Here is a 53,205-nt window from a genome sequence, read left to right as displayed (position 1 = left end):
GTCGCCCGCGAGTTCGACGGCGCGGCCGAGGGGCGCGTCTCGACGGCGTTCATGCCCCACTCTCTGACCACCGTCGGCGAGGAACTCCTCCGCGAGGGCGTCGAGACGGCGCGCGAGGAGGACATCCCGGTCCACTTCCACGCCAACGAGACGACCGCCGAGGTGGAGCCGATAGTCGCGGAACGCGGCGAACGCCCCCTCTCGTACGCCGACGACGTCGGGATGCTCGCGGAGTCGGACTTCCTCGCGCACGGGGTCCACACCGACGACGAGGAGATAGCACTCCTCGCAGAGCGCGGGGCGGCCGTCGTCCACTGTCCGGCGTCGAACATGAAACTCGCCTCCGGCATCGCGCCGGTCCAGCAGATGCTCGACGCGGGCGTCACCGTCGGCATCGGTACCGACGGCGCGGCGTCGAACAACGACCTCGACATGTTCGACGAACTGCGCGACGCCGCCATGCTAGGGAAACTCGGCGCGGACGACGCCGCCGCCGTCCCCGCCGCCGCGGCCGTGAAGGCGGCCACCGCCGGAAGCGCAGAGGCCATCGGTATCGACGCCGGTCGCATCGAACCGGGCGCACTCGCGGACCTCGCCGTCGTCGAGTTCGACGCGCCGCACCTCGCGCCGAGACACGACGACGTGAGCCACCTCGCCTACGCCGTCCGCGGGTCGGACGTTCGCCACACGGTCTGCGACGGGCGCGTCCTCATGCGGGACCGCGAGATTCTGACGCTGGACGAAGAGAGCGTCGTCGCGGAGGCGCGCGAACGCGCCGCGTCCCTCGTCGAGCGAGCGGAGTAACCGACCGACCCCGTTGAGACAACTAGTTGACAGTATCTGTCCGGCGGAGCGACAGTCCCAGAAATGTCAATTAGATTAATCAATCGCTCGGCTGAACGAGGGACCGAAGAACGATGACAGATGGTTCCCACCTTCGGTCCGAGTCGCTTCCCGAACTCGAACGACGGACGGTCCTTCGAGGCGTCGGCGTCGCCGCGGGCGCGACACTCCTCGGCACGGACGTCGCCGCGGCGACCGGAGACGACGACGGAGACGGCCCGGCGTATCGACTCCCGCCGCTTCCGTACGACTACGACGCCTTGGAACCGCACATCGACGAGCGAACGATGACGCTGCACCACGACACCCACCATCAGGGGTACGTAGACGGGGCGAACGAGGCCCTACAGACGCTGGCGGAGATGCGCGAGGCCGACGAGTTCGACGGCGTGAGACACGTCAAGCGCGACCTGTCGTTCAACCTCTCGGGGCACATCCTCCACACGATTTTCTGGGAGAACATGTCGCCCGACGGCGGCGGGACACCGAGCGGTGCCCTCGCCGACCGCATCGAGACGGATTTCGGGTCGTTCGCGGCGATGTGCAAGGAGTTCTCCGCGTCCGCCTCGAACGTCGAGGGGTCCGGCTGGGGAACGCTCCTCTACGACCACCGCTCGGATTCGCTGCTCGTCACGCAGGTGGAGAACCACGACGAACTCGTCGTGCAGGGCGGAACGCCGCTTCTCGTCCTCGACGTCTGGGAGCACGCCTACTACCTCCAGTACGAGAACAACCGCAGCGAGTACGTCGACGCGTTCTGGAACGTCGTCGACTGGGCGAACGTCGAGAAGCGATACGAGTCGGCCCGCGACGCGAACCTCCTCGACGACGACTGAGGCGCGGCGGACGCGGATTTAGGAGAGCAGTTGGACGACGATGCCCTCGTCGGTCATTCGTATCTCTATCGTGTCGAACGTGCGGACGTACCGGTTGACGTGTCGCCCCTCTATCGGGTCGAGTTGAAGTCGTTCTTCGAGGAGGTTCGCCTCCGCGAGGCGGTTCACCTCGCGGTACGCCGTCGAGAGGGGCACCTCCGCGAACTGGTGAATCTCCTTGACCGTCATCGGTTCCGCGACGGTGCGGAGTATCGCGTTCGCGGCCTCCGACCCCATGAGCGTGAGGAGGTCGGCGTCGGAGACGTCACCAGACTACGTCTGGTGGCCTGACGAACTCCGTTCGTCAACGTCGATATCCGTTTCGGCGCGGGTGACCAGCATCGCTTCCGTGTACCTGCGCGAAGGTGGGATTTGAATCTATCCGTACGGAGGAACGTCGCGGTCGGTGCCGTCTCCCCCGGCGTCTTCCGCCGCGTGACACCGACTCACACCGTTCTCGTCTCCGCCTTCGGTAGGATTTTCCCGGCCCTGCCCGAATCGAGGCGCATGAGTGACTCCACCTACGCTCCGATAAGCGGCCACCTCGACGACGTCGAGGAAGCCCGCGAGGAGGGCCGACGGAAGATGGACTGGGCGCTTCAGCACATGCCCATCCTGCAGGAACTCCGCGAACAGTTCGCCGAGTCGAAACCGTTCGACGGGCAGGTTATCGGCATGGCGATGCACGTCGAGGCGAAGACGGCGAACCTCGTCGAACTGCTGGCTCTCGGCGGCGCGGAAGTGGCCATCACCGGCTGTAACCCGCTCTCGACGCACGACGACGTGAGCGCCGCCCTCGACGCCAACGACAGCATCACCTCCTACGCCAAGCGCGGCGTGGACGAAGACGAGTACTACGAGGCGATGCACGCCGTCGTCTCGCACGAACCGACCGTCACCGTCGACGACGGGATGGACCTCGTCTACCTCGTCCACGAGGAGTACCCCGAACTCATCGACACCATCCTCGGCGGCGCGGAGGAGACGACGACGGGCGTCCACCGACTCCGCGCGATGGACGAGGACGGCGAACTGAACTACCCCGTCTTCGCCGTCAACGACACGCCGATGAAGCGCCTGTTCGACAACGTCCACGGCACCGGCGAGTCCTCCCTCGCCAACATCGCCATGACGACGAACCTCTCGTGGGCGTCGAAGAACGTCGTCGTCGCGGGCTACGGCTACTGCGGCAAGGGCGTCGCCAAGAAGGCCGCCGGGCAGAACGCCAACGTCATCGTCACGGAAGTCGAACCCCGCCGCGCCCTCGAAGCGCACATGGAGGGGTACGACGTGATGCCGATGAACGAGGCGGCGGAGGTGGGCGACGTGTTCCTCACGACGACGGGCAACCGCGACGTCATCACCCGCGAGGACTTCGAGAAGATGCAGGACGGGGCCGTCCTCGCGAACGCCGGGCACTTCGACATCGAGATCGACTTAGACGCCCTCTCGGACCTCGCGGTGGACGAGTACGAGGCCAGAGACGGCGTCGACGCCTACGAGATGGAGGACGGCCGCCGCATCAACGTCCTCGCGGAGGGCCGCCTCGTCAACCTCGCCTCTCCCATCGCCCTCGGCCACCCGGTCGAGGTGATGGACCAGTCCTTCGGCGTCCAAGCCGTCTGCGTCCGCGAACTCGTCGAGAACGGCGACGAGTACGACGCCGGCGTCCACGACGTGCCGGACGAACTCGACGTGGAAGTCGCCGAGATAAAACTCGACGCCGAGGGCGTCGACATCGACACGCTCACCGAAACGCAGGAAGAGTACATGAACAGTTGGAGTCACGGGACGTAAGGCTCCGAGCGACCCGTCGCTCCGGTTTCGCTCACTGAACGTTCTTTTCGTCGCCTGCGACGCTCGCCGCAATCGGATAGATTCATACGTGCTTCGGGACGACGGCACTCTATGACCCACTCGGCGACCGTCCCCTCGTACGACGCCTACGTCTTCGACGTCGACGGCGTCCTCGTGGAAGTCCCGAGTCGGGACGCCCTTCGAGAGGCGGCCGCACGAACCTTCTCTCGGTTCGGCCTCGAATCGCCCTCCCGGGACGGCGTCCGCGCACTCGTCACCGGCGACGTCGAACGCATCACCGACCTCTGTCGCGCCGCGGGCGTGGACCGAAGCGACTTCTGCACGCAGGCGGCGCGGGAGGCGTACCGCGCACAGAAGCGCGAACTCGAACGCGGCCTCCGCTCGGTGTACGACGACGTGAACGCACTCTCCGAGCTCTCTGCACCGAGCGCGTTGGTGAGCAACAACCTCCGCCGCGTCGTGGAGGAAGTCGTCGACCGGTTCGACCTCCGGACGCGCCTCGGCGTCGAGTCCGTACGCGCGCCCTCCTTCACGCCGGAGGAACTCAGTCGGACCAAGCCCGACCCGCACTACCTCTGTGCCGCCTGCGACGACGTGGGCGTCGCCCCCGAGCGAACGCTGTACGTCGGCGACGAACCCGTGGACGTGGCGGCGGCGACCCGCGCGGGCGCGGACTCGGCGTTCGTCCGCCGGGAGGGGCGAGAGAACGCCGCGTTCTCGACGCCCGAGGGCCTCGACGCGGGCGAACCCACCTACGTCGTCGAGAGCCTCCACGAACTGGTCGAGTGACGGCCGGTCGCTTCCGAGGGGGAAGTCGCTTCACACGCCCGGCCCGCCCCGGACGACGTGTCCGTACTTCAGGAGTGCGACGAACACCGACCCGCCGACTGCGTTTCCGACCGTCGATACCGCGAGGAACCGGCCGTACGCGAAGAATCCGACTTCCGACCCGGCGAGGAGACCCATCAGCACTTCGACGTTGCCGGCGATGCAGTGGGGGAGGTGCGCGAGTCCGATGGTGGTGGCGATGAGCCAGACGAAGAACGTGCGCGAAATCGTCTCCTGCGCCGCGGCGACCAGCCACGAGAGGAGTCCCATGAGCCACCCCGCGAGGACGGCGGCGGTCATCAGCCCCCACAGCGAGTGCTGAGTGAGTCCCCGCGCGAGTTCGACGAACGCCGCGGTGTCGGCGATGCCGAACTCCGGGCCGACGGTGACGGCGATGCTGGCGAAGATGACGCCGCCGACGACGTTTCCGACGTAGACGACGCCCCAGAGGTGGCCGAGGTCCGATATCGACGCTCGGCCGTCGAGCACCGGCAGCACGGCGAGCGTCGTGTGTTCGGTGAACAGTTCCGAGCGACCGAGGACGACGAAGATGAACCCGACGCTGTAGAGGTTCGCGAGTACGATGCTCGTGAGGGGGTCGCTCCACGCCTCCGACACGAGCGTGAACACGGCGGCCATGAGGAGGGGACCGAACCCGATGTCGAGGCCGGCGGAGAACGCCGAGAGGAACAGTCCGCTCGCCGGCCGACGGAGTTCGTTCATCGCGTTGGTAATCTGCTCTTCGAGGATGGCCCGCTCGGGCGTCTGCTCGCCCCGGTTCTTCGCCTCGGCCTGCGCCTCCTTCACCGCCTCGGTGGCGTCGGCCTCCTCCGCTAACTCCTCGGCCCTCTCCTCTCTCGGGTCGCTCATTCTGACACTCTGTTCGTCGGATGCGCCGCGGAAAATCTCTCTTGCCGGAGAACAAACAGGTTAGGTTAGATTATCGTTCGCGAGGACGCCCGTACGTTTCGCCCAGTTTAAGGGCGCGAACCTCCGAGAAACGCCAATGTCTTCGAACCGCAAAGGGGACCGCCGCGAACGGGAACTCGTCAACAAACTCGACGAGGCCGGATTCGCGGTGATGCGAGCGCCCGCCTCCGGAAGCGCGACCGAACGCGAACTGCCGGACGTGCTCGCGGGGAACGGCGACGTCTTCTACGCCATCGAGGCGAAATCCAGTTCCGGGAACCCCATCTACCTCACGGGCGAGGAAGTCGAAGCGCTCATCTACTTCGCGCAGAACTTCGGGGCGAAGTCGCGCATCGCCGTCAGGTTCGACCGGGAGGAGTGGTACTTCTTCCACCCCGGCGACCTGTACGTCACCGACGGCGGCAACTACCGGGTGAAAAAGGAAACCGCACTCGCCGAAGGCGAACCGTTCGACTCGTTCGTCGGCGGGCCGTCGCAGAGTCGGTTGACGGACGTTCCCGAAGACGGGGACGATTCGGACGACTAGGGACTTACGTCCGCAGTCTCAGCGTCGCCTGCGTCGTCTGCGACTCGCCGCCGAGGTGCGACCCGGCGAGCGTTCGGCGCACTTCCTCCGTCGCGAAGCCCGGTTCGACCGGGACGAGGCGCGATGCGGGGAAGAGGTACCGCTTCTTCGCTCTGAGTTCCGCGATGTCCTCCTCGAGGGGGACCGACTCGACGTAGACGGCCTCGAAGACGGGTTCGTGCGACCCGTAGTCGTCGTTCGTGTCGTAGTCCGCGACGGTTCGGTCCGAGTCGGTTCGGGCCTCGTCGGCCCTGTCGCCCGTCGCCCGGAGGACGACGAGCAGGTTCTTGGTCTCCCGGTCGCGCACTAAGTCGCCCGAGGCGTGGTCGTGGCGGTCACAGAGGACGGGGCCGGAGTCGAACCGCGGCACGTACGTCCGGTTGCCGCAGACGGCGCAGACCGCCGTGCGTTGGTCGGGCGCCGGGACGAGACCGTCGGCTATCTCGATGTGGACCCGTCGAAGGTGCTTACAGCGTGCGTCGCGGATGGCGCTGTCGGGGCAGGTGCAGGTGTCGGCGTCCGAGTCTACCACGTAGGTCCCGCCCTCCGTCTCGACGACGTATCGGCCGTCGCGGAGGGGGCGGACCGCCATCGGGTCTTCGCGGGCGCGGCGGGCGCGACCGACGAAGCCCGACGCCGGAAGCGTCGTCTTCTGTCTGACCGCCCGGCGGCGGGGACGAGACTGCGTGTTAGACGCGGGTGTATTTCGTGTGTGCGTCATCGGTTTAGGGGGGTCTGAGGGCCGTTCCCTCGTCGAATATACGTACGTGCCGCACGAACCTAAACCTTGGTTTCAGGTGGACGAACGGTCCGAAACGTCCATCGAAGGCCTTTTAGAACGGCCGGGGGTAAGCCGGAGCATGGAAATCGAAGCGGAGATGCGTCGCAAGATAGTCGCCTCCGTCGTGGCGGTCGGGTTCTTCATCGCGCTTATCATCGGTCTCGGCGTCACGTTCGGTGACGGAGCGACGGGCACCGGCGGACTCGCCCTCGTCGGCGCCATCTCGCTTTTCATCGTGGCGATGGGCGCTCTCGGTCTCTGGCTGGACGGGTAACTACTCGCTTTCTGCGACCGTCTCGCGCCAGTCGCGGACGTCACCCGCATCTCGCACCGCGCTCTCGTAGTAGGAGAGCGGATGCGAGATGGTCTCGCAGCGCTCGTCGGGGTCCGTGCAGTCGCCGTACGCCTTCAGCGTCGCGCAGGTCGGCGGCGCGAACTGCGACCCGTCGGCGTCCGCGAGGTACGCCACGCGCGTCTCCAACCGCTCTGCGTCCTCGTCGTCGGCGTTCAGAAGCGTCGTCACCTCCGTCTCGTCCATCCCGAGTGCGACGAGGAAGGAGACGAGCGAGAACTCGGAGTGCGGCGCGACGGCTTCGCCCTCCCGGACGCGCCGGACGAGCGTCTTCATGCACGGCGGGAACAGGGCGGGGACGACGGTTTCGACGGCGGCGCTCCCGGCGGCGTCGTGGTCGTTCAACAGGTCGCGGAGCTTCGACACCTCCTCTTCGAGGGCGTCGGCTATCTCCTCGCCCGCGGGACTGCCGCGCACCTCGAACGGGAGTCCCTCCGCGACGCGCCGTCGGACCGCCTCCTCCAGCGTCCGGTGCAGTTCGTCTCTCGTCACGCGAACCTCGCCGTCGGCCACCTCGCGGTTGACGAGTCGCCACCGTTCGCCCCAGTCGGCGTCCTGAAGCGTCAGGTACGACCCGAGGGCGACCCAGTAGTGCGTCGGGTCGCGCCCCCGCGGCGCGTCGTCGTCGCGTTCGGGGCGCACGTCGTCGGAGAGTCCGAACTCCGAGAGGACGCCGTCGAGGGACGCGCGACGCGTCCGCGTGCTCTGTAGGTCGTCGTCGTCGGCTTCGAAGTCTCTGAGAAACCGCGCTCGGGCGGTGGCGGCCTCCGCGGCGGCGTACTTCGCCACCGCCGCCGGGGTATCGACGAGGGAGACGAGGATGCGGGCGATGGGGTACGAGAGCAGTTCCTCGCGTTCGTCCCACCGGCTCGGCTCCTCGGCTTCGACGGTGCCCTCCATGAGGGCGCGTTCGACCCGTTCCAGCCCGCGCTCTACGGCGGGCGCGTCTTCGGCGATGAGTTCCGCGGGAGAGATGTCCGCCTCCCGTACGGCGTCACGTGCGCCGCCGAAGAACGGGTAGCGCGCGTGGAGCGGGTCCATCGGCATCGGCTCTGGTTTGCGAGTGACTCCGAATAAACACGGCGATTGTCGCGGCGTGCGTCACGCCCGCCGTGTTAGAGTGTCACATTTTCTCTCGGAGCGGAGAACATCACATCACCTAAGACGACCACCGTCGTCCGTCGTCCCGTGCCGCAGTTCGACTACCCGTGTCCCGACTGCCGGGCCACGAACAGCCTCCACGACGCCGACTGCCAGTTCGAGGGGACGCCGTGGCCGGACGTCGAGAAGGCGTACACCGACGTGGTCGCCCACCTCTCGGCGGGAACGACGGACGAGGACGACCTCTCTAGCCTCGTCCACGGCGAGTGGGACGCGCTCCACCGCGCGGCGATGGAGCGACTGAAGCGCGACGGGCGCGTCGACGACTCGAACGGCGTCCTCCGCCTCCTGACGGCCGAGGAGTTCCGCGAGGAGGTGTCGGTCCCGTCGCGGGAACCGATGAAGACGCTCTACCGCCACGGGAGCTACCCCGGCTGTCACGACAACGCCGTCTTCGCCATGATCGCGTGGTACGAGATGGTCGGCCTCTCGTGGTCCGAGACCCGCGAGAACGTCGCCGATTGGCTCCGAGAGAGCGGTTCGTGGAGCCGCGGCGGGTTCGAGGAGGCGACGCCCGAGCAGTTGGTGGACAAGAAGCGCCACGTCTACGAGGCGGGGTACGGCTGGAAGGAGAAGGCAGAATCCGCAAAGCGGGTCATCGACCGTCACCGGTAGTCCGCGGCGTCTCGACGGCGTCGGCCGCCCGTCGGAGTCGGCCGCCCGTCGGTCGAACCCGTTCGCCTACCTGATTCTCCGCTGACTCGTCGGAAGGGTTACGGCTCCGCCGTCCGTGTCGCCGGCGTGTGAGCACACCCGAGGGCGCGTCCGCCGGTCCGGGGTCGCCCGACGCTCCGCCCGCGGAGTCGGTAGCCGCTCCGAAACGCGCCCTCGCCATCGTCGTCGGCATCGTCTTCGTCGATTTGCTCGGATTCGGCGTCGTCATCCCCATCCTGCCGTTCTACGTCCGGAGTTTCGCCACTAGCGACGTGTTCATCGGCCTGCTCGCGGCCTCCTACTCGATGATGCAGTTCCTCTCCGCGCCGCTTCTCGGGCGCGTCTCGGACTCCCGCGGCCGCCGTCCGGTGTTGATGCTGTCGCTCGCGGGCAACACCGTCGCGTGGACGGTGTTCGGGTTGGGGACGCAGGTGGGACTGCTCTTCGGCACCGTCCCGGCGCTCGCGACCCTGTTCGCCTCGCGGATGCTCGCGGGCGCGATGGGCGGCAACATCGCCACCGCGCAGGCGTACATCGCGGACGTGACGCCCGCCGACCGCCGCGCCGCGGCCCTCGGACTCGTCGGCGCGGCGTTCGGTCTCGGGTTCGTCTTCGGTCCGGCGATAGGCGGCGTCTTCGCCAGCGAGGAAGTCGTGGCGACGGCGCGGGCCGTTCTCCCCGGGTTCGTCCCGGCGACGCGCTTCTCGCTGCCGAGCTTCGCCGCCGCGTTCTTCAGTTTGGTCGCATTCGCGTCCGCCGCGGCGTTCCTCCCCGAACCCGACCGGATTCGCTCCGCGGCCAACCGGACGACGCTCGTCGGGCAGTTCACAGACGCGCTCTCTGACCCCTCGCTTCGCGCGTTCGTCGTCTCCTTCTTCCTCGTCTCCGTCGCGTTCTCGGGCGTCCAGGTCATGTTCATCCCCTACGCCGCGGACCTGTACGGATACGACGAGACGCAGACCGCGCTTCTTTTGTCCTACGTCGGCGTCCTCAGCATCCTGAATCAGGGCGTCGTCGTGGGCCGCCTCTCCCGTCGGTACGGCGAACGAACCGTCGCCGTCGCCGGCGCGGCGATTCTCGCCGTCGCGCTGGCGGCGCTTCCGTTCTCGCACGCCCTCGGATCGGTCGTCCCCGGCGTCGGTGGTCCGGCGTGGCTCACCGCCCCGGTTCTCGCCTTACTGCTGGTCTTGGCCGGCCTCTCGCTCGGAAACAGCCTGCTGAACGTCGCCCTCTCGACGCTCGTCTCGCGGTCGGTTCCCGCCGACAGGCAGGGCAACGCCTTCGGCGTCACACAAGGCGCGGGGAGTCTCGGGCGAACCGTCGGCCCGCCGTCGATGGCGGCGCTGTACGTCCTCGCGTACTGGTCGCCGTTCGTCGCCGGCGCGGTACTCGTCGTTCCGGTCGTCGCCATCCTCGCGGTCGGAACCGCTCGAATCGCTCGCTACGGCGACGACGACGGGAGACGCGAGGCGGACGCGAGAGAGAAGTAACTGGGCGTGCGGACGGCGGGAGCGAGAAGAGAGAGCGGTTCAGTCGCTCTGGATGCGCGGCGCGAGCATGTAGGTGACGTTGCCCTGCCCCTCCGCGACGCGGTAGTGGAGCTTGACGGGGAACTCCTCGCCGAGTTCGACGGTGACCTCGGCGTCCTTCGGGATGGCCTTGTTCATGTCCTTGAGGTAGTCCAGCGAGAACAGCGAGTCGGCCTGTCCGGCGGTGAGGTCGATGAGGTCCTCGGCGTCGAGTTCGAAGTCCACGTCGTCGGTGTCGCCCTGCGCTTGGATGTGGAACGCCTCCTCGACGTCGTCCACGCGGAGGCGGACGTGGTCGGAGACCATATCGGCGGCCTTGATACCGCGGTCCAGTTGCGCACCTTCGAGGACGATTTCGGCGGCCAGATCGAGGTCCGGGATGTCGGGCTCCTGCCGGATGGAGTCGGGGTCGATGAGCGCCAGCGTCGAGGAGAGCCCCTCGATGCGGATGTTCAGCTTCCGCGTCTCCTCGTCGAGTTCGAGTTCGACGAGCTGGCTGGAGTCGGCCATGCCGACGAAGTCCTCGAGCTTCGAGAGGTTGACGCCGATGACGCCGCCGTCCGCCTCGTAGGACTCGAACGCCGCCGCGTCGAGAGACAGATCGACCATGCCGACGTTCGCGGGGTCCACGGCACGAATCGCGAGTCCGTCCTCGTTGAGTCGTATCTTACACTCGTCGACGAGTACGCTCACCGAATCCAGCGCGTCCCGGAGCGTGGAGGCGCTGACGATGGCCTTGAACATATGGACGGTGATAGGATATCGGGCTTAAAAATCCCCCCGGTTTCTCGGTGTCATAGAGTGTTCCCGTGCGTCGGGCGCGATGCGCGCGGGCGACCCGCCGCGACTACGGCGGCCCCTCCGCGCACCCGTGCGGCACCCCCGCCAAGAGGAGTTCGTCGCAGTCGTCGCACCGGCGTATCCGGCGGCCGACTTTCGCCCCTTCGACCGCCCACTTCAGCGACCCCTTCGAGAGGCGCGCGCCGGACTCCCCGCACGACGGACATCGAGACTGGTCGAACGTGTACTGCTGCCATCGACACTGGTCGTTCACGCAGTAATATTCGGACATTGCTCTCCGTACGTTCGCCGAACACCGTAATTATGTCGCCACGTGAACAGTTTCTAACTCGTCTCCGCCGAACCGGCGCGGTCGTCGGTTCTCCCCGGTCGGACCTGCGGGGCGTCCGATTTCGCGCGCCGAGTCCCCGAGGCGGGAGCGACAGTCGGATAACGGTGCGCCGACAACCCCTCCGTACTCAGATGGCGCGCAAGGACCACTACTACAACAAGGCCAAGCAGGAGGGGTATCGCGCCCGTTCGGCGTACAAGTTGAAGCAGTTAGACCAAGACGCGGGGCTGTTCGGACCCGGAAACACCGTGGTGGACCTCGGGGCGGCCCCCGGCGGGTGGTTGCAGGTCGCCGCCGAGGAAGTCGGCCCGCAGGGGCAGGTAATCGGCGTGGACCTCCAGCGAATCCGCGACGTGGAGGCCGACACCGTCGAGACCATCCGCGGCGACATGACCGACGAGGAGACGAAGGAGAAACTCCGGGAGCGAGTCGGCGAGGAGGGCGCGGACGTGGTCATCTCCGACATGGCTCCGAACATGACCGGCGAGTACTCGTTAGACCACGCTCGCTCGGTGCACCTCGCCCGGCAGGCGTTCGAGGTGGCCCTCGAACTGCTCCCCGCGGGCGGCGACCTGGCGGTGAAGGTGTTCGACGGCCCGGACGTCGAGGACCTCCGCGCCGACATGGAGGAGGAGTTCCAGTACGTCCGCTCCATCCGGCCGGACGCCTCCCGCGACCAGTCCTCCGAGCAGTATCTCGTCGGCAAACACCGCATCACCGCCCCCGTCGCCACCGGCGACGAGGTGGAAGTCACCATCGACGACGTGGGGAGCGAGGGCGACGGCGTCGCCAAGGTGGACGGCTACACGCTGTTCGTCCCGGAGACGGAGGCCGGCGACGAAGTACGCGTCCGCGTCACCGACCTGAAGCCGAACTTCGGCTTCGCGGAAGTCCTAGAGGAGTAAGGTTCGTTCGCGCGCCGATTCGCGTCGCAGATTCGCGGTTCGTTTCGTTACTCGACCGCCCACGCGTCGTCCGACGCGTTCGCCCGGTCGCCGCCGAACAGGGCGACGACGCCGTAGACGAACGGCGTGTCCACGAGGGCGATGAGCAGTTTCAGGAGGTACTGCCCGACGATAAGCGACAGCGCCACCCCCGTCGGCACCGCCTCGCCGAAGCCGAGTACCGTCGGCGCGACGAGGAAGGCGACGGTGACGAAGATGACCGTATCTATCGCCTGACTCGTCGCCGTCGAGGCGATGTTGCGGAGCCACAGCATCGACCCGCCGGTCGCCTCCCGGATGCGGTGGAAGACCACCACGTCCCAGTTTTGGCTCACGACGTAGGCCAGCAAGCTCCCGACGACGATGTTCGTCCCCGGCGCGATGACGCTCCGGAACTGCGCGCCGAACTCGGGATCTGCGGCGGGGGCGAAGATGGTCCCCCACACCAACGCGAGGAGGACGAAGTTCATCGCGAAGCCGACGTTGACCATCACCTGCGCCGCCCGGCGGCCGTACAGTTCCGAGTAGCAGTCGGAGGCGAAGAAGGTGAGCGCGTACGCCAGCGCCGCCCCGGGGAGGACGACGCTGTCGCCCGTCACCGGAAGCGAGAGGGGCAGGCCGAACGCCAGCAGTTTCGAGGCGCTCAACTGCGCCGTCACCAACGCCGTGACGAACAGTCCGATGAGGACGACCTGACCGGTCGCCGGTCCCCTATCGCTCATCTTCGAGGCGTCCGTGTCGCTGGTCTATCTCGTCTAACACGTCCAACGTCTTTCGAACCGACGCCCTGATGGCGTCGCTGCGGTTGACGAACTTCCCGTCGTCGCCGACGTGTTCGTCGAGGTCCGCGAGCAGTTCGTCGGGTATCTCGACGCTTATCTTGGCCATACCCGCCCCTTGGGTAGCAACCCGGTATTAAGCATACGGTCTTCACACCACGAGAATATCGTTCGAATACCGGCACTCCGGAACTCTTCGCCTCACACGTCCTCGCCGCGGGCGGGGGCGAGGTTGCGCCGCCCGCCGAGGGTGACGACGAGTAGGACGCCGAGGCCGATGCCGTAGGCGACCATGAGGGGGACGGTGACGAGGAACATCGTCATGATGCCGGCGGGCGTGAAGACGGCGGCGAACGCGAGGACGCCGACGGTCACCTCGCGCCAGCGATTCCGCATCGTCTGGTAGGAGACGCCCGTGCTGTTCAGGAGCACCATCGCCACCGGCACGTCGGCGAGGATGCCGATTCCGGCCGTCGTGAAGAAGATGAGCCAGAAGAAGTTGGTGATGCGGTAGGCGATTATCATGTTCGCCGTCACCGCGTCGTGCACCAACCACGAGATGATAGTCGGGGCGATGTAGGCGTACCCGAGGACGAACCCGCCGAGCAGTCCGGCGGTGAGCGACCCGGTCCACAGGAAGACGTTCCGGCGACGCTGGCGGACGATGTTCCGCTCTCTGAGCGCCGGCCACGCGTAGTAGGCGACGATGGGGAGGGTGACGAGTGCGGCCACGAGCGTCGAGAACTTCACCTCGAAGATGAGCGCTTCGACGGGGTGGAGGGCGACGACGTTGATGACCTCGTCCGGCGTCACCGAGGCGGGGAGGCTGCGCAGGAAGTTGTCGTACACCGTCTTGATGCCGCCCGTATAGAGCCACGCGAACGTGCCCGCGAGGACGAGCATGAACACGGCGACGATGCGGAACGTCTTCGAGGTGACCGAGTCGAAGATGAACGCGAGGTCGGCGTAGTAGCCACCGATGTCGTCCTCGTCCTTCTCGCCCTCGGTCAACTCGTCGAGGAACGTCCCGCCGGCGCGCGTCGCCCTGTCTTCGATGGTGCCGGCGTCCTCCGGCACGTCGGGGGCGTCCTCGTCAGCCTCGGACTCGCGGCGCTCCTCCGCCTCGTCGAACCTGTCGAGGACGGCTTGGGCCTTCTCGTGGTCGTCCTCGTCTACGGCCTGCCCGGCGATGGCCATCGCCTCGTCCTCGGTCATGTCGTCGAACGCCTCCGGCGGCGCGGCGCGCACGCCCGCGGCGTCGAGCCCCGCGACGTCTATCTCGCTCGGGTCGCCGAGGCCGGCTTCGAGGGGGTCGACCGACTCCGCGATGGCGGCGTAGACGACGTACGCGAGTGTCGCGATGCCGAAGGCGGCGGCACCGAGTGCGGCCCACACCGCGAGCGACACCTCCGGCGGGAGGCCGAGCGTCGCCCCGGGTTCGAGGACGCGGTAGTCGCTCCCGAACCGGGCGAGCAGACCGTTGAACGCGGTTCGGCCGCCGCGCTCGTAGAACAGGTAGACGAGGAGTCCGCCGACGACGGCGCTCCCGGCGAGGAGGTTCCACCGCCGTTTCGCGACGGCGGGGACGCTGATGCGTTCGCTCCCGCGCCGCGCCGTGACGACGACTTTCGCGAGGTAGAGGCTCCCGCCGTAGAGGAAGAGCAAGGGGAGCGCCCACATTATCTGCGTGAAGGGGTCCGGCGGCGAGAACAGGGCTCCGAAGACGAAGATGGCGACGACGGCGTAGCGCCACTTGTCGCGGAACGTCTCGTAGGGGACGATTTCGGCGTACGAGAGGCCGGTGATGGCGAGCGGCATCTGCGCCGCGAGGCCGAACGAGACGGTCAAGAGGAAGATGAACTGCGCCCACATGACGATGGAGTAGGTGGGCGAGAACCCGGCGCTGAGGGCGTTCCCGGCGAGGAACGCGAACATGAACGGGAAGAAGACGAAGTAGCCGTAGGCGACGCCGACGACGAACAGAATCGCGGAGGTGACGACGATGAAGGCGAGTTTCCACGTCGCGACGGGCGATTGCGGCCACGCGCCCCGTTCTCTGAGGGCGTCCCGGGAGAAGTAGAGGAAGACGGGCGCGGCGAGGATGATGCCGGTCACCAGCCCTATCTTCGCCTGCAGGAGAATGACGTCGAAGGGCGTCTGCGCGATGATGTCGTAGTTCCCCTGGATGTGGGCCGACATCTGCGCTTCCGTGACGCTCTTCAGGAAGTCCCAGACGACCAACCGGAGCGCGTAGAACGTACCGAGGAAGCCGACGAGGAAGACGATGAACACCTTCTGGAGGTCTTTCTGCGCCGCTCGAAGCATCGCGCCGGCGGTTTCGCGTCCCGCCGCGAGCGTCTGTTGGGTGTCCTCGTCGAGCGCGCTGGACATACGTACTGAAAGCCCTCTCGCGGTTATCAATCTTTTTCACCGCACTCGTCGGTTACCCACCGCGAAACCTCGGCGCGATGCGGAAAGGCCTATAAGAACCGGGTGGTGAATTTCAGGTGAATGGCCGACGAGTCGGAGACGGACGAGGGAAGCCCCCCCGACGAACTCGCGTCCGAGTCGGGGGGCGACCCCGCGAAGAGCGACGAGGCGGTTCCCGAGACGGACACCGAGAGCGACGGCGACGCGGACGTCGGTTCCGACGCTCCCGCGGACGCCGATTCCGATTCTGACGCTCCTGCGGACACCCATTCCGACTCCGACGCACCTGCGGACGCCGACGGCGACCGATCGCCCGAGGTGGCGTACACGCCCGACGACGCCGACGACCCCGCGCCGGACGCGGAGGACCCCGCTCCGAACGCGGACGACACGACGGACGCGGACACCGACCTGTGGCCCGAGGCGGAGTACACGCCCGACGACGCAGACGACCCAGCGCCGGACGCCGAGGAAGCGGAGTACACGCCAGACGACGCAGACGACCCAGCGCCGGACGTTGGGGAAACGGACGCGGACGCCGGGGCCGTCGAGACGGGGACGGACGGCGGCGAAGTCCCGTCGTCGAACGCCCCGACACGCCAGCAGCGTTCGGAGACCGAGTACGTCGACGACGGCATCGTCGGCGAGGGCCCCGAGAGCGACGAGGAGATGCCGCTCGCGGACCACATCGAAGAGATGGTCCGCCGCCTCGCGGTGGTGTTCGCCGTCGGCGGCATCGTCACGCTGATTCTGTTCCCCGGCGGCGAACTCGTCAACTCCGCCTTCGGCTTCAACCTCACAAGCGCGACGGAGGTAATCAACTACCTGTGGAACCGCCACATCCCCGGCGCGCCGGAGATTGCGAAGCGCCGCCCCCGCGTGTACGGACCGCTCGAACTCGTGTTGACCGAACTGAAGGTCGCGGGCCTCGCGGGCCTCCTCGTCGGACTTCCGGTCTTCGTCTACGAGACGTACCTGTTCATGCGCCCCGGCCTCTACAAGCGGGAGCGGCGCTACTACCTCGCGGCCGTCCCGACGAGTCTCGTCCTCGCACTCGTCGGCATGGCGTTCGCGCACTTCGTCGTCCTCCCCGCCATCTTCGCGTACTTCACCTCCTACACCACCGGGACGGCCACCGTCGCGTTCGGCCTCAAGGAGACGTTCAACCTCATCCTGCTTCTGATGGGCTACATGGCCATCGTGTTCCAGATTCCGCTGTTCGTCATGCTCGCCATCATGATGAACCTCGTCACGCGCGACTGGCTGATTCAGCGCCGCCTGCTCTTCTGGGGCGCGTTCCTCGGCCTCTCGTTCCTCGTCAGTCCGGACCCGACGGGGATGGCCCCCATCATCATCGCCGCGACGATGATTACGCTGTTCGAGGGGACGCTGTTCCTCCTGCGGTGGACGAGGATGGAGTAACAGCGACGGCGCAGTTCAGGCCGCGTTTCCCTCGCTCCACCCGCGGGCGATGTCCGGCGCGGGCGACTCCGCGCGCGCCTTCAGCGCCTCGTTCATCTGCCGGAAGCCCGCCTCCGTGTTCTCGCCGACCACCCTGAATAGGAGTCCCGAGAGGACGCCGCGGAACGTCTCCGCGTGCGTCAGCGTCGTTCGCTCGCCGTCGGCGTCGGGTTCGAGGACGAAACGGTGTCGGCCGTCGAACAGTCCGCGGACGCCGAGGTGGCCGACCCACTCCAGTCTGCGGCCGTACTCCGAGGCGGTCACGGTCGCTCGGAACGACGCCGTTCGCCCCTCCGGCGGGCGGAGTTCCACCGCGATGCGCGCGCCCTCGTTGGCCCGGCCCATAATCCGCATGAACGGGTTCCACTCCGGGTAGCGTTCGAAGTCGGTCAGCACCTCCCACACCCTCTCGGGCGCGGCGTCGATGGATATCGTCGTAACGAGTTCTCGCATACGTCCCTATACGTCGTCTGTGCACGTGAACTAGCGCACGAACGACCGTCTTACTCCGCTCGCTTTCGAGAACGACACGCCGGTTATCGGTCGTCGGCAATGCGTATTATTCACAAGGAATATAGCTTGAAAACATCACTACCGATGACTCAGTTACCGACCAGTTTTGCGCCAATTCCGACGAGAACATAAAGTGGAATGAGATAGAGAAGGGGAATAGCGATGATAGCGATGACCGGGCCTATCGGCCCACCAAAGTTCTCCGGGGCGGTTTGGAGGAAAATTGCGATGACGAACCAGAGCGTCAGTGACTGAAAGAAATCCATCTTATTCATGGTGATTAGTATTCAAAAAACCTACATTATCAAACCTGTTCTGATGTGTTCGTACACCGAACTACCATTCCGAGCGCTCCCAGTTTCGTAGTCTATTCCAAATAAAGAAAACCAGACGACCGACTACTGTTACTCTCCGGTCGGGTACTCCGTCGAGAACACGTCCTCCACCACCGGTTCGGAGCCGTCGGCGTTCTCCTCGCTGTCGTCTTCGGGACTGACGCTCCCGGTGCGGTAGCCGTGCATGTCGAGGGTCACGTGGTCGAATCCGATGTCCGTCAGGTGTTCGCGGGCCGCCTCCACGAAGTCGATGTCGAGCGCCGCCTCCAGTTCCTCGGGGGCGACTTCGATGCGGGCGAGGCCGTCGTGGTCGCGGACGCGGAACTGCGAGAACCCCCACGTCCGAAGGACGCGTTCGGCCTTCTCGACGCGCGTGAGTCGCTCCTCGGTCACTTCCAGTCCCGTGGGAATGCGCGAGGAGAGACACGCCATCGAGGGCTTGTCGGCGACGGAGAGGCCGTACTCGTCGGCTATCGCGCGCACCTCGTCTTTGGTGATGCCGTGGGCCAAAAGCGGGGAGTACACTTCCAACTCCTCGACGGCGCGGAGGCCGGGTCGGTGCCCCTCGCCGGGGTCGGAGGCGTTCGTGCCGTCGCAGACGGTGTCGATGCCGAGTTCGCGCGCCGTCTCGTACATCCGACCGAGGCGCATCGTCCGGCAGTGGTAACACCGGTCGCCGTCGTTCGCCACGAAGTCGGGGTTGTCCAGTTCGGAGAACTCGACGACTTCGTGTCTGATTCCGATTTCGTCGGCGACGCGGCGCGCCTCGTCGAGTTCCGAGGACGGCAGCGTCTCGGACCGCGCCGTACAGGCCACCGCTCGGTCGCCGAGGGCGTCGCGCGCGAGGGCGGCGACGACGGAGGAGTCTACGCCGCCGGAGAAGGCGACGACGACGCCGTCCCGTTCTCCGAGGGCCGTCCGGACCGCTTCGGCCTTCTTTTCGACCGAAGCGTCCGCCGCGCCCGTCGAGTCCGCGTCGGGTTGCATGGCACGAACTTCCACGCGAAGCGCCAAAAGCGCGTTGTCCTCGGCGTCCGCCGCCGGAAGGCCTCCGAGGCGGCGTCGCGGGCCGACCGGCCGACCCGTAACGTTTTGTCGGGTGGAGCGATACTCCACGGCGAGATGGACCTCGAAAGCGTTCCGGGCGTCGGCGAGAAGACGGCGGCCGCGCTCTCGGAACTCGACGACCCCGCTCGGGCCCTCGAAGCGGGCGACGTCGCCGAACTCGCCCGCGCCCCGGGCATCACCGAGGGGCGCGCGGCGGCCATCGCGCGGGCCGCCATCCGCCGCCGTCACGACGACGACGGCGACTTTCTCGCCACCGACCGCGCCCGGGAGGTGTACCGCGACGTGCTCTCGCTACTCCGCGAGCGAACCGTCACCGCGTACGCCGGCAAGCGCGTCGAGACGTTCTTCCCCACGTCGTCCGCCTCGCGCATCGAGGAGGTCCGCGAGTTCGCCGCGGAGGCGGTCGAACGGACGCCCGACCCCGACGTTCTGGCCGCCTTAGACGGCGTCGAACCCCTCGAACCGGCCACCGGCATCCGCGTCAGAGAGCGCTGTCTCGCCACTCTCGACGCCGAACGCTACGCGGCGGCGAAGGACGCCTTCCCCGAGTTGTCGGTCGAAGTCGTCGAGGACGCCCGGGACTTGGCGGAACTCGCCCGGTCGTACTCCACCGTCGTCGCCTTAGACGAGAAGTTCGCGGGCGTGGACGTGGAGGGCGACGTTCGCGTGCGCCCCGATGCCGAGGAGAACCCCGACGAAATCGTCCCCGAACGGGTGCTCGCGTTCTTCGCGCGGAACCGCGAACGCGTGCAGGCGGCCGCGGACGTTCACGAGGCGGCGGGCCTCGACGCGCCCTGCGATATCGACCGACTGCGGGACGCCTTGAACCGGTTGGACGAGGACGGTACCGTCGTCGGCGACGAGGAACTCGACCGCCTCGCGGCGGCGGTGGACGACCTCGATACGGCCGTCTCGGCCGCCGAGTCGGTCGCCAACGACCGCCTCCGCGACGCCATTCGCGAACGCGACGTGACCATCGAGGGGACGGACTTCCTCTCCTTGGTCGAACAGGGCGCGCGCGTCGATTCGCTCCTCTCTCGGGAGTTAGAGGACGAGTACGACGCGGCCATCGAGGCGGCGAGGGACCACCTCGTCGAGACGTTGCGCCTCGAACCCGAAGAAGCGGACGTGGCCGTCCGCGCGTTCTCCGACGACGCCTCCTTCCCCGTCGAACGGAACGAGGAGATGGTTTCGCGCCTCCGGACGGAGTTGAAGGCGGGCCGCGACAGGCGCGCGGCGCGACTCAAGCGCGAACTCGCCGAGGACCTCGCCTCTCTCCGTGACCCCGCCGAGGAGATGGTCGACGCGGCCCTCGAACTCGACGTGGAACTGGCCGTCTCGCGGTTCGCCCGCGACTTCGACTGCGTCGTCCCCGAGTTCGACGGCGAGGGGTTCGAGGTGGCGGGCGGCCGGTCGCCCTTGCTGGACGTCGCGTTCGAGGACGTGGAACCCGTCGACTACGGCGTCTCCGGCGTCACCTTGCTCTCGGGCGTCAACTCCGGCGGGAAGACGTCCACGCTCGATCTGGTCGCCGTCGTCGTCGTCCTCGCGCACATGGGACTGCCCGTCCCCGCCGAACGCGTCGAACTCGAACGCTTCTCGGAACTGCACTACTACGCGAAGACGCAGGGGACCCTCGACGCGGGCGCGTTCGAGAGCACCCTCCGCGATTTCCGGGAACTCGCCGACGGCGACGCGAACCGTCTCGTCCTCGTGGACGAACTGGAGAGCATCACCGAACCCGGCGCGTCGGCGAAGATTATCGCGGGCATCCTCGAAGCGTTGGACGAACAGGACGCGACGGCGGTGTTCGTCTCGCACCTCGCCGGCGAGATACGCGAGGCGGCGTCGTTCGGAGTGGCCGTCGACGGCATCCAAGCCGTCGGCCTGAAGGGCGGCGAACTGCAGGTGAACCGCTCGCCGGTGAAGGACCACCTCGCGCGTTCGACGCCGGAACTCATCGTCGAGAAACTCGCCGGCGAGGACGGGTCCGGGTTCTACGACCGCCTCTTAGAGAAGTTCTGACGGGGATTTATGTTGATCTGTTGCCATATGTCGGATATGGTCCTCGACTCCTCCACCTCCGACGCGGACGAGACGTACGACGCCGTCCACCGCGCGACGAGAGACGCCGTCTGGTACGTCGTCGGCACGGTGACGCTGATGCTGTTTCACCTCGCTCTCGCGGCTATCTGCCTCTCCATCGCCTACGCCGGAATCGATCAGTTCCTCTCCGACTCCCGGTCGGTGACCCTCGGTGTCGTCACTGCCGGCGCTATTGCCGTCGGTCTGTTCTCCGTCTACCGCGTCTTCTCCCTCGTGACGGAGTGAATCCCCGGCCGTCCGACGGCCGTCCGCGGACCGCCGACGCTCGGAACGAGTCAGTTAACGTGAACATACGATACCGGGCGTCTCAGACTCCCTTCGTTTTACTTTCACTTTCGCTCCGCCGCTGGGGAACCGTTAAGTAGACTGCTATTCGTGATTGAAGCGATGAGGGACGACCCCGAGGAGGGGATGCTATCGTGGGACGAGACGGTGTTCCGCGACGAACACGTCTTCGAGATAGATTACGTCCCGGAGACGTTCGACCACCGCGAGACGCAACTACAGAGCCTGAAATACGCGCTCCGTCCCGCAGTTCGCGGTTCGCGTCCCCTCAACACCACGGTCCGGGGTCCCCCCGGAACCGGGAAGACCACCGCGGTGCAGAAACTGTTCGGCGAACTCGGCGCGCAGTCGGGCGTCCGGACCGTCCGGGTGAACTGCCAAGTCGATTCGACGCGCTACGCGGTGTTCTCCCGCATCTTCGAGCACATCTTCGAGTACGAACCGCCGTCGTCGGGTATCTCCTTCAAGAAGTTGTTCGGGCAGATAACCGACAGACTCGTCGAGGACGAGGAGGTGTTGGCCGTCGCCTTGGACGACGTGAACTACCTGTTCTACGAGAACGAGGCGTCCGACACGCTCTACTCTCTCCTGCGCGCCCACGAGACGCACACGGGCGCGCGAATCGGCGTCATCATCGTCTCCTCGGACCTCTCTCTGGACGTCATCGACGAACTCGACGGGCGCGTCCAGAGCGTCTTCCGCCCCGAGGAGGTGTACTTCCCCGTCTACGACGCCGACGAAATCGTGGACATCCTCCGCGAACGCGCCCGTCGCGGCTTCCACGAGAACGTCATCGGCGACCCGGAACTCGACCGAGTGGCGGAACTCACCGCCGAGAACGGCGACCTGCGCGTCGGCATCGACTTGCTCCGCCGCGCGGGACTCCACGCGGAGATGCGCGCGAGTCGGACGGTCGAACTCGAAGATATCGAGGCGGCCTACGACAAATCGAAGTACGTCCACCTCTCGCGGTGTCTCCGCGGCCTCTCCGATACCGAACGCGACCTCGTGCGGGTCATCGCCGAGTACGACGGCGAACAGGCCGGCACCGTCTACGACGCCTTCCGTGAGGAGACGGATCTCGGCTACACGCGGTACTCCGAGATAACGAACAAACTCGACCAACTCGGCATCATCGAGGCCGAGTACGCGGACATCGAGGGCCGGGGACGCTCCCGGTCGCTCTCGTTGGCGTACGACCCCGAGGCCGTGTTAGACCGCCTCTGAGCCGACGGCGGAACTTTCTCTCAGAACTCCTCGGCGTTCGGGCGGAGGTCCAACTCCAGCGTCCACGCGCTTCTGTCCTGTTCGACGAGGTACCAGTACGCGTCGGCGATGGCGTCGGGGTCCAGCGACTCCACCTCGCCGGTGCCGTCCCCGTCTCCCTCGGCGTCCGGCGGGCGGATACCGCCGTCCACGACGACGTGGGCGACGTGGACGCCCTCCGGTCCGAGCTCCCGCGCCATCGACTCGGCCATCCCGCGCGCGGCGAACTTCGCCGCCGAGAACCCGACCGCCCCCTCCCGCCCGCGAACGGCGGAGGTTGCCCCGGTGAAGATGACGGTGCCTCCCTCCCCTTCGAGCATGTCGTCTACGGCCTCCTGCGTGCAGACGAACGCACCGCGGACGCCGGTGGCCAACGCGTCGTCCAACTCCGCCGCCGAGAGCTCGCGGACTCCTTTCCACGCGGACGAACTGGCGTTGTTGACGAGGATATCGACCGGCCCCAACTCCGACCGCACGCGTTCGAAGGCGTCCGTCACCGCCTCGGGGTCCGTGAGGTCCGTCGGTACCGCGAGTCCCTCGCCCGGCCCGCCGTCGAGTTCCGCGGCGAGCGATTCGACGAACGACTCCGACCGGGCGAACAGGGCGACCGAACACCCCTCCTCGGCGAACCGGCGGGCGACCGACGCTCCGAGTCCGGGGCCGACCCCCGCGACGACCGCGACAGAATCTGTCATACCGCGGACGACGGACTCCGGGAGTAAAGGCGTGACCGCGGGCGTCGGCGTTCGAAGGCTTTTCGCCGCGCCTCTCCGACGCACGAGTATGAAGACGACGGGCGGTACGGACGACCAGAAGCGCCGCGCGGGCGAACGCGCGGCGGAGCTCGTGACGGACGGCGCGACGGTCGGACTCGGCACCGGTAGCACGGCGGCGTTCGCCGTGCGCGCCGTCGCCCGCGCCGTCGAGGAGGACGGCCTCGACGTCCGCGGCGTCCCCACCTCCTTCGCGACGCGCGAACTCGCCCGCGAGGAGGGCATCCCCCTCGTCTCCTTGGACGAGGTGGAGACCGTAGACGTCGCCATCGACGGCGCGGACCAGGTGGACGACGCGCTGAACGCCATCAAGGGCGGCGGGGCGGCGCACGCGCGGGAGAAAATCGTGGACGCCGCCGCGGAGCGATTCGTCGTCGTCGCCGACCCCTCGAAGACGGCGGCGACGCTGGACCGCGCGGTGCCGGTGGAGGTGTTGCCCGACGCGCGGACGACCGTCGCCGCGCGCCTGCGGGAACTCGGCGGCGACCCGACGCTCAGACGCGCCGAACGGAAGGACGGCCCCGTCGTCACCGACAACGGGAACCTCGTCCTCGACTGCGAGTTCGGCGCTATCGAGGACCCCGCGTCCCTCGCTACGGACCTCTCGTCGGTTCCGGGGTGCGTCGAACACGGCCTGTTCGTCGGGATGGCCGACGAGGTGTACGTCGGCACGGACGACGGCGTCGAGGTCAGGACGCGCGGCTGACGCCGCTCTCCGTCGCCTTCCCGGGCGCGTCGCTCCGCGGACGCGAGGCTATCGGACGTAGCGCCTCGAAAAAATCGAAACCGAATGGAACCGGTTTACAGGTCGCGGGGCTGGACCGTCTTCCGGTCGTTCTCTTCCGCACGGCGGGCGGCGTCTTCGAGCAGTTCGTTGACTTCCTCGTCGAGCGCGTCGTAGAAGTCCGAAGCAACGTTCTTGTCGTTGAGCGCTTCCTTGACGGCTGCCTTGACAATAAGGTCTGCCATACAACCCACCTTTCAGAGTCACTACTTAAGAAGATTTCGCAAATCTGCCGCCTCTACGTCCCTACCGGTAGGTTATGGCCTTTCAGAGGGGACGGATTTATATAGTGGGAGTTTGATAGGGAAAGTTCGGCCGTTACTGGACCCCGCATCGACCGGAAACGACACGTACGAGGGGGAGTAACCAGAACGGCGCACCATGCGAGATATTCTGGAGGCGGTAGCCGCGGGCGATCTCTCCCCGGCGGCCGCCGAGGCCCGACTGGCGGGGTACGCGACGACGGACGCCGGGCGGTTCGACGCCGCCCGCGAGACGCGCCGAGGCGTCCCCGAGGCCATCCTCGCGGACGTGAAGACGCCCGCGGAGACGGCGACGTTAGCCGCCGCAGCCGTCGAATCCACCGGTCGCGCGATACTCACCCGCGCGTCGCAGGCCCACGTGGACGCCGTCGCAGAGGAGCTAGACGACGCGGTAGAACTCGACCGGGACGAACGGGCGCGGACGCTCGTCGCGCACGCGCCGGACTTCGAACCGCCGAGTCTCGACGCCGCGGTCGGTATCGTCACCGGCGGCACCTCCGACGCCGAGGCCGCGGGCGAGGCGGCCGTCATCGCGCGCGAGATGGGCGCGTCCGTCGCGCGCGTCGAGGACGTGGGCGTCGCCCACCTCGGGCGCGTCCTCGACCACCTCGACGAACTGCGGGCCGCGGACGTCCTCGTCGTCGCCGCCGGGCGCGAGGGTGCGCTTCCGACCGTCGTCGCCGGACTGGTCGATACGCCGGTCATCGGCCTGCCCGTATCGACGGGGTACGGCCACGGCGGCGACGGCGAGGCGGCCCTCTCGGGGATGCTTCAGTCCTGTACCGTCCTCTCCGTCGTCAACGTGGACGCCGGGTTCGTCGCCGGGGCGCAGGCCGGACTCGTCGCCCGCGCGGTGTCGCAGGCGAGGGGAGACGCCGATACCGACGAGAACGCTGATACGGACGAAGGCGCCGTCTCCGGGTCCGACTCGGACTGACGCGCGGCCGCGACGCGGGGGCCGTTGTGTGGTATCGTTGCACGCGCGCGAAGCGGTCTTACGGACGGAACGCGTAGCGGTGGATACCGGCACTGTGGTGGCTGCCGGACAACCATGTCAACCTGTGACCATTGCGGGTCGCACGTCTCCGAGCACTTCGTGCGCGTGTTTGCCGACGAACGTGGGCGAGTCCTCGCCTGTCCAAACTGTTCGGCGAACGCGGGCATCGCTGAAGTCGCGAGGCGACGCACCCGCACCGCATAACCACTGAAGCGGACGAAAGACCACCACGCGAAGCCGACCCCCCCCTTTTCCCGCGCGCGAATCAGAAGCCATAGGTTCGACTCCGACGAGGCTTCGGTACCCGATGAGCGACGGTCTCTCCATCCTCCTAACCAACGACGACGGCATCGACGCGCCCGGTATCGCGGCCCTCCGCGAGGAACTCACCGCCCTCGGGGAGGTGACCGTCGTCGCGCCCGACGGCAACCGAAGCGGCCTCGGACGGACGCGGAACGACACCGCCGTCGTCCGCGACCACCCGTGGGGGTACGCTTTCGGCGGCACGCCCGCCGACTGCGTGGCGTACGGCCTCCGCGGACTCGACGACTCCTTCGACGTGGTCGTCGCGGGCGTCAACGACGGCCCGAACGCCGGCAACTACGTCGTGGGACGCTCCGCCACCGTCGGCGCGGGTTTGGAGGCGGCGTTCCTCGACACGCCCGCCCTCGCCGTCTCGGCGTACCACTCGACGGACTTCTTCCTCTCGCCGCCCGAGGAGTACGACTTCTCCCGGCCCGCCCGCGCCGCCCGCGGACTGGTCGAACGCGCACTGGAGGCGGGCGTCTACGACGAGGTGGACCTGCTGAACGTCAACGCGCCGGTGGACGCGGCGAACCCGCCCGTCATCCTCACGCGCCCGCACCACGACTACGGCCAACACGTCGAACCCGTGACCGAACCGGGCGAGGAGTACGACCTCGCGGACGACGAACGCCTCGTCCGCCTCCACGACCGGACGTGGCCCGGCGCGGTGGGGTGGGAGAACCCCTTCCCGCCGACGGAGGAACACCGCCGCCTGTACCCGGTCGGCACCGACCGCCGCGCCCTCGTGGACGCGCAAGTGAGCGTCTCTCCCCTCTCGGTGAACCACGGCGTACCGAACAGCGACGCCCTCGCGGACGTGGTAGAGAGCTTCGAAATCGAGTGACGGAGGGCTTGTCCTTGCAGGCCGCACGCTCATCCTCCAGCCTCGAATACCGTACTCGCATGGCCGAAGAGAACGCGCGGTTCGCCCTCAGAGCCGTCAAGTCCGAGGACGAAGTCGAGGACGTAGAGCACGAACTGTCGAACGCGCGCGGCGTCGTCGCGGTGGACATAGACCCCGAAAGCGGCGCGGCGGACGTGCGCTACGACGACGACGAGATAGGCGAAGAACAGATTCGCGGCGCGTTCCAAGACATGGGGTACGAAGTCTCCTGAGCGCTCTCCCCGTGGTTCTCCGGCGCCGCGGTCGGAGCGGAGCGCCCGCGAATTCCGTAGTTTCGCGGCTCGAAGGCGTCAGTCCAAAGAATCATTGTGTCGGATACTGCTACGTCACCCATGAGTGCCGAGGGACTCGACGAGATAGACTTAGGCATCCTCCATCTCCTTCAGGAAGACGCTCGGAACTACACGCCCGTCGACATGGCCAAACAGCTCCCGGTGTCCGACCAGACGGTTCGGAACCGAATCGAGAAGATGGAGCGGATGGGCGTCCTCGAAGGGTACGTTCCCGTCATCGACTATCAGAACGCCGGGTTCCCCATTCGGCTCGAATTCTGCTGTACCGCGCCGGTCCAACGCCGCGAGGAACTCGCTCAGGCGGCGCTGGAAATCGACCACGTCGTCCGGGTCGAGGAGATGCTGAGCGCGCAGGAGAATGTCCGCGTTCTCGCCGTCTCGAACGACTCCGAGGAGATAAACGACATCGCCACGCAGATTGACAACTTGGGACTGACCATCGTCAGCGAACGTCTCCGACGGCGGACCTACATCCAACCGTTCAACCACTTCGGCGCGGGAATCGTCTCCGACCCGTAGATAATTTCTATATCTCTGTTTTGAAATATAAATGAACGCGGCGGTTATAACGTTTCGATAACTAGAATTAGAGAAAATACTTTGGCGGTAGCAAACTCACCTACTGCCGATGGGATTGCTCAGCGCGCAGTTAACGGCTTCCGAAACGACGGGACCGAGGGCCGAGAGTCACTCGGCAGTTTCGGAAGTAGGGTGCGTCGGGGTTGACGGCTTATCACTGCAGGAGGCGAGAGACGGCGACGCGTTCCGACCGCTCGGAGACGGTGCGGACCGACCGACGTGCGTCGGATTCGCCGTCCGAAATCGGTGGACAACCGCCCGGACGAGCGGAGAGGACCCCGTCCGCGAACGTCCGGGTGGGGAGTAAGATGTACCGATGCGTATGTCGCGACTGCAGAGAGGAGGTCATCTTCGAGGAGTACGACGCCGCACAGGAGTTCTTCACTCGCCACGCGTCGCAGAGTCACGAGGTGGAACTACTCAACCTCGCGGCGAGAACCGAAGAACTCCGGTTGCGGCCGACGGACGACGGATGAACGGGGTCTCAGACCCCCGGGGAATCGACGCCGGCGAACCGACGCCCTCGTCGAACGCCTCCGACCTGTGCCGGTGAACATCGTCTGTGACTCCTGCGGCGTCACCCTCCTCGGTCTCCGGTCGTACGGCCCGAAACCCATCGGGAGGGACACCTGCCCGAAGTGCGGCGGGACCGAGTTCTCCTACGACGACCGGTAGTCGGCCGTTCGACGCGTACGAACGTTCAAACGACGTCGCTCGAGTTCGACCGCTTTCGGAGGAACACGGCGTCGGCGGTCTGTTTGACCCGTTCGTAGTACTCTTCGGCCCACTCGAGCGCCGCGTCGGTGTCGTTCACCAAGATACCGCGGATTCCGGTGTCTCCGAACACTAACACGCCCACCTGCCTGTCGTCGGCGATCCAGAGGCCGAACGACTCCGGTGTCTCGCCGGTGAAAAACGAGAACGGAGAGTCCGTTATCGCCCTGTCGAGGAGGTCCGGATGGTGGACGCGTAACTGTTCGAGGAGCGAGGGCGTCACGATGACCTCGACGCGCGGGTCGTCGCCGTGTCTCGCGCTTTCGTAGAACGGTTCGACGTACGACGAGAGTATCGCGGGCGTGAAGATACGGAATCGGCTGGCTCCCTTCGCCGCGTCCAACAGTTCCTGCATGACCCCGTCGAGAATCGTCTCTTCGGGATAGTAGACCTCCGCGCCGACGAGTAGCGAGTCGTCGAACGGGCTCTCCTCGGCCGGCGTATCGACTAACGACGACGCCCGGTGAAGGTCCGACAGATGTTCGCGGTACTCCCGAGAGAGCGCGAACGCGCTCTGCCCGAAGACCGTCAGATGCCACTCGTTGTCCGCGTAGGCGACCAATCCCGCCTCTTCGAGCTGTCTCATGATGTTATCGAGCGTCGAGCGTGCGACGCCGACTTCGGGAAGAATCTCCCGTTTCGAGCTCGGATCCCGACTGAGAACCTGTAGGACGTCGTGTCGGTCGAGGAGAAGTTTTTGGATATCACGGGAATCTGACATTGTCACTACCAGTCGGCGCACTCCGTGAATTACTTTTCGCCAGTGTCGGGACGTCCGGCGTCACCGACCGAGCGAATTTTCACCGCCCGGCGCGGACCGTCTCGCCGTGTCGGAACACTACGTCTACGTCCTCCGGTGCGCCGACGGGTCGCTGTATACGGGGTACACGACCGACGTCGAACGCCGCGTCGCCGAACACGACGCGGGCGAGGGCGCGAAGTACACCCGCGGCCGGACGCCGGTCGAACTCGTCCACGCGGAGTCGTTCGACTCGAAGTCCGAGGCTATGTCCCGCGAGTACGAGGTCAAGCAGTTCTCGCGGCGGCGAAAAGAGCGGCTAGTCGGACTCGACGAGTAGGAAAACGACCGGGGGAAGGGATACGATACGACCTGGTTCTACGCGGCGGAACCGCCGCCGACTGCTCCGCTGACGGCCTCACCGAGCGTTCCGCCGAGACTCCCGTCGAGGAACTGCCGGACGGCGTCGTGAATCTTCGTCACGTGGTCCGGCACCCGTTCGGGAAGGTCACCGGCGGGGCCGTTCGCCCTCTCGGCGTTCGCGCCGTCGGCGTTCGCCTCGCCGGTTTCGGATTGGTTCGACGCGTCTGCGCCCGCGTCGGTCGGTGCGTTACCGGGTGCGGCCGCGGCCGCGCCCGCGGTCACGAGTAGTGTCGCGAGGACCGCTACGGCTACCGTTCGGAGTTCCATGTTCGGTGCCTCCGCTCTCCCTTCTCGCGGCGACGGTAGTGAATGGTGCGTATCGTGAACGCCGATTTCGGCGGTTTCGGACCGTTATGTCTCCGATTTAAGCCGATTTAACGTCGCTCTCGTCGGACGAACTCGGGACGACTCGCTTCCCGACGCGGCGACGATGGTCCTCGGCGGGCAGATACTCGCGTTCGCGCTCTCGGACGCGTCGGTGACCGCCTTCTTCTGAGACGCGGGCAGAGAGCGGAGAGCGGTCAGTCCGACTCCGCGAGGACGGGCGGTTCGCAGTTGAGTTTGGCCGCGTGTTCGAAGACGGCCTTGCCGAGGGAGACGAGTCGCTCTTCGATGTCCTCGTCGACGAGTTCGCCGCTCTCGAACTTCTCGTATCCCTTCCTGATTCCGACCTGTTGCGGGACGACGTACCCGTGGACGCCCCGGACGGTGCTCCGCATGTGTTCGAGCGTCGCGCCGTAGGACCCGCCGCCCGCGACGGCGACTAACCCGACGGCGGTGTCCTCGTAGTCGTCGAAATTGCAGTAGTCGTGGAAGTTGCGGAACGTCGAGGAGTACGACCCGTGGTACACCGGAGAGCCGAGGACCACGCCGTCGGCCTCGCGGACCGTTCGGGTGAGTCGGGCGGAGTCGCCCTGTTCGTCTTTATCCGGGTGAAAGAGGGGGAGGTCGACTTCGCCGAGGTCTATCATCTCGGTCTCGGCGCCCGCCTCGCGGGCGGCCTCGAGGACGACGCGGAGAGCGTTCAAGGTGTGACTGCCGTCGCGCCTACTTCCGCAGACGGCGATAACCTTCGTCATCGCTAGCGAACTAGGCCCATCGGCTGAAAAGCCCGTCGGCACTCCGTAGGGGGCGTCTACCCGTCGCCGCGCCGTACCTTTTTGACGGACGCCGGAGACGTTCACCTATGGACGAAATATCCTTCGGCACCGACGGGTGGCGCGCCACCCTCGAGACGTTCACCGACGACCGCCTCCGCATCGTCGGACAGGCCGTCGCCGACTACCTCTCGGAGGAGGGGTACGACGCGCCGGTGTTCGTCGGGTACGACGCCCGCGAGTCCTCGCCCGGGTTCGCCCGGTCGCTGGCGGAGGTACTCGCCGGCAACGGCTTCGACGTTCTGCTCCCGGACCGCGACCGACCGACGCCCCTCGTCGCCCACGCCATCGTCGACCGGAAACTCTCCGGCGCGATGATGGTCACGGCGTCGCACAACCCCGCGGAGTACAACGGCGTGAAGTTCATCCCCGCCGACGGCGCGCCCGCCCTCCCGGAGGTGACGGAGGCAATCGTCGAACGCCTCGCGGAACCCGACCTGCTTCCGGAGGAGGAACGCGGCGACGTCGAGGAGGTAGACATCGTCACGCCGCACGCGGAACACGCGCGCGAACTCGTGGACGCGGACCTCTCGGGTCTGACCGTCGTCTACGACGCCATGCACGGGTCGGGCCGCGGCGTCACGGACGCCCTCCTCGAATCCGCGGGCGCGGAGGTCATCAGCATCCGCGACGAACGCGACCCGGACTTCGGCGGGACGCCGCCGGAACCGAGCGCAGAGAACCTTCAGCGGTTGGTCGAAACCGTCCGCGAGGAGGACGCCGACCTGGGCGTCGCCAACGACGGGGACTCCGACCGCGTGGCGTTCGTCACCCCCGAACGCGGCCACCTCGACGAGAACCTGTTCTTCGCCGCCGCCTACGACTACCTGCTGGAATCGGATAGCGGCCCGGCCATCCGCACCGTCTCCACGACGTTCCTCATCGACCGCATCGCGGAGGCGCACGGCGAGGAGGTGTTCGAGACGCCGGTCGGGTTCAAGTGGGTCGCCGACGCGATGAAGGAACACGACGCCCTGATGGGCGGCGAGGAATCGGGCGGGTTCTCCATTCGAGGGCACGTGCGCGAGAAGGACGGCGTCCTCATGGGACTCCTCGGCGCGGCGGCGACGGCGGCGGAACCGATGGACGAACGCGTGGACCGCCTCCTCTCGGAACACGGCGACATCGTGGCGGACAAGATAGGCTTGGAGTGCCCCGACTCCGAGAAGGAACGCGTCATCGAGGAGTTGGAGGACGAACTCCCCGAACGGGTCGCCGGCCGCGACATCGCCAAGGTCGTCACGCTCGACGGCTTCAAACTGCTCTTAGACGACGGCTCGTGGGTACTGGTCCGCCCCTCGGGGACGGAACCGATGATGCGCGTCTACGCCGAGGCGTCGAGTCGGGAGGACGTCGACACCTTGCTCGAGGCGGGACGGGAACTGGTCGAACCGCTCATCTGAGGACGCCCCGGTAGCGTCCTTCCTCGGTCTCTCGAATCTCGAATCCGAGCGACTCGTAGAACGGCCTCACGTTTTCGCGGAACTCAGCGGTCACCGCGCCGTCGGTCCGCGAATCGACCGCTTCGACCAGCGCGGTTCCGACGCCCCGCCCGCGACGCTCTCGCCGGACGGCTATCTGCTCGATTTCGCCCCCGTCGAGGACGCAGACGCCGACGACGCGGACGTCGCCGTCTCCTTCCGCATCCGCGACGGCCACCAGCACCGACCCCGACTCGATTCGGCGGCGGACCGCCTCGGCGTCCGCTTCCAGCATCGCGCCGTCGAGAAGGAACATCGCGTCGTCCGCGTCGCCGGGCGTCGCCTCCCGCACCGCGAGGTTCATCGACCGACGTTCGTCCCCGCGTCGGGTTAAATCCCCTCGCGCGTCCCCGGCGCGGGTGACGATGACATCGAACAGGTCGGCCGCCCCGTCCTCGATCACGGGGGTAGCTCACCCCGACAGCGCGATTACTGTTTTCTACCGAGTCCGCCTCGTACGAGCAGGTGCCCGCCGCGAATCCAGAGGACGAGCGCGACGGCCACGACTAGCACGTGAATCTCCGACACCCAGTAGGGGAGCGCGACGAACTCTCGCGCGCCGGCCAGAAGCATCCAGAGTATCGGGATCTTGCGGTCGAGCAGGCCGAGGTCGGTCTCCCGCTCGGTGCCGTAGGGCTGGATCGACTGCGGGGCCGTACCGGACACCTCGCCGTGGGGCACGCGGTCGGCCTCGTACGGCAGCGAGGGGACGCCGTAACTCGCCACGACGCTCCCGTCCTCGCGTATCTCGACCACGCGGTTGTTCCGGCTGTCGGTCACCAGCGTGTTGCCGTTCGGCAGTCGGTCGGCGTCCCGCGGCCAGTCGAACGCGACACCGCCCGCCTTGGCGACAGCCCACCCCTCCTCCCACTCGCCGGTCGTCTCGTTCCTGTGGAGTTCGACCACGCGGTGGTTCTCCGAGTCGGCGACCACCACCGCGCCGTCGCCGAGCCACTGCGGGTTGTGCTGCTGGTTCAGCACGTCCTCGTCGCCGTCCTCGTTTATCACTTCGACCACGCCCTCCCCGCGCTCGACGATCAGGAGCTGGTTCTCGTTGCGGATCGAGACGAGGAAGCGGCCGTCGCCGATGTAGTCGGCGTCGTTGAGGTGGAGCCAGTCGACCTTCGTCGGGTCGTCGGGAGCCTCGTAGTGGTCGCTTGCGTTCCACGTCCAGTTCCGCTCACCCGTCTCGGGGTCGTAGGTGAAGATGCTCTCCCACTCCATGTCGGCCACGAGCACGTCGCCGTTGGGCATCATCTCCGCGTCGTGGACCTCGCTGTCCTTCCGGGTCCGGACCGGGTAGCTCCACTCGTAGACGACTTCCGGACGGGGATTCGGCTCGATGATCCGGACGCCGGTCCGCTTGCACGGCGGCTGGTACCGTCCGCAGTCCTGGTAGCCGCCCGCGGCGAACGTGGTCAGCACCGAACCGTTGTCGAGCGTCTGGACGCTCTGGTAACTGATGATGTTCCCGATGCTCCACTTGACGTTCCCCCGACCGTCGAGCGCGGTCACGTTTCCGTTCGGCCCGGGACCCTGCACGCCCACCAGCAGCGACGAGTTGTCTACGTCGGCGGACTCGGACACCCGGTCCATGTCGGGAGCGAGCGCCCAACTCCCTCCGAACGCGGCGGCGACGAGTAGCACGCCGGCGCCGACGAACAGGAGTCCGCGCCGGAGCGAATCCCTCCGTGGACTCACGTCGGTACCTCCCCGGCGGTGTCGTCCGCTTCGTCGACGGCGTTCGTCTCGGCGGTGTGGACGCTCGTCTCCGCAACCCCTCTCGTTCGCACGTCGGGGACGCCTCTCCGGCGACCGCCACGCGGCCGTCCCTCCGTTCCCCCAGTTAGCCGCATAATCGAACGAATCGTGATCTCTGGACTACTGTAACGTCTCCGGCCGAACGACGAAGAAGGGGCGACTCGTTCGCCTACTACAGCTACCCTCCGAGGACCCCGTTTTCGTGGGGTCGTCGCGTCGGGCCGTCATCCGCCCTTGATGAGCCTGAGAACCTTCACTTCCGGCGCTTCGACGGGTTGGTCCTCGGGGACGGGAGCGCCCTCCACGAGGACGGACACCTCGTGGGGACTGAGGTCCACCGCGCGGATCAGGTCGGCGTACGTTCCGTCGTCGCCGACCTCCACCTCGCGCGTCTCCTCCCCGACGACTTCGACGGTCACCTGCATGGTCGTGCGTCGGCGCGCCGCGGGTTTCAGGGTTTCTCTCCGCGTCCGCCGCCCGTCGCGGGGTCGTCCGCCGGTCGCGCCAACGCGGGTTCTTTATCACTCGGGGGGCCCGTGTGACGCGTATGAGCGAGGCCGCAGAGTCCGACTCCGCCCCCGCGGGCCGAGAGATCTGGATAGAGAAGTACCGCCCGCAGACGCTTGACGACGTGTACGGGCAGGAAGACATCGTGGGGCGTCTGAAGTCCTACATCGAACAGGACGACCTTCCCCATCTGCTCTTCGCCGGGCCGGCGGGCATCGGCAAGACGACCTGTGCGACGGCCATCGCGCGCGCCATCTACGGCGACGACTGGCGCGGCAACTTCCTCGAACTGAACGCCTCGGACCAACGCGGCATCGACGTGGTGCGCGACCGGATCAAGAACTTCGCGCGTTCGTCGTTCGGCGGGTACGACTACCGCGTCATCTTCTTAGACGAGGCCGACTCGCTGACCTCGGACGCCCAGTCGGCGCTCCGCCGGACGATGGAGCAGTTCTCCGACAACACCCGCTTCATCCTCTCGTGTAACTACTCCTCGAAGATCATCGACCCCATCCAGTCGCGGTGCGCCGTCTTCCGCTTCTCTCCGCTCTCGGACGACGCCGTCCGGTCGCAAGTGGAGGACATCGCCGAGAACGAGGACATCGAACTCACCGAGGACGGACTGGACGCCCTCGTCTACGCCGCGGGCGGCGACATGCGCCGCGCCATCAACTCCCTGCAGGCGGCGGCGACGACGGGCGACGTGGTGGACGAGGAGGCGGTGTACATGATAACCTCCACGGCCCGCCCCGAGGACATAGAGGAGATGGTCACCGCCGCCATCGACGGCGACTTCCTCGGCGCGCGGTCGAAGTTGGAGACGCTCCTCGTCGACACGGGGATGGCCGGCGGCGACATCATCGACCAACTCCACCGCTCGGTGTGGGACTTCGACTTGGACGAACGGGCGACGGTTCGCCTGATGGAACGCATCGGCGAGGCGGACTACCGAATCACCGAGGGCGCGAACGAACAGGTGCAACTCGAAGCGTTGCTGGCGTCCCTCGCGGGCGCGTCGGAGCAGTAAGCGGTTCCCCCTTTTCTCCTCTCTTCTCCCCTCCGCCCCGAAGCGTACCGCCGTCAGTTCAGCACCCAGAACCGGTAGTTGAGGGCGGTGGCGAACGCCGTCCACAGGAGGTACGGGACCATCAGCGCCGCCGCGCGTCGGTCGATGCGGGCGAACAGTCCGGTCGTCGCGGCGACGGCAACGAGCAGAGGGACGACGACGGCGAGTCCGAACGCCGGCGACCGGAGGCCGAAGAACGCCCCCGACCACGCGGCGTTCAACAGCAGTTGGACGAAGAAGGCGGCGAGTGCGGCGCGCGTTCGGTCGTCTCCCGACCGGGACGCCAGAAACGCCGCCGTCCCCATCAGGACGTACAGCGCTATCCAGACGGGGCCGAACACCCAGTCCGGCGGCGCGAACCACGGTTCCGCGAGCGTCGGATACCACGTCCGGACCGCCGTCCCCGAGAGAGCGTTTCCGACGACGCCCGCCAGCAACGACAGCCCGACCCACGCTATCCACTCGCCTATCGACCGGCCGGGGACCGCCTCGCGCGTCTCCATACCCGTCGAAAGGCGCGGCAACCGGTTACCGGTGTCGGCGCACCGCGGTCGAACGCTCCGACGCGTCCGTCGGTCCCCCTCGCGTGGGCTTCTTTCGCCCTCTTCGCTGGTCGTATAATCTACTCTTACACTCAATTCTACTTGAACGTCGAGAGGCTTCTTTCTCGGTTCTCGCGGGGAGACGACCCCGAAATCGACCGCACGTGTCCCGGCGTTCCCGGAACTGTTTTACCCGGTCGTAGGTCAATCACGGGTAATGAGTGAACTCGAAGAGGAGTATCGCCTCGACTACTTCGAGGAGGAGGGGTTCCACCGGAAGCAGTGCCCGGTGACGGACGTCCACTTCTGGACGCGCGACCCCGACAGAGAGACCTGCGGCGAACCGCCCGCCGACGATTACACCTTCATCGACAACCCCGGCTTCGACGAGGAGTACACGCTCGAGGAGATGCGGGAGGAGTTCCTCTCTTTCTTCGAGGAACACGGCCACGAGCGCATCGAACCGTACCCCGTCGCGGCCAACCGCTGGCGCGACGACGTTCTCCTGACGCAGGCGTCCATCTACGACTTCCAACCGCTGGTCACGAGCGGTCAGACGCCCCCGCCGGCGAACCCGCTGACCATCTCTCAGCCCTGCATCCGGATGCAGGACATCGACAACGTCGGCAAGACGGGCCGGCACACGATGGCGTTCGAGATGATGGCCCACCACGCCTTCAACGCCCGCGAGGAGGCCGGCGACGAGTACGCCTACGAGGGTGAGGTGTACTGGAAGGACGAGACGGTCCGCCTCTGCGACCAGTTCTTCGAGCACATGGGCGCGGACCTCTCGGAAATCACGTACATCGAGGACCCGTGGGTCGGCGGCGGCAACGCCGGCCCCGCCTTCGAGGTTCTGTACCGCGGCGCGGAGTTGGCGACGCTCGTCTTCATGTCGATGGAGCAGGACCCCGAGGGCGACTACGAGATGAAGGACGGCAACCGGTACTCGCCGATGGACACCTACATCGTCGACACCGGCTACGGCCTCGAACGCTGGACGTGGGTGTCGCAGGGGACGCCCACCGTCTACGAGGCCGTCTACCCCGACATGATAGAGTTCCTCAAGGGGAACGCGGGCGTCGAACTCTCCGAGGAGGAACGCGAACTCGTCCACCGCGCCGCCAAACTGTCGGGCTACCTCGACATCGACGAGGTGGACGACGTGTACGAGGCGCGCGTCGACATCGCGGAGCAACTCGACGTGGACGCCGAGGAACTGACGCAACTGCTCCGTCCCCTCGAAGACATCTACGCCATCGCCGACCACTGCCGCACCCTCGCGTACATGTTCGGCGACGGCATCGTCCCGTCGAACGTCGGCACCGGCTACCTCGCGCGGATGGTCCTCCGGCGGACGAAGCGTCTGGTGGACAACGTCGGCGTGGACGCGCCCCTCGACGAACTGGTGGACATGCAGGCCGAACGCCTCGACTACGAGAACCGCGACACCATCCGCGACATCGTCCGCACGGAGGAGCGGAAGTACCGCGAGACGCTCGAACGAGGCACGCGGAAGGTCCGTAACCTCGCCGACGAGTACGCCGAATCCGGCGATCCCATCCCCGTCGAGGAACTCATCGAACTGTACGACTCCCACGGCATCCAACCGGACATGGTCGAGGAGATCGCCGACGAACGCGGCGCGACGGTCGATATGCCGGACGACTTCTACTCGCTGGTCGCCGACCGCCACGAGGGCGAGGGCGGCACCCGGGACGCCGCCGCCCGCGACGAACGCATCGCCGACCTGCCGGAGACGGAGCGTCTCTACTACGACGACCAAGAGCGAATGGAGTTCGAGGCGGTCGTCTTGGACGTCTTCGAACGCGACGGCGGGTACGACGTGGTCTTAGACCAGACGATGTTCTACCCCGAGGGCGGGGGCCAACCCGCCGACCACGGGACGCTCTCCTCGGACGACACGACGGTGCAGGTGACGGACGTCCAGATAGCCGACGGCGTCGTCCTCCACCGCGCCGACGACGACCCGGGGAAGGGCGAGTTCGTCCGCGGAAAGGTCGACTCGGAGCGCCGCCGTCACCTGATGCGCCACCACACCGCCACGCACGTCGTCGGTCACGCGACGCGCGAGGTTCTCGGCGAGCACATCCGGCAGGCGGGCGCACAGAAGGGGACCGACCGCGCGCGCTTCGACGTGACGCACTACGAACGCATCACGCGCGAGGAAATCGAGGAGATAGAACGCCTCGCCAACGACATCGTGATGCAGAACGTCCCGGTCAAACAGGAGTGGCCGGACCGCCACGAGGCCGAAGAGCAGTACGGCTTCGACCTGTATCAGGGCGGCATCCCGCCGGGACAGAACATCCGCGTCATCACCGTCGGCGACGACGTGCAGGCCTGCGGCGGGACGCACGTGAAGTACACCGGCGACATCGGGACCATCAAGATTCTGAACACCGAACCCGTTCAGGACGGCATCGAGCGCATCGTCTTCGCCGCCGGCGACGCCGCCATCGACGCCACCCACCGCACCGAGAACGCCCTCTACGAGGCGGCCGACGTCCTCGACGTGAACCCCGAGGACGTGCCGGAGACGGCCGAGCGGTTCTTCACCGAGTGGAAGGAGCGCGGTAAGACCATCGACCGCCTGAAGACGGAACTGGCGGAGGCGCGCGCCGCCGCGGAGGCGGAGGAAGTCGACATCGACGGCACGCCCGCCGTCGTCCAACGACTCGACGGCGACGCCGACGAACTCCGCGCGACGGCAAACGCCATCGTCGACGAGGGGAAAGTCGCCGTCCTCGGGTCCGCCGCGGGCGGGAGCGCGCAGTTCGTCGTCGGCGTCCCCGAGAGCGTCGGCATCAACGCCGGCGAAGTCGTCGGCCAACTCGCCGGCCGCGTCGGCGGCGGCGGCGGCGGCCCGCCGGACTTCGCGCAGGGCGGCGGTCCGAACGTGGACGCGCTAGACGAGACGCTCGACGCCGCCCCGGACGTCCTCCGGACCGTCCTGAACGCGTAGGCCGTCTACCGGGAGTACATCTCCCTTTTCGTCGATTCTCGCCGGTCCGTACGGGTAGAGAGCAAGACTTATCGTATCGTGTATATATGCGTGTACGAAACGGATGGATCTATCCGAGCGGGTCCCCGACGTTCCGCGCACCGCGACCAGCGTCCTCGTTCTGCGGTCCGCCGGAGACGCGCCCTCGGACCGGGCGTACGGGCGTCTCCTCGTCGAGGACGCGAGCGGCGTCCGCGTCGCGGGCGTGTCGTTCTCCGGGACACCCGACCGGTGGCTGGACGGGTGGGAGGAGACACTCGGCGGTCCGCCCGCGGCGGCGGCCCTCGTCACCGGAACCGACGCGGCGAGTCGCGCCTCTGACTCGGGAGTCACCGTCTACGGAGTGCCGAGTCCCGCCGACCTGACGGGCATCGGGATGAAGCTATCCTCCCGCTTGACCGACTGGGAGGCGGCCGACGGCGAGGTGGTCGTCGCCGTCGAGTCGCTGACGCTCCTGCTTCAGTACTCCCGGTTGGAGACGCTGTATCGCTTCCTGCACGTCCTCACGGGACGCCTCGCGGCCGTCGGCGCGCGCGGTCAGTTCTTCCTCGACCCGACGGCGCACGACGAGATGACGGTGAACACGCTGAAGACGCTGTTCGACGCCGTCGTCGAACGCCGCGACGACGAGTGGCGCGTCGATTCCCGGTAGGCCGTCTCCGAACTCGACCGCTGTCGGTGCCGTAAAGACGCCCCCGCCGAGAGTGACGACCATGCCTACCGCATCGAACGGGAGCGTCCAGATACACTACGAGGCCGACGGCGAGGGCGAGACGGTTGCGTTCGTCGGCGACGCCGGGTACGGCGCGTGGCAGTGGGGGTGGCAGCACGCCGCCGTCGCCGGCCCGTACGAGAGCCTCGTCCTCGACGTGCGGGGCACCGGGCGGTCCGACGCGCCCGACGGCCCGTACGCCGTCGGAACGCTCGTAGACGACCTCGTGGCCGTCCTCGCGGACCACGGCGTCCGGAAGGCGCACCTCGTGGGCGCGGGACTCGGCGGCATGGTCGCCCTGCGGGCGGCGCGGTCAACCTCGCGCGTCCGGAGTCTCGCGCTGTTCGGAACCGCCGCGTACGGGGGTGGGTTGGACCTCGAACCTCTCTTCGGCGCGCCCGACGACCCCGAGGAACTCGAACGGTCGCTCCGGGCGGCCGTCTCCGAGCGATTCGTTGAGGCGCAACCGGAGGCGTTCGACCAGATTTTGGAGTGGCGCGCCGAGGAGGACGCCCCGCGGGCGGCGTGGGAGGCGCAGGCCGCCGCGGTCGAGCGGTTCGCCGCTGAGGACCTCTACGAGGTTACCGCCCCGGCGCTCGTCGTCCATGGCACGGAGGACGCCGTCTGGCCCCCTGAACGCGGCGAGGAGTTGGCGACCGACCTCCCGCGCGGCGAGTTCTTCCCCGTCGAGGGCGCGGGCCACCTCGCGCACGCCGAAGCGTCGAAAGTCGTCAACGACGAACTCCTGCGCTTCCTCGACGAGCAGTCGGCGTCGCGGTAGCGGCACCGGTCGGCGTCGGCCGTCGGCGACGGCGTGGGCGTTCGCGGGCGTCTCGAAGACCGGCACGACGCGCCACGTACGCAAGACACTTCTTCGTCGGAAACGTTCACACGCGGTGATGAGTACGGGCCACTCTCGCCTGCGATTTGCACTTCTCGACGCGTCGCACCGCGACCCGAACACGCGGCGCAACTTCCGGCGCGAACTCGACGCCGACCTCTCGGAGTTCGACGCGACGGCCGGCGAACTGCCGGACCACTTCGACTTCGACGGCGTCGTCGTCACCGGGTCGCGGTCGTCCGTCTACTGGGACGAAGACTGGATAGCGCCGCTCTTAGACTACGTGCGCGACGCCCACGACGCGGGCCTGCCGATGCTCGGCGTCTGTTACGGCCATCAGGTGCTCGCGACGGCCCTCGGCGGCCGCGTCGAGGACATGGGCGAGTACGAACTCGGCTACCGCGAGGTGACGCACTCGGGCGACGACGCCCTGTTCGAGGGCATCGACGAGACGTTCACCGCCTTCACGACGCACTCGGACGCCGTCGTCGAACTCCCGCCGGGCGCGGAACTCGTCGCGGAGAACGACTACGGCGTCCACGCGTTCCGGAAGGGCCACGCGTGGGGCGTTCAGTTCCACCCCGAGTACGATCCCCAGACGGCCGAATCCGTCACCCGGGGGAAGGACCTCCCCGAGGAACGCATCGAGTCCGTCGTCGCGGGCATCGACGCCGAGAACTACGAGGCGGCCTGCGAGGCGAAGCGACTGTTCGACAACTTCGTGGCGTACACAGAACGCGTCGCCGCGGAGTCGGACGCCGACGCCGACTCCGACGAACCGGACGCCGAACTGATCGCCTGAGGGTCTTCTCTCCCTTCTCCGTCGTCCGGTCGGGACCGAGCGAACGCTTTTGTCGTCGTGCCGCGCAAGAGTCGTTCATGCTCGATTATCTCGAATTGGAGGCGGACCTCACGCCCGAAGAGCGCATGATACGCGACGAGGCGCGCCGGTTCGTCGAGGAGGAGGTCGAACCCGACATCGGCGACCACTTCGAGGCGGGGACGTTCCCGGAGGAACTCGTCCCGAAGATGGGTGAACTCGGCTTCTACGCGCCGACTATCGACGGCTACGGGCTTCCCGGCGTCGGCGAGAGGGCGTACGGCGTCCTGATGCAGGAACTGGAAGCCGGGGACTCGGGGATTCGCTCGATGGCGAGCGTGCAGGGCGCACTCGTCATGTACCCCATCCACGCCTACGGGTCCGAAGAACAGAAGGAGCGGTGGCTTCCCGCCCTCGGCCGGGGGGAGGCGGTAGGCTGTTTCGGACTGACCGAACCCGAACACGGGTCGAACCCCGCGGGCATGGAGACGCGGGCGGAGAGGGATGCCGACGGCTACGTCCTCAACGGGTCGAAGACGTGGATAACGAACTCGCCCATCTCGGACGTGGCCGTCGTCTGGGCGCGGGACGTCTCCGCCGAGGAGTCGCCCGTCAGGGGCTTTCTGGTCGAGACGGACCGCGACGGCGTGACGACGAACCCCATCCACGACAAACTCTCGATGCGGGCGTCGGTCACGGGCGAAATCGGCCTCAACGACGTTCGGGTGCCCGAGGAGAACGTCCTCCCGAACGTTGAGGGGATGAAGGGACCGCTCTCCTGTCTCACGCAGGCGCGGTTCGGCATCTCGTGGGGTATCGTCGGCGCGGCGCGGGACGCGTTCGAGGCGGCCCGCGAGTACGCGAAGGACAGAGAGCAGTTCGGCGGCCCCATCGCGCGCTTCCAGATACAACAGCAGAACCTCGCCGAGATGGCGACGAAGATTACGAACGGACAGTTGATGGCGTACCGCCTCGCCGAACTGAAAGAATGCGGCGAACTCCGGCCGCAGCACGTCTCGATGGCGAAGCGACACAACGTCGAGATGGCCCGGGAGGTGACCCGAACCGCCCGAGAGATGCTGGGCGGCAACGGCATCACGACGGACTACTCGCCGATGCGACATCTGGCGAACGTCGAGACGGTGTACACGTACGAGGGCACCCACGACATCCACACGCTCGTGTTGGGGGAGGATCTCACGGGCATCGCGGCCTTCGAGTAACTCCGTTTACTCGACACGGTGGAATTCCAGTTAGCAACCGGCATCGCGGCCTTCGAGTAACTCCGTTTACTCGAACCGGTGCGGTGGCCGTGAGAAAGACCGGGATTGCGGCCTTCGAGTGACTCCGGTCGCTCGATACGGTGGAATCGCGGTCAGCGACGGGCATCGCGGCCTTCGAGCGACGCCGTTTACGCGAACCGGTGCGGTGGCCGTGAGAGAGACCGGAAGCGCGGACGCGGTTCACCGCCTCGCGCGCCGAGAGACGGCGCGAACTCGCGAACCGCATCCACTGCCGCTAGTGTGCGCAGTATGCTAATGCCAAACACACCTTTATACCGTCCGGGATGTAGTTTCGCTCGGAGTAAGACAATGACCGCTCCGGCACACGACTGCCCGACGACGCTCGATTTGAACCGCGAGGAGGCGTGGGTCCTGCACACCGCGCTCCTCGACACCGTGGAACGAGAACTCGACGAAGGGAACGACGCCGAACGAGCGCTCACCCTCCTCTTCCGCCTCGAAGAGGGGAAGGACTTCGACTGCGAGCAACTGGAGTACCTGACTTCGGTGCTCCGGTCGTACATCGACGGGAGCGTACCGCCGCGGGACCGGAGTCCGGCGCGAGACGTGCTCGATAGCGTCCAGACCGCCCTCGCGTGACCGCCCCGCTTCCGGCGGGGCGACCGGGTCGTCCCGCCTCTTTTCACTCGTCGCGTTCCGACTCCTCCTCGCCGAGCCAGTAGTCCACCGCGTCCTCGCGCCGGAAGTAGCCGGAGACGGTCCGTTCCTCCCGCCCGCCGGGCGGCGACCCGGCGAACACGCCCACCTTCTCCGAGTCGGGGTAGACGGTCACGTCCGGGTCGCGCATCGTCGAGACGGCGAGGTAGCGAAGCGGTTCCTCGCCGTCGTTGCGCAGGCGGTGCGCGCCGGACTCGTCGTCGGGGAAGACGGCGAAGTCGCCCGGTTCGACGGGGGATTCGCCCTCCGGCGTCCGGAGGACGCCCGTCCCCGAGAGGACGTACACCGCCTCCTCGTTGCCGGTGTGGTAGTGGTACGGCCACGACGCCGCCCCCGGCGGGAGTTCGTACAGACTCGCGCCGAGGCGTTCCGCGTCGGCGGCGACGCCGAGTTGTTTCCGTCTGAACGTCGTCTCTCCGTGCTCTTTCTCCGACCACTCCACGTCGGACTCGTTGACGCGCGGCATGGCGTCCTCTGAGCGCGCCGGTTACTTATCTGTCAGGTTGGTCGCCTCGATTCGCGCCTCCGTCGCCCGATTCCGGAGTCGGACGCTTTAGTACGGCCGGGTGACTACATCCGCCAAATGGGAATCGACCCGAACTTCGATTCGAACCGCGAGAACGTCGGCGAGGAGAACGGGGTGGAGGTATGGGGCCCCGTAGACCCGCCGGAGAAACTCGGCATCCACGGCACGCACGTCGCCGTCGATTACGACATCTGCGTCGCCGACGGCGCGTGTCTGGAGAACTGCCCGGTGGACGTGTTCACGTGGGTGGACACGCCGGACCACCCCGCGAGCGAGAAGAAGGTCGAACCGACGCGCGAGGACCAGTGCATCGACTGCATGCTCTGCGTCGATATCTGCCCCGTGGACGCCATCGACGTGGACGCTTCCCGGGTCTGACCGACCGATATTTCACGGGTCCGGCCGTGGTGCCGCCATGCGACTCATCCATACGGCGCTGGACGTGTCGGACGTGGACGCGACGCTCGATTTCTACGAGACGCTCGGACTGGAGTACGCCCACGAGTTCACCCTCGACGGCGTCCGCAACGTGTACGTCGGCGGCGACGACGGCATGGAACTGCAGTTCAAGTACGACCCCGAGAGCGACGAGTCGGTTGACCCCTCGGGCGTGGACCACGTCGCCGTCGAAGTCGAGGACGTGGACGCCGAGTTCGAACGCGTCGTCGAGGAGACGGACTGTCCCGTCGTCCACGAACCGATGACCATCGAGGAGGCGAACGCCCGCGCCGCGTTCGTCGAGGACCCCGACGGCTACGCAGTCGAACTAGTCGGATTTCTGGACTGAGAGCCGAAATACGCCCTTCGGCGGGTAGTTATTAGTTCTCGGCGGGCCAACATCTCTGCGAGATGGCAGACCAAATCACGTCTATACTCGAAGAGGCGTATCTGGACGAACTGGAGACGGTGATGAACTACTTGACCAACTCCATCGTCCTCGACGGCGTCCACGCGGAGGAGGTCAAAGAGTCGCTTCAGGAGGACATCCAAGAGGAACTCAACCACGCCGAGATGTTGGGGAACCGCCTGAAACAACTCGACGCGAAACCGCCGGGGTCCGCCGAGTTCGAAGCGAGCCAGATGGACCTCCAACCGCCGGAGGACAGCACGGACGTCGTCTCGGTCATCGAGGGCGTCCTCACCGCGGAGGAGGACGCCATCGAGACGTACCGGTCGCTCGTAAACGCCGCGCGCGAGGCGGACGACCCCGTGACGGAGGACCTCGCGGTCACCATCCTCGCCGACGAGGAGGCCCACCGCACGGAGTTCCGCGGGTTCCAGAAAGAGTACCCGATGAACTGAGGCCCTCTCCGCTCCTCCTCCGTTTTATCCCTCCACTAGCCACCGGTCCGCCCGGACGACAACCGCGGGACGGGCGCGGGCCGGTTCGCTCCGAGACGCGCGGTTCCGCGGCCACCTCTCACCATGACAGACGACCGAAATTCGCTCACGACCGGCGAAATCGAGGACCGAATCGACCAACTGGGGCGGTACTCCCGGTTCGTCAGAGCCGGGTTCGGCGTCATCCTCGTCGCCTTCCTCCTCGCCGTCGTCGGCAAACTCCCGTACAACCTCGACAGCGTACCGAGCGCAGTCGACGCCGTCCTCCTCCCTCTCATCTTCGTCGGGATGGGGCTCCTCCTGTTCGGCATCGGGATGCATCTCCACCTCATGCATCTGAACCTCGTAGACCAACTGCGGCGGCGACACGAGGAAGAAGCGGGAGACGGCGAAGACGCGGAGTCCTGAGTCGGTTCCGCGGCGGGTCGTTGCGGCGTCGCCGCGTCAGTTCGGCGTTGCGGCGTCAGTCCGACGCCGCGGGCGTCGCGTCGTCGTCGCTCTCGGCTTCGGCCACCGCGGCCCCCCGTTTCGACTCCAACGCTTCCACGAGGAGTTCCGCCACGTCGATAATCTCGATGTCGTCCTCGAAGTCGCCGGTCTTGCGGCCGTCCTCGTACATCGTGCCGCACATCGGACAGGCGACGACGAACTTCTCGACTGCGCTCCCGGCCGCGGTGTCTTCGAGGGCTTCCCGGAGTCGTTCCTCGCTCGGTTTTTTGGTCTCGTCGTGGTCCATCCAGAGGCCGCCCCCGCCGCCGCCGCAACAGAACGAGTCCTCGCGGTTCCGCGGCATCTCCGCCAACCGCGCGCCCGTCGCCCGGACGAGTTCCCGCGGCGCGTCGTACTCGTCGTTGAACCGCCCGAGGTGGCAGGGGTCGTGGTACGTCACGTCGTAGTCGAGTTCCGTCCCGTCGAGTCCGAGGCGGCCCTCCTCGACCAGCGATTCGACCACCTGCGTGTAGTGGTAGACGGGGTAGTCGAAGTCGGGGGCCATCTCGGGGTACTCGTTCTCGAACGTGTTGTACGAGTGGGGGTCGGTACAGACCACCTTCTCGAAGTCGCACTCCGCGAACGCGGCGGCGTTGTCCTCGACGAGCATCTCGTAGAGACCCTCCTCGCCGACGCGCCGAACGTCGTTGCCGTCGTTCTGTTCGTCCTCGTAGAGGATGCCGTAGGAGACGCCCGCGAGTTCGAACAGGCGGGCCAGCGAACGCGCGACGCGGCGGTTCCGTTCGTCGTAGGAGGGGTAGTCGCCGACGTACCAGAGGAACTCGACGGACTCCTCGCGGGCGTCGGGCACCTCGAAGTCCAGTTCCTCGGTCCACGCCGGTCGCTTGCGCGCGGGGTCGCCGAACGCGTTGCCGTTCTGGAAGACGTTCATCATCGCCTCTTGGACGGGTTCCTGCATCTGGCCCGTCTCGGTGAGGCGGCGGTTCATCTCCGTGAAGTGACTGAGGTGTTCGATATCGACCGGACAGGAGTCCATGCAGGCCATGCAGGCCACGCACGACTCCATCGTCTCGGCGTCGATGACGGAGGTGCCGCCGTCCGCGACGATGTCCATCGGTTCCGTCTCACCGGCGTCGAGGCTCTCGCGGTAGGATTTCAGGTCGAGAATCACGTCGCGCGGGTCGAGGGGGCGTCCCGCCTCCTTTGCGGGGCAGACCGACGAACACCGGCCACACTTGGTGCAGGCGTCGGTGTCGAGCAGTTGCTTCCACGAGAGGTCCTCGATTCCGGTGTAGCCTATCTCGTCGGGCGCGGCGTCCTCGGGGACGCCCGGCAGTCGCTTCCCCGCCTTCTCGTCTCTGGCGACGACGTTGGCGAACGAGGAAATCATGTGGAACGGTTTCGCGTACGGGAGGAACGCGACGAACCCGAGGGCGACGAGGGCGTGGGACCACCACCCCACCCAGTAGAGGGTCGCCGCGAGTTCGGGCGTCACCCCCGCGGCGTCGAAGACGAGGGCGACGAAGTAGCCGACGAACGACACCGTCTCCCACTCGGGGAACTCCGTGCCGACGATGCGGAGGCCCTCGATGACGTACCCGCCGACGCCGAGGACGAACAGCGTCCAGACGAAGATGTCGTCCTCGAAGCCGGTGTGTTTCCCCCACAGTCGCTCTTGGCGGACGACGTACCGCCGGTAGATTGCCATGCCGACGCCGACGACGAACAGGAACCCGAGGGCGTCCATCACGAACGAGTACGAGAGGTAGAAGTCGCCGCGGAAGAAGGAGGTGCCCGTCAGTCGCCGGTAGATGTCCATATCGACCATCAGGATGGTCGTCCCGATGAGGAGGGTCAGGAAGCCCCAGAGGATGAACGCGTGCATCACCCCGGCGAAGATGTCCCGGTCGAACTGGCCCTCGTTCGAGAGGGCGACCCGAGACGCGCGGACGACTCGCCCGGGCAGGTCGTCGAGTCTATCGAAGGGGTCCGCCCCGCCGCGGGCGTACCGCGCGAACCGGTCGTAGACGCCGTAGCAGAAGACCAAGATAGCCATCGCCGCGAGGCCGTAGAAAAGCGCCTCGCCGACCGGCCCGACGGTCCAGAACGTCTCTCGGGTCGGTTCCGCCTGCAGGAGTGTCATGTTCGATAAGGCGGGAAGCGCCGGATTAAATCTTGCCACCACCGACCCGTTTATCCGAGAGGCCGGGGCGTCGTCGCCATCGTCCGCCGGTTAGACGAACGCCGCGGCGACTAGCGCCGCCGTCGCCGCGAGGCCGGCGACGTCCGCCCGCGAGAAGGAGAGTTCCGGGAGCGTCGGGTTCCACGCGAAACACCGGGCCTGTAGCGCGAGGGCGAACCGGTCCGACCGGAGGAACAGGCGTCGGAGGCCCGTCTCCGCGATGAGGCGTATCCGTTCGTAGAGTCCGCGCCGGTCGCCGAGTCGCGCGTCCATCGCCGAGCGAATCGTCGTCAGATCGCGCTTCAGGAGGGGGAGAAAGCGGAGGACGAACCCCACGCCCGCCCCGAGGAGGACGCCGACGCGCCCGGGGACGACGCGTTGGATGGCCGCCCGGGAGTCCCGCACCGGCGTCGTCCGAATGTACGCGGTGCTCACGAGGAGGACGAGGACGACGCGGTAACTCGAAAGCGCCGGGTAGACGGCCGCCTCGGGGACGACGTAAGGGGGTCGGAGCGTCACCGCCGCCAAGAGAGGACCGGCGACGAGGAAGGGGAGAAACGCCCGGTACGCCCGCACCGTCCCGAGGAGGGGCGTCCGCGACGCCGCGAGGACGCCGAGGGCGACGACGGTCAGGACGGCGAGTCCGCGTGGCGTCGTGTGCGCGAACGCCGCGAGTGCGAACGCCGCCTGAAAGCCGAGTTTCGTCCGCGGGTCGAGTCGGTGGGCCGGGGAGTCGCCGGGCGCGTACGATATCATCGTCGCTCGTTCGCGCGTCGGCCCGGCGCGTCGTCCGTCGCCGTCTCCGACTCACTCGTCGTCCTCGACTCCCGTGCCGTCTCCGACTCCGATTCGGTTTCGGGCGGCGGACGCACGCCGAGTTCCCGCAGGCGGTCGGGGGAGGGGTCCGTCGCGTCGAGTTCGACTCGGCCGTCGGACATCACCACCGTCCGATCTGCGAGTGCCGACACGTCCCGCAGGTCGTGGGTGACGACGACGACGCCGGTGCCCGAGTCGCGGAGGTGTTGTAGTCTGTCGAGGACGGCCGTCCGCGCGGGCCAGTCGAGGCCGGTGAACGGTTCGTCCAACACGAGGTGGTCCGGTTCCATCGCCAACGCGCCCGCGATGGCGACGCGTTCGCGTTCGCCGCCGGACAGTTCCTCGATGCGGGCGTCGCCCCGGTCGGCCATGCGGACGGCCTCCAACGCCGACTCGACGCGTCGACGTATCTCCGCCCTGTCGAGGCCGAGGTTCTCGGGGCCGAACGCCACGTCCGCCCGCACCGTCGAAGCGACGAACCCGTCGCGGGGGTCCTGAAACACCATCCCGACGGCGGTTCGGGCGGCCACCAAGTCCTCCGCGACGGGGCGGCCGTTCACCTCGACGGTCCCCTCGTCCGGCGAGAGGAGGCCGTTGAAGTGACGGACCAGCGTCGTCTTCCCGGACCCGTTCGCCCCCGCGAGCAGGACGAACGACCCGTCTTCGACGGTCAGGCTCACGTCGTCGACGGCCGTCGCGTCGCCGTAGCGGTGGGTCAGATTGCGGACGGCGATCATCGGACTCGCCTCACCGCGTCACCGCGCGACGATGGCGTCGCTTCGTGTCACCGCCGCGGCGACGGCTATCTTCACGGCCGCGACGGGGAGGAACGGGACGACGACGGCGGAGACGGCGGCCAGCAGGCCGATGCCCTGCACGACGGAGAAGCCGACGGTACCGATGGCGTAGATGACCGCCGACCCGGCGACCATCGCCGCGACGACGCGCGGGAGGGGGATGTCGCCCGGCGCGGAGAGGTTGCCGGTGCCGTGCGCGACGAGGCCCACCACGGAGGCGGCGACGGGGTAGCTGACGATGAACCCGCCGGTCGGGCCGAGGATGACGCCGAGACCGCTCGACCCGCCGGCGAACACCGGGAGGCCGATCGCCCCGCCCACCGCGTAGAGGACGAACGAGACGCCAGCCCACAGGGGGCCGAGGACGACGCCCGCGAGGAAGACCCACAGCGTCTGGAGCGTTATCGGGACGTTCGGTACGAGAGGGTGGACCAGATCGACGGGTGCGGTCGCACTCGTCACGGCTGCGAAGAGCACCGCGCGCGCGATGTTCCGCGCCGACTCGTCGCCGACGAGTTCGACCGACTCCGTTTCTGTCGCCATGTATCGCCGTGTCTCGTAAACTACAATGAATCGTTCGGTTGACGATACCGGCCGGCTGCCGTCGCCGGGCGGGGATTCGGCTGACAGTCCGCTGTTTGGACGCGACGCTCCAGTAAGTTTTTCGTGCGTCACGCCCTGAGATATCTACCTATGGACGAGAAGACGGCCAAACTCCGAGACATCTTCATCGACGCCACGGGTTCGGACACCGTGACCGAATCGCAGGAGGAGGGCCCCGGGTCGTTGGTGGACGACGGCGACGACCGGCGGGTGACCGAACGGGTCGGCGAACTCGTCTCCCGGATGGCCGACCGCTACGAGTTCGAGAGCGGTCTGAGCGACGCCGACCTCGTTCAGGTCGTCTTCGGCTTCTACGAGGGGGCTGACGACGACGACATCGCCGCGGAGTTGGACGCCGACGCGGAGACGGTCGCACGCTACCGGCGCGTCGTCGAGGCGGCGGCGGAGGCGACGCGCGCGAACCACCGCTTCCGCGACGAGTTCGAGGAACTCCTCACCGACGCCGACCTCTCGTCGCGCCTCGATTTAGACGCCCACCACGACGAACTCCGCGAGGCCACCGAGGACATCGAGACGAACGTCTCCTTTTGAGCCGTCTCGGCCGTTCTCTCCCCCGTCTCGGTCGATCACTCGTCCGTCTCGGTCGTTCGTTCCGCCCGTCGGCGCGCGCCCGAACTCCCGCGTGGACTCTCCCGATGGGGGAGGGGTCGCGCGCGTGGCGAAGACTCTTATTCGATGCAGGACGTAGGTTCCGTCGATGGCGCAGGCCCCGCAGGACCCGAACACAGACCTCACCGACCGGTTCATACAGTTCTACCGGAAGTACTACAGGGACGAGATAGGGAAACTCGCCCAGAAGTACCCCACCGAACAGCGTTCGCTCTACGTCGATTACGACGACCTGTACTCGTTCGACCCGGACCTCGCGGAGGACTTCCGGAAGAAGCCCGACCAGATACGGGAGTACGCCGAGGAGGGACTCAGGCTGTACGACCTCCCGGCGGACGTCAAACTCGGACAGGCGCACGTCCGCCTCCGGAACCTCCCCGACACGGTCGACATCCGGAACATCCGCGTCCACGACGACCACATCGGTCGGATGGTCGCTGTGCAGGGCATCGTCCGGAAGGCGACGGACGTCCGCCCGAAGATCACGGAGGCGGCGTTCGAGTGCCAACGCTGCGGGACGATGACGTACATCCCGCAGACCGACAGCGGATTCCAGGAACCGCACGAGTGTCAGGGCTGTGAGCGACAGGGTCCGTTCCACGTCAACTTCGACCAATCGGAGTTCATCGACTCCCAGAAACTCCGCGTCCAAGAGAGCCCCGAGGGCCTGCGGGGCGGCGAGACGCCGCAGAGCATCGACATCGACATCGAGGACGACGTGACTGGGAAGGTGACCGCGGGCGACCACGTCACCGTCACGGGCGTCCTCCACATCGAACAGCAGACCTCGAATCAGGAGAAGACGCCCATCTTCGACCTCTACATGGACGGCGTCGCCGTCGAGATAGAGGACGAGGAGTTCGAGGACATGGACATCTCCGAGGAGGACGTGGCCGAAATCGTCGAACTGTCGAACCACGACGACATCTACGACAAGATGGTCGCGTCCGTCGCGCCGTCCATCTACGGCTACGAGGAGGAGAAACTCGCGATGATCCTCCAGTTGTTCTCGGGCGTTACGAAGCATCTCCCGGACGGGTCGCGCATCCGCGGCGACCTGCACATGCTCCTCATCGGTGACCCCGGTACGGGGAAGTCCCAGATGCTCCAGTACATCCGGAACATCGCGCCGCGGTCGGTGTACACGTCGGGGAAGGGTTCCTCCTCTGCGGGTCTGACCGCCGCCGCCGTCCGCGACGACTTCGGCGACGGCCAACAGTGGACGCTCGAAGCGGGTGCCCTCGTCCTCGCGGACAAGGGTATCGCCGCGGTGGACGAACTCGACAAGATGCGCCCCGAGGACCGGTCGGCGATGCACGAGGCCCTCGAACAGCAGCAGATTTCGGTCTCGAAGGCCGGCATCAACGCGACGCTGAAGTCGCGGTGTTCGCTCCTCGGCGCGGCGAACCCCAAGTACGGCCGCTTCGACCAGTACGAGTCCATCGGCGAGCAGATAGACCTCGAACCGGCGCTCATCTCCCGGTTCGACCTCATCTTCACGGTCACGGACGACCCGGACCCCGAGTCCGACGCCGAACTCGCAGAGCACATCATCAACACGAACTACGCGGGCGAACTCCACACCCAACGGACGAGCATCACCAACTCCGAGTTCACCGAAGACGAGGTAAACAGCGTCACGCAGGAAGTCGCCCCCGACATCGAGGCGGAACTCCTGCGGAAGTACATCGCGTACGCGAAGCGCACCTGCTTCCCGACGATGACCGAGGAGGCGAAGGAGGTCATCCGCGACTTCTACGTGAACTTCCGCGCGAAGGGCGCCGACGAGGACGCCCCGGTGCCGGTGACGGCCCGGAAACTCGAAGCCCTCGTCCGCCTCGCGGAGGCGTCGGCGCGCCTCCGCCTCTCCGATACGGTGACCCGGGAGGACGCAGAGCGCGTCACCTCCATCGTCGAGTCCTGCCTGCGCGACATCGGGATGGACCCCGAGACGGGCGAGTTCGACGCCGACATCGTGGAGACGGGCACCTCGAAGAACCAGCGGGACCGCATCAAGAACCTCAAGGCCCTCATCAGCGACATCGAAGAGGAGTACGAGGAGGGCGCGCCCGTCGAGGAAGTCCTCCAACGCGCCGAGGAGGAACTCGACCTCTCGGAGAGCAAGGCCGAACAGGAGATAGAGAGCCTCCGCCGGAAGGGCGAGGTGTACGAACCGCGGACGAACCACCTGCGGACGACGTAAGATGGACCGCATCTCCGCCCTCCGGAACGTCGAGGAGGCACTCCGCGACTTCGAGTCGGGCGACTCCGACCTCGCGGCGACCGAACAGCGCGTCGTGACCGTCCTCCGGACGTACGCGACGGACTTCGAGGGCGAGGACGGGGTGCGACCGTACCAAGCGACGGGCGAGGGCCGCGCGCACGGACTCGTCGTCGTCGCAGAGAGCGAGTCCGACGCCCGCGAACGCGTCCACGACCTGTTGGACGAGGAGCCCGGAACGCTCGAGTTCGACGTGGACCCGTTGTAACCGCCCGC

General features: G+C 67.0%; 63 protein-coding genes (1 of these 63 running past the window's edge). 37 read left to right on the top strand and 26 right to left on the bottom strand.

The annotated features are described in order from the left end of the window. A protein-coding gene (locus BLS11_RS13835) for an amidohydrolase (RefSeq protein ID WP_092538338.1) crosses the window boundary here: on the top strand, positions 1–804 show its 3' portion. The gene continues 501 nt to the left of window position 1, outside the view; the window shows 804 of its 1,305 coding nt (coding positions 502–1,305); its start codon lies beyond the left edge, outside the window; it ends in the stop codon at positions 802–804. 113 nt (positions 805–917) lie between these two features. Beyond that, positions 918–1,679: a superoxide dismutase gene (locus BLS11_RS13830; RefSeq protein ID WP_092538337.1), complete on the top strand. Its 762-nt coding sequence runs from the start codon at positions 918–920 to the stop codon at positions 1,677–1,679. A gap of 18 nt (positions 1,680–1,697) precedes the next feature. Here BLS11_RS13830 and BLS11_RS13825 read toward each other — a convergent pair whose 3' ends face one another. Further along, the gene (locus tag BLS11_RS13825; RefSeq protein ID WP_092538336.1) at positions 1,698–1,955 is read right to left on the bottom strand and encodes a helix-turn-helix domain-containing protein; all 258 of its coding nucleotides are present in this window, start codon (positions 1,953–1,955) and stop codon (positions 1,698–1,700) included. 270 nt (positions 1,956–2,225) lie between these two features. On the opposite strand from BLS11_RS13825, the gene BLS11_RS13820 reads away from it, so the two are divergent. Further along, the gene (locus BLS11_RS13820) at positions 2,226–3,515 is read left to right on the top strand and encodes an adenosylhomocysteinase (protein WP_092538335.1); all 1,290 of its coding nucleotides are present in this window, start codon (positions 2,226–2,228) and stop codon (positions 3,513–3,515) included. 111 nt (positions 3,516–3,626) lie between these two features. Beyond that, positions 3,627–4,325, top strand: coding sequence for an HAD family hydrolase (locus BLS11_RS13815; RefSeq protein WP_092538334.1), 699 nt, complete (start codon positions 3,627–3,629; stop codon positions 4,323–4,325). Positions 4,326–4,355: 30 nt separating this feature from the next. Here the strand turns inward: BLS11_RS13815 and BLS11_RS13810 are convergent, their stop codons facing one another. Then, entirely contained in the window at positions 4,356–5,234 is an 879-nt protein-coding gene (locus BLS11_RS13810; RefSeq protein WP_092538333.1) for a formate/nitrite transporter family protein, read from the bottom strand. Positions 5,235–5,370: 136 nt separating this feature from the next. On the opposite strand from BLS11_RS13810, the gene hjc reads away from it, so the two are divergent. Then, the gene (gene hjc / locus BLS11_RS13805; RefSeq protein ID WP_092538332.1) at positions 5,371–5,820 is read left to right on the top strand and encodes a Holliday junction resolvase Hjc; all 450 of its coding nucleotides are present in this window, start codon (positions 5,371–5,373) and stop codon (positions 5,818–5,820) included. Between the two features lie 4 nt (positions 5,821–5,824). Here hjc and BLS11_RS13800 read toward each other — a convergent pair whose 3' ends face one another. Further along, entirely contained in the window at positions 5,825–6,580 is a 756-nt protein-coding gene (locus BLS11_RS13800) for an SWIM zinc finger family protein (RefSeq protein WP_245698912.1), read from the bottom strand. A gap of 139 nt (positions 6,581–6,719) precedes the next feature. Here BLS11_RS13800 and BLS11_RS13795 point away from each other — a divergent pair, with 139 nt between their 5' ends. Continuing rightward, positions 6,720–6,914, top strand: a complete 195-nt coding sequence (locus tag BLS11_RS13795) for a DUF7472 family protein (protein WP_092538331.1) — start codon at positions 6,720–6,722, stop codon at positions 6,912–6,914. Here the strand turns inward: BLS11_RS13795 and BLS11_RS13790 are convergent, their stop codons facing one another. Further along, positions 6,915–8,033: a DNA primase gene (locus BLS11_RS13790; protein ID WP_092538613.1), complete on the bottom strand. Its 1,119-nt coding sequence runs from the start codon at positions 8,031–8,033 to the stop codon at positions 6,915–6,917. 147 nt (positions 8,034–8,180) lie between these two features. Between BLS11_RS13790 and BLS11_RS13785 the strand changes: the two genes are divergently transcribed. Then, a complete protein-coding gene (locus tag BLS11_RS13785; RefSeq protein ID WP_092538330.1) occupies positions 8,181–8,768 on the top strand; it encodes a DUF7474 family protein in 588 nt (195 codons plus the stop codon). A 128-nt stretch (positions 8,769–8,896) separates the two neighbouring features. Continuing rightward, entirely contained in the window at positions 8,897–10,297 is a 1,401-nt protein-coding gene (locus tag BLS11_RS13780; RefSeq protein ID WP_092538329.1) for an MFS transporter, read from the top strand. 39 nt (positions 10,298–10,336) lie between these two features. Here the strand turns inward: BLS11_RS13780 and BLS11_RS13775 are convergent, their stop codons facing one another. Then, complete coding sequence (locus BLS11_RS13775; protein WP_092538328.1) at positions 10,337–11,080, bottom strand: DNA polymerase sliding clamp; 744 nt, start codon at positions 11,078–11,080, stop codon at positions 10,337–10,339. A gap of 103 nt (positions 11,081–11,183) precedes the next feature. Further along, positions 11,184–11,408, bottom strand: a complete 225-nt coding sequence (locus tag BLS11_RS13770) for a hypothetical protein (RefSeq protein WP_092538327.1) — start codon at positions 11,406–11,408, stop codon at positions 11,184–11,186. Positions 11,409–11,599: 191 nt separating this feature from the next. On the opposite strand from BLS11_RS13770, the gene BLS11_RS13765 reads away from it, so the two are divergent. Continuing rightward, complete coding sequence (locus tag BLS11_RS13765; protein WP_092538326.1) at positions 11,600–12,373, top strand: 23S rRNA (uridine(2552)-2'-O)-methyltransferase; 774 nt, start codon at positions 11,600–11,602, stop codon at positions 12,371–12,373. A 47-nt stretch (positions 12,374–12,420) separates the two neighbouring features. On the opposite strand, the gene BLS11_RS13760 is transcribed toward BLS11_RS13765, so the two are convergent. From BLS11_RS13760 to tatC, 3 genes are all read right to left on the bottom strand, one after another. Continuing rightward, positions 12,421–13,134: a queuosine precursor transporter gene (locus BLS11_RS13760; RefSeq protein ID WP_092538325.1), complete on the bottom strand. Its 714-nt coding sequence runs from the start codon at positions 13,132–13,134 to the stop codon at positions 12,421–12,423. Continuing rightward, a complete protein-coding gene (locus BLS11_RS13755; RefSeq protein ID WP_092538324.1) occupies positions 13,124–13,300 on the bottom strand; it encodes a ribbon-helix-helix domain-containing protein in 177 nt (58 codons plus the stop codon). Before BLS11_RS13755 ends, BLS11_RS13760 begins: the two co-directional genes overlap by 11 nt. Before the next feature lie 92 nt (positions 13,301–13,392). Beyond that, complete coding sequence (tatC, locus tag BLS11_RS13750) at positions 13,393–15,582, bottom strand: twin-arginine translocase subunit TatC (RefSeq protein WP_092538323.1); 2,190 nt, start codon at positions 15,580–15,582, stop codon at positions 13,393–13,395. A 120-nt stretch (positions 15,583–15,702) separates the two neighbouring features. Here tatC and BLS11_RS13745 point away from each other — a divergent pair, with 120 nt between their 5' ends. Next, positions 15,703–17,043: a twin-arginine translocase subunit TatC gene (locus BLS11_RS13745; RefSeq protein WP_092538322.1), complete on the top strand. Its 1,341-nt coding sequence runs from the start codon at positions 15,703–15,705 to the stop codon at positions 17,041–17,043. 15 nt (positions 17,044–17,058) lie between these two features. On the opposite strand, the gene BLS11_RS13740 is transcribed toward BLS11_RS13745, so the two are convergent. The 3 genes from BLS11_RS13740 to larE all read right to left on the bottom strand — a co-directional run bounded on the left by BLS11_RS13740 (position 17,059) and on the right by larE (position 18,917). Further along, positions 17,059–17,535, bottom strand: coding sequence for an SRPBCC domain-containing protein (locus BLS11_RS13740; RefSeq protein WP_092538321.1), 477 nt, complete (start codon positions 17,533–17,535; stop codon positions 17,059–17,061). Between the two features lie 149 nt (positions 17,536–17,684). After that, positions 17,685–17,861: a hypothetical protein gene (locus tag BLS11_RS19470; protein ID WP_175454454.1), complete on the bottom strand. Its 177-nt coding sequence runs from the start codon at positions 17,859–17,861 to the stop codon at positions 17,685–17,687. 138 nt (positions 17,862–17,999) lie between these two features. After that, positions 18,000–18,917, bottom strand: a complete 918-nt coding sequence (gene larE / locus BLS11_RS13735) for an ATP-dependent sacrificial sulfur transferase LarE (protein ID WP_092538612.1) — start codon at positions 18,915–18,917, stop codon at positions 18,000–18,002. A 135-nt stretch (positions 18,918–19,052) separates the two neighbouring features. Here larE and BLS11_RS13730 point away from each other — a divergent pair, with 135 nt between their 5' ends. From BLS11_RS13730 to BLS11_RS13720, 3 genes are all read left to right on the top strand, one after another. Continuing rightward, positions 19,053–21,023: a MutS-related protein gene (locus BLS11_RS13730; RefSeq protein WP_092538320.1), complete on the top strand. Its 1,971-nt coding sequence runs from the start codon at positions 19,053–19,055 to the stop codon at positions 21,021–21,023. A 36-nt stretch (positions 21,024–21,059) separates the two neighbouring features. After that, complete coding sequence (locus BLS11_RS13725) at positions 21,060–21,329, top strand: hypothetical protein (RefSeq protein WP_092538319.1); 270 nt, start codon at positions 21,060–21,062, stop codon at positions 21,327–21,329. 162 nt (positions 21,330–21,491) lie between these two features. Next, a complete protein-coding gene (locus BLS11_RS13720) occupies positions 21,492–22,616 on the top strand; it encodes an ORC1-type DNA replication protein (RefSeq protein WP_092538318.1) in 1,125 nt (374 codons plus the stop codon). A 20-nt stretch (positions 22,617–22,636) separates the two neighbouring features. Here the strand turns inward: BLS11_RS13720 and BLS11_RS13715 are convergent, their stop codons facing one another. Next, positions 22,637–23,350 carry an SDR family NAD(P)-dependent oxidoreductase gene (locus tag BLS11_RS13715; RefSeq protein ID WP_092538317.1) on the bottom strand — a complete coding sequence of 238 codons (714 nt, stop codon included), beginning with the start codon at positions 23,348–23,350 and terminating at the stop codon, positions 22,637–22,639. Between the two features lie 88 nt (positions 23,351–23,438). On the opposite strand from BLS11_RS13715, the gene rpiA reads away from it, so the two are divergent. After that, the gene (gene rpiA, locus BLS11_RS13710; RefSeq protein WP_092538316.1) at positions 23,439–24,134 is read left to right on the top strand and encodes a ribose-5-phosphate isomerase RpiA; all 696 of its coding nucleotides are present in this window, start codon (positions 23,439–23,441) and stop codon (positions 24,132–24,134) included. A 95-nt stretch (positions 24,135–24,229) separates the two neighbouring features. Here rpiA and BLS11_RS13705 read toward each other — a convergent pair whose 3' ends face one another. Then, entirely contained in the window at positions 24,230–24,397 is a 168-nt protein-coding gene (locus BLS11_RS13705; protein WP_092538315.1) for a DUF1931 family protein, read from the bottom strand. Between the two features lie 196 nt (positions 24,398–24,593). Here BLS11_RS13705 and larB point away from each other — a divergent pair, with 196 nt between their 5' ends. The 7 genes from larB to BLS11_RS19630 all read left to right on the top strand — a co-directional run bounded on the left by larB (position 24,594) and on the right by BLS11_RS19630 (position 28,229). After that, on the top strand, positions 24,594–25,412 hold the full coding sequence (gene larB / locus BLS11_RS13700; protein ID WP_092538314.1) for a nickel pincer cofactor biosynthesis protein LarB: 819 nt from the start codon (positions 24,594–24,596) through the stop codon (positions 25,410–25,412). Positions 25,413–25,526: 114 nt separating this feature from the next. Next, the gene (locus BLS11_RS20095; RefSeq protein ID WP_449404958.1) at positions 25,527–25,676 is read left to right on the top strand and encodes a DUF7563 family protein; all 150 of its coding nucleotides are present in this window, start codon (positions 25,527–25,529) and stop codon (positions 25,674–25,676) included. Positions 25,677–25,779: 103 nt separating this feature from the next. Then, entirely contained in the window at positions 25,780–26,622 is an 843-nt protein-coding gene (surE, locus tag BLS11_RS13695) for a 5'/3'-nucleotidase SurE (RefSeq protein WP_092538313.1), read from the top strand. Positions 26,623–26,681: 59 nt separating this feature from the next. Next, entirely contained in the window at positions 26,682–26,894 is a 213-nt protein-coding gene (locus BLS11_RS13690; protein ID WP_092538312.1) for a heavy-metal-associated domain-containing protein, read from the top strand. A gap of 120 nt (positions 26,895–27,014) precedes the next feature. Next, entirely contained in the window at positions 27,015–27,494 is a 480-nt protein-coding gene (locus BLS11_RS13685) for an Lrp/AsnC family transcriptional regulator (protein ID WP_092538311.1), read from the top strand. A 368-nt stretch (positions 27,495–27,862) separates the two neighbouring features. Further along, entirely contained in the window at positions 27,863–28,030 is a 168-nt protein-coding gene (locus tag BLS11_RS19465; RefSeq protein ID WP_175454453.1) for a hypothetical protein, read from the top strand. A gap of 73 nt (positions 28,031–28,103) precedes the next feature. Next, on the top strand, positions 28,104–28,229 hold the full coding sequence (locus BLS11_RS19630; protein WP_217629020.1) for a zinc ribbon-containing protein: 126 nt from the start codon (positions 28,104–28,106) through the stop codon (positions 28,227–28,229). A 25-nt stretch (positions 28,230–28,254) separates the two neighbouring features. On the opposite strand, the gene BLS11_RS13675 is transcribed toward BLS11_RS19630, so the two are convergent. Then, on the bottom strand, positions 28,255–29,049 hold the full coding sequence (locus BLS11_RS13675; RefSeq protein WP_092538309.1) for a helix-turn-helix transcriptional regulator: 795 nt from the start codon (positions 29,047–29,049) through the stop codon (positions 28,255–28,257). A 106-nt stretch (positions 29,050–29,155) separates the two neighbouring features. Between BLS11_RS13675 and BLS11_RS13670 the strand changes: the two genes are divergently transcribed. Then, positions 29,156–29,407, top strand: a complete 252-nt coding sequence (locus BLS11_RS13670; RefSeq protein WP_092538308.1) for a GIY-YIG nuclease family protein — start codon at positions 29,156–29,158, stop codon at positions 29,405–29,407. A gap of 38 nt (positions 29,408–29,445) precedes the next feature. On the opposite strand, the gene BLS11_RS13665 is transcribed toward BLS11_RS13670, so the two are convergent. Further along, the gene (locus BLS11_RS13665; RefSeq protein WP_092538307.1) at positions 29,446–29,757 is read right to left on the bottom strand and encodes a hypothetical protein; all 312 of its coding nucleotides are present in this window, start codon (positions 29,755–29,757) and stop codon (positions 29,446–29,448) included. Positions 29,758–30,011: 254 nt separating this feature from the next. Then, positions 30,012–30,569, bottom strand: a complete 558-nt coding sequence (locus BLS11_RS13660; protein WP_092538306.1) for an NADPH-dependent FMN reductase — start codon at positions 30,567–30,569, stop codon at positions 30,012–30,014. 107 nt (positions 30,570–30,676) lie between these two features. Between BLS11_RS13660 and BLS11_RS13655 the strand changes: the two genes are divergently transcribed. Next, positions 30,677–32,050 (top strand): phosphoglucomutase/phosphomannomutase family protein, encoded by a 1,374-nt coding sequence (locus BLS11_RS13655; RefSeq protein WP_092538305.1) that lies wholly within the window; start codon positions 30,677–30,679, stop codon positions 32,048–32,050. Here the strand turns inward: BLS11_RS13655 and BLS11_RS13650 are convergent. The 3 genes from BLS11_RS13650 to samp2 form a co-directional block, all read right to left on the bottom strand. Continuing rightward, positions 32,043–32,531: a GNAT family N-acetyltransferase gene (locus tag BLS11_RS13650; RefSeq protein ID WP_245698911.1), complete on the bottom strand. Its 489-nt coding sequence runs from the start codon at positions 32,529–32,531 to the stop codon at positions 32,043–32,045. The two genes, BLS11_RS13655 and BLS11_RS13650, sit on opposite strands and share 8 nt — an antisense overlap. 26 nt (positions 32,532–32,557) lie before the next feature. Further along, positions 32,558–33,829 (bottom strand): aryl-sulfate sulfotransferase, encoded by a 1,272-nt coding sequence (locus BLS11_RS13645; protein ID WP_245698909.1) that lies wholly within the window; start codon positions 33,827–33,829, stop codon positions 32,558–32,560. 284 nt (positions 33,830–34,113) lie between these two features. After that, positions 34,114–34,314 (bottom strand): ubiquitin-like small modifier protein SAMP2, encoded by a 201-nt coding sequence (gene samp2 / locus BLS11_RS13640; protein WP_092538304.1) that lies wholly within the window; start codon positions 34,312–34,314, stop codon positions 34,114–34,116. A gap of 122 nt (positions 34,315–34,436) precedes the next feature. Here samp2 and BLS11_RS13635 point away from each other — a divergent pair, with 122 nt between their 5' ends. After that, the gene (locus tag BLS11_RS13635) at positions 34,437–35,423 is read left to right on the top strand and encodes a replication factor C small subunit (protein WP_092538303.1); all 987 of its coding nucleotides are present in this window, start codon (positions 34,437–34,439) and stop codon (positions 35,421–35,423) included. Positions 35,424–35,476: 53 nt separating this feature from the next. Here the strand turns inward: BLS11_RS13635 and BLS11_RS13630 are convergent, their stop codons facing one another. Beyond that, positions 35,477–35,965 carry a TspO/MBR family protein gene (locus BLS11_RS13630; protein WP_092538302.1) on the bottom strand — a complete coding sequence of 163 codons (489 nt, stop codon included), beginning with the start codon at positions 35,963–35,965 and terminating at the stop codon, positions 35,477–35,479. 256 nt (positions 35,966–36,221) lie between these two features. Between BLS11_RS13630 and alaS the strand changes: the two genes are divergently transcribed. The 6 genes from alaS (at position 36,222) to BLS11_RS13600 (ending at position 43,285) form a co-directional block, all read left to right on the top strand. Next, on the top strand, positions 36,222–38,990 hold the full coding sequence (gene alaS / locus BLS11_RS13625; protein WP_092538301.1) for an alanine--tRNA ligase: 2,769 nt from the start codon (positions 36,222–36,224) through the stop codon (positions 38,988–38,990). 103 nt (positions 38,991–39,093) lie between these two features. Then, complete coding sequence (locus BLS11_RS13620) at positions 39,094–39,681, top strand: DUF7504 family protein (protein WP_092538300.1); 588 nt, start codon at positions 39,094–39,096, stop codon at positions 39,679–39,681. 61 nt (positions 39,682–39,742) lie between these two features. Continuing rightward, the gene (locus BLS11_RS13615; RefSeq protein WP_092538299.1) at positions 39,743–40,522 is read left to right on the top strand and encodes an alpha/beta fold hydrolase; all 780 of its coding nucleotides are present in this window, start codon (positions 39,743–39,745) and stop codon (positions 40,520–40,522) included. A 118-nt stretch (positions 40,523–40,640) separates the two neighbouring features. After that, positions 40,641–41,384, top strand: coding sequence for a type 1 glutamine amidotransferase (locus BLS11_RS13610; RefSeq protein ID WP_092538298.1), 744 nt, complete (start codon positions 40,641–40,643; stop codon positions 41,382–41,384). A 77-nt stretch (positions 41,385–41,461) separates the two neighbouring features. Further along, complete coding sequence (locus BLS11_RS13605) at positions 41,462–42,625, top strand: acyl-CoA dehydrogenase family protein (protein ID WP_092538297.1); 1,164 nt, start codon at positions 41,462–41,464, stop codon at positions 42,623–42,625. Positions 42,626–42,994: 369 nt separating this feature from the next. Further along, positions 42,995–43,285 carry a DUF7853 family protein gene (locus tag BLS11_RS13600; protein WP_092538296.1) on the top strand — a complete coding sequence of 97 codons (291 nt, stop codon included), beginning with the start codon at positions 42,995–42,997 and terminating at the stop codon, positions 43,283–43,285. Positions 43,286–43,328: 43 nt separating this feature from the next. Here BLS11_RS13600 and BLS11_RS13595 read toward each other — a convergent pair whose 3' ends face one another. Further along, entirely contained in the window at positions 43,329–43,829 is a 501-nt protein-coding gene (locus BLS11_RS13595; protein WP_092538295.1) for a cupin domain-containing protein, read from the bottom strand. Positions 43,830–43,946: 117 nt separating this feature from the next. On the opposite strand from BLS11_RS13595, the gene BLS11_RS13590 reads away from it, so the two are divergent. The 4 genes from BLS11_RS13590 to BLS11_RS13575 all read left to right on the top strand — a co-directional run bounded on the left by BLS11_RS13590 (position 43,947) and on the right by BLS11_RS13575 (position 45,638). After that, a complete protein-coding gene (locus BLS11_RS13590; RefSeq protein ID WP_092538294.1) occupies positions 43,947–44,267 on the top strand; it encodes a 4Fe-4S dicluster domain-containing protein in 321 nt (106 codons plus the stop codon). A gap of 37 nt (positions 44,268–44,304) precedes the next feature. Beyond that, complete coding sequence (locus BLS11_RS13585; protein WP_092538293.1) at positions 44,305–44,676, top strand: VOC family protein; 372 nt, start codon at positions 44,305–44,307, stop codon at positions 44,674–44,676. Positions 44,677–44,738: 62 nt separating this feature from the next. Next, positions 44,739–45,191 (top strand): ferritin-like domain-containing protein, encoded by a 453-nt coding sequence (locus BLS11_RS13580; protein ID WP_092538292.1) that lies wholly within the window; start codon positions 44,739–44,741, stop codon positions 45,189–45,191. Positions 45,192–45,314: 123 nt separating this feature from the next. Continuing rightward, a complete protein-coding gene (locus BLS11_RS13575) occupies positions 45,315–45,638 on the top strand; it encodes a hypothetical protein (RefSeq protein ID WP_092538291.1) in 324 nt (107 codons plus the stop codon). Positions 45,639–45,693: 55 nt separating this feature from the next. On the opposite strand, the gene BLS11_RS13570 is transcribed toward BLS11_RS13575, so the two are convergent. The 4 genes from BLS11_RS13570 to BLS11_RS13555 all read right to left on the bottom strand — a co-directional run bounded on the left by BLS11_RS13570 (position 45,694) and on the right by BLS11_RS13555 (position 50,018). Further along, the gene (locus tag BLS11_RS13570) at positions 45,694–47,823 is read right to left on the bottom strand and encodes a heterodisulfide reductase-related iron-sulfur binding cluster (protein WP_092538290.1); all 2,130 of its coding nucleotides are present in this window, start codon (positions 47,821–47,823) and stop codon (positions 45,694–45,696) included. Between the two features lie 90 nt (positions 47,824–47,913). Continuing rightward, a complete protein-coding gene (locus BLS11_RS13565; protein ID WP_092538289.1) occupies positions 47,914–48,618 on the bottom strand; it encodes an energy-coupling factor transporter transmembrane component T family protein in 705 nt (234 codons plus the stop codon). Continuing rightward, positions 48,615–49,415, bottom strand: a complete 801-nt coding sequence (locus tag BLS11_RS13560) for an energy-coupling factor ABC transporter ATP-binding protein (protein ID WP_092538288.1) — start codon at positions 49,413–49,415, stop codon at positions 48,615–48,617. The genes BLS11_RS13565 and BLS11_RS13560 overlap by 4 nt, the downstream gene beginning before the upstream one ends. Before the next feature lie 18 nt (positions 49,416–49,433). Then, positions 49,434–50,018 (bottom strand): biotin transporter BioY, encoded by a 585-nt coding sequence (locus BLS11_RS13555; protein ID WP_092538287.1) that lies wholly within the window; start codon positions 50,016–50,018, stop codon positions 49,434–49,436. Between the two features lie 150 nt (positions 50,019–50,168). Between BLS11_RS13555 and BLS11_RS13550 the strand changes: the two genes are divergently transcribed. The 3 genes from BLS11_RS13550 to BLS11_RS13540 all read left to right on the top strand — a co-directional run bounded on the left by BLS11_RS13550 (position 50,169) and on the right by BLS11_RS13540 (position 53,197). Beyond that, the gene (locus tag BLS11_RS13550; protein WP_092538286.1) at positions 50,169–50,630 is read left to right on the top strand and encodes a hypothetical protein; all 462 of its coding nucleotides are present in this window, start codon (positions 50,169–50,171) and stop codon (positions 50,628–50,630) included. A 166-nt stretch (positions 50,631–50,796) separates the two neighbouring features. Further along, the gene (locus BLS11_RS13545) at positions 50,797–52,911 is read left to right on the top strand and encodes a minichromosome maintenance protein MCM (protein ID WP_092538285.1); all 2,115 of its coding nucleotides are present in this window, start codon (positions 50,797–50,799) and stop codon (positions 52,909–52,911) included. 1 nt (position 52,912) lies between these two features. Continuing rightward, on the top strand, positions 52,913–53,197 hold the full coding sequence (locus BLS11_RS13540; RefSeq protein WP_092538284.1) for a DUF7854 family protein: 285 nt from the start codon (positions 52,913–52,915) through the stop codon (positions 53,195–53,197). Positions 53,198–53,205: the final 8 nt, after the last annotated feature.

This window comes from Halopelagius longus (assembly GCF_900100875.1).
In the GTDB taxonomy this organism is placed as follows: domain Archaea; phylum Halobacteriota; class Halobacteria; order Halobacteriales; family Haloferacaceae; genus Halopelagius; species Halopelagius longus.
Note: the sequence above shows the minus strand (reverse complement) of the source record. Positions and strands in the feature narration are given on the sequence as shown.

Bases quoted from the DNA above. Each gene is read 5' to 3' on its own strand.
- BLS11_RS13815 (WP_092538334.1), top strand. From the start codon at position 3,627: ATGACCCACTCGGCGACCGTCCCCTCGTACGACGCCTACGTCTTCGAC.
- BLS11_RS13565 (WP_092538289.1), bottom strand. From the start codon at position 48,618: ATGATATCGTACGCGCCCGGCGACTCCCCGGCCCACCGACTCGACCCG.
- BLS11_RS13540 (WP_092538284.1), top strand. From the start codon at position 52,913: ATGGACCGCATCTCCGCCCTCCGGAACGTCGAGGAGGCACTCCGCGAC.
- BLS11_RS13595 (WP_092538295.1), bottom strand. From the start codon at position 43,829: ATGCCGCGCGTCAACGAGTCCGACGTGGAGTGGTCGGAGAAAGAGCAC.
- BLS11_RS13730 (WP_092538320.1), top strand. From the start codon at position 19,053: ATGGACCTCGAAAGCGTTCCGGGCGTCGGCGAGAAGACGGCGGCCGCG.
- BLS11_RS13610 (WP_092538298.1), top strand. From the start codon at position 40,641: ATGAGTACGGGCCACTCTCGCCTGCGATTTGCACTTCTCGACGCGTCG.
- BLS11_RS13795 (WP_092538331.1), top strand. From the start codon at position 6,720: ATGGAAATCGAAGCGGAGATGCGTCGCAAGATAGTCGCCTCCGTCGTG.
- BLS11_RS13635 (WP_092538303.1), top strand. From the start codon at position 34,437: ATGAGCGAGGCCGCAGAGTCCGACTCCGCCCCCGCGGGCCGAGAGATC.
- BLS11_RS13600 (WP_092538296.1), top strand. From the start codon at position 42,995: ATGACCGCTCCGGCACACGACTGCCCGACGACGCTCGATTTGAACCGC.
- BLS11_RS13685 (WP_092538311.1), top strand. From the start codon at position 27,015: ATGAGTGCCGAGGGACTCGACGAGATAGACTTAGGCATCCTCCATCTC.
- hjc (WP_092538332.1), top strand. From the start codon at position 5,371: ATGTCTTCGAACCGCAAAGGGGACCGCCGCGAACGGGAACTCGTCAAC.
- BLS11_RS13555 (WP_092538287.1), bottom strand. From the start codon at position 50,018: ATGGCGACAGAAACGGAGTCGGTCGAACTCGTCGGCGACGAGTCGGCG.
- BLS11_RS13720 (WP_092538318.1), top strand. From the start codon at position 21,492: ATGAGGGACGACCCCGAGGAGGGGATGCTATCGTGGGACGAGACGGTG.
- BLS11_RS13705 (WP_092538315.1), bottom strand. From the start codon at position 24,397: ATGGCAGACCTTATTGTCAAGGCAGCCGTCAAGGAAGCGCTCAACGAC.
- BLS11_RS13830 (WP_092538337.1), top strand. From the start codon at position 918: ATGACAGATGGTTCCCACCTTCGGTCCGAGTCGCTTCCCGAACTCGAA.
- BLS11_RS13825 (WP_092538336.1), bottom strand. From the start codon at position 1,955: ATGGGGTCGGAGGCCGCGAACGCGATACTCCGCACCGTCGCGGAACCG.
- BLS11_RS13765 (WP_092538326.1), top strand. From the start codon at position 11,600: ATGGCGCGCAAGGACCACTACTACAACAAGGCCAAGCAGGAGGGGTAT.
- surE (WP_092538313.1), top strand. From the start codon at position 25,780: ATGAGCGACGGTCTCTCCATCCTCCTAACCAACGACGACGGCATCGAC.
- BLS11_RS13585 (WP_092538293.1), top strand. From the start codon at position 44,305: ATGCGACTCATCCATACGGCGCTGGACGTGTCGGACGTGGACGCGACG.
- BLS11_RS13630 (WP_092538302.1), bottom strand. From the start codon at position 35,965: ATGGAGACGCGCGAGGCGGTCCCCGGCCGGTCGATAGGCGAGTGGATA.
- BLS11_RS20095 (WP_449404958.1), top strand. From the start codon at position 25,527: ATGTCAACCTGTGACCATTGCGGGTCGCACGTCTCCGAGCACTTCGTG.
- tatC (WP_092538323.1), bottom strand. From the start codon at position 15,582: ATGTCCAGCGCGCTCGACGAGGACACCCAACAGACGCTCGCGGCGGGA.
- alaS (WP_092538301.1), top strand. From the start codon at position 36,222: ATGAGTGAACTCGAAGAGGAGTATCGCCTCGACTACTTCGAGGAGGAG.
- BLS11_RS13605 (WP_092538297.1), top strand. From the start codon at position 41,462: ATGCTCGATTATCTCGAATTGGAGGCGGACCTCACGCCCGAAGAGCGC.
- BLS11_RS13575 (WP_092538291.1), top strand. From the start codon at position 45,315: ATGACAGACGACCGAAATTCGCTCACGACCGGCGAAATCGAGGACCGA.
- BLS11_RS13760 (WP_092538325.1), bottom strand. From the start codon at position 13,134: ATGAGCGATAGGGGACCGGCGACCGGTCAGGTCGTCCTCATCGGACTG.
- BLS11_RS13715 (WP_092538317.1), bottom strand. From the start codon at position 23,350: ATGACAGATTCTGTCGCGGTCGTCGCGGGGGTCGGCCCCGGACTCGGA.
- BLS11_RS13675 (WP_092538309.1), bottom strand. From the start codon at position 29,049: ATGTCAGATTCCCGTGATATCCAAAAACTTCTCCTCGACCGACACGAC.
- larE (WP_092538612.1), bottom strand. From the start codon at position 18,917: ATGCAACCCGACGCGGACTCGACGGGCGCGGCGGACGCTTCGGTCGAA.
- BLS11_RS13620 (WP_092538300.1), top strand. From the start codon at position 39,094: ATGGATCTATCCGAGCGGGTCCCCGACGTTCCGCGCACCGCGACCAGC.
- BLS11_RS13660 (WP_092538306.1), bottom strand. From the start codon at position 30,569: ATGACGAAGGTTATCGCCGTCTGCGGAAGTAGGCGCGACGGCAGTCAC.
- BLS11_RS13790 (WP_092538613.1), bottom strand. From the start codon at position 8,033: ATGGACCCGCTCCACGCGCGCTACCCGTTCTTCGGCGGCGCACGTGAC.
- BLS11_RS13770 (WP_092538327.1), bottom strand. From the start codon at position 11,408: ATGTCCGAATATTACTGCGTGAACGACCAGTGTCGATGGCAGCAGTAC.
- BLS11_RS13740 (WP_092538321.1), bottom strand. From the start codon at position 17,535: ATGCGAGAACTCGTTACGACGATATCCATCGACGCCGCGCCCGAGAGG.
- BLS11_RS13545 (WP_092538285.1), top strand. From the start codon at position 50,797: ATGGCGCAGGCCCCGCAGGACCCGAACACAGACCTCACCGACCGGTTC.
- rpiA (WP_092538316.1), top strand. From the start codon at position 23,439: ATGAAGACGACGGGCGGTACGGACGACCAGAAGCGCCGCGCGGGCGAA.
- samp2 (WP_092538304.1), bottom strand. From the start codon at position 34,314: ATGCAGGTGACCGTCGAAGTCGTCGGGGAGGAGACGCGCGAGGTGGAG.
- BLS11_RS13590 (WP_092538294.1), top strand. From the start codon at position 43,947: ATGGGAATCGACCCGAACTTCGATTCGAACCGCGAGAACGTCGGCGAG.
- BLS11_RS19470 (WP_175454454.1), bottom strand. From the start codon at position 17,861: ATGGATTTCTTTCAGTCACTGACGCTCTGGTTCGTCATCGCAATTTTC.
- larB (WP_092538314.1), top strand. From the start codon at position 24,594: ATGCGAGATATTCTGGAGGCGGTAGCCGCGGGCGATCTCTCCCCGGCG.
- BLS11_RS13580 (WP_092538292.1), top strand. From the start codon at position 44,739: ATGGCAGACCAAATCACGTCTATACTCGAAGAGGCGTATCTGGACGAA.
- BLS11_RS13550 (WP_092538286.1), top strand. From the start codon at position 50,169: ATGGACGAGAAGACGGCCAAACTCCGAGACATCTTCATCGACGCCACG.
- BLS11_RS13810 (WP_092538333.1), bottom strand. From the start codon at position 5,234: ATGAGCGACCCGAGAGAGGAGAGGGCCGAGGAGTTAGCGGAGGAGGCC.
- BLS11_RS13755 (WP_092538324.1), bottom strand. From the start codon at position 13,300: ATGGCCAAGATAAGCGTCGAGATACCCGACGAACTGCTCGCGGACCTC.
- BLS11_RS13725 (WP_092538319.1), top strand. From the start codon at position 21,060: ATGGTCCTCGACTCCTCCACCTCCGACGCGGACGAGACGTACGACGCC.
- BLS11_RS13665 (WP_092538307.1), bottom strand. From the start codon at position 29,757: ATGGAACTCCGAACGGTAGCCGTAGCGGTCCTCGCGACACTACTCGTG.
- BLS11_RS19465 (WP_175454453.1), top strand. From the start codon at position 27,863: ATGTACCGATGCGTATGTCGCGACTGCAGAGAGGAGGTCATCTTCGAG.
- BLS11_RS13655 (WP_092538305.1), top strand. From the start codon at position 30,677: ATGGACGAAATATCCTTCGGCACCGACGGGTGGCGCGCCACCCTCGAG.
- BLS11_RS13615 (WP_092538299.1), top strand. From the start codon at position 39,743: ATGCCTACCGCATCGAACGGGAGCGTCCAGATACACTACGAGGCCGAC.
- BLS11_RS13820 (WP_092538335.1), top strand. From the start codon at position 2,226: ATGAGTGACTCCACCTACGCTCCGATAAGCGGCCACCTCGACGACGTC.
- BLS11_RS13800 (WP_245698912.1), bottom strand. From the start codon at position 6,580: ATGACGCACACACGAAATACACCCGCGTCTAACACGCAGTCTCGTCCC.
- BLS11_RS13775 (WP_092538328.1), bottom strand. From the start codon at position 11,080: ATGTTCAAGGCCATCGTCAGCGCCTCCACGCTCCGGGACGCGCTGGAT.
- BLS11_RS13560 (WP_092538288.1), bottom strand. From the start codon at position 49,415: ATGATCGCCGTCCGCAATCTGACCCACCGCTACGGCGACGCGACGGCC.
- BLS11_RS13690 (WP_092538312.1), top strand. From the start codon at position 26,682: ATGGCCGAAGAGAACGCGCGGTTCGCCCTCAGAGCCGTCAAGTCCGAG.
- BLS11_RS13745 (WP_092538322.1), top strand. From the start codon at position 15,703: ATGGCCGACGAGTCGGAGACGGACGAGGGAAGCCCCCCCGACGAACTC.
- BLS11_RS13570 (WP_092538290.1), bottom strand. From the start codon at position 47,823: ATGACACTCCTGCAGGCGGAACCGACCCGAGAGACGTTCTGGACCGTC.